This is a genomic window from Dryocola sp. LX212 (genome assembly GCA_041504365.1).
In the GTDB taxonomy this organism is placed as follows: Bacteria; Pseudomonadota; Gammaproteobacteria; order Enterobacterales; family Enterobacteriaceae; genus Dryocola.
This window is the reverse complement of record CP167917.1, coordinates 863691-921361: the sequence shown is the minus strand read 5'-3', so window position 1 is coordinate 921361 and position 57671 is coordinate 863691. Positions and strand designations below refer to the sequence as shown.

The following is a 57671-nucleotide window of genomic DNA, read 5'->3' as shown; positions in this document are numbered from 1 at the left end:
CCTTTCATTTTTATCCTCCATAGCGCGCATCAAGTTTGGCTTTGATCTTTTGATTTGCCGATGCCAGCCGCTGGTATTTGGCGTCATACACTTCCCGCGTTTCATTTGCCAGCACCGTGCGCCAGCGATGAGGGGAGTTGTTTTCAGCGCCAACGTTGATCGGATCATGCGGATCAACAGCGCATGCTTCAAGCACGTCGGGTGACCACTGAGGGATCTTGCTGGTCTGCATGGCAATATAGCGGGCAATGCTTTCAATCAGCGCGAAAGGCAGATTCAGAACAAGCAGCAGCCAGTCTGCCCGTGAATCTATTTGCATCAGTCTCTGCAATCCTGCGATATAGCCTTCTTTTTGCTTCTCAACAGGCGGGCAAAATAAGACAGTCTCAGCCAGTTCTTCCAGACAGTCCTCTTCCATATAACACCGAATAAACTCCCAGTAGAGAGACAACTCTTCCCGTTGCCCGACATAACCAAAGCTGAACGTATTCAGCACGGTTTCTTTATCTTCGGAGAGAAGGTGCCCAACAATGCAGTAACTGATTTTCTGCTTGCTGGTTGTGAAAAATATGTCTTTCCAGGGCACAGTAATGATCTCACCGCTGACCTGATAAATATGCACCAGCTGTTTTTTCCGGTTAAAACGCATAGGGTAGTGCGTTTTTCTAAACCAGTCTTTCAATAGAAATCGTCCAAAAAAACAAATACTGCCACCCGAAAGTAGTGCGGCAAAACAAAAAAATGGAACACTACCATTTTCAAAAATAGCGATTTTTGCAAAAGCGACAATTGTGATAATAAACAATATACAAAACGCCATCATAAAAGACGCTACATACCCTTTTGTAGGATAGAATTTATCCACAACTTCCAGATAAGATGAATTGATCCGTATAACAGTATCCAAGTCGAGTACAGTAGCCTCACCTGAAATCTTTCTTCTTTTACCCTGAACAAAGCGACTCTGCTTTTCTTCTTTGGTCAGTGGTCGATTAACCTTAAATGGAAAGAAAAGCCCGATATCGTGTGAAATTGCCATTTACTCTCATCCTCCAACTAACTGCTGTAGCCGGGACATTTCCATCTGCATGGTTGGCCAGACTGCAGGAACATCACTTTCACCAACAGGTATTTGACGCCACCAGGTTGCTGCCAGCCATTTCTGAATTTCATCACGACTTTGCATCGCAATATAAATCGCAGAGCCAAGAACAAAAGCAATCGCTATCGCCAGGCCTACAGGGCCAAAGGCCAGTGAAGTAAATACTGCTGATGTTACCAATGCTGCACCAGCCACAGCAGAGATCAAGTATGCACCAGCTAGCCCTATATTGCCCTTATGATATTCTTCATAACTATGATAAATATCCCAAATCACAGCTACATAACCAAATGCAGCGCATACCTTTCCTGCAAGCTGAATTCTGTCAGCTAACTTCATCATCCCGACTTTGCCATAACGCAAACGTACCAATGGCTTGAGCCGGAAACTCTTAAATTTAAAGATCACCCTCTCCACCGCATCCAGTAATGTTCCACCAGCTCCGATGGTATCAGCGAATAATTTAGATATCTTTTCTGCCCCCGTAAGCTGCCCGTGCATCAGGCTGGCTGCGGATTTGCTGACGGCCCCAACCTGCATGATTATTGCAAAAACGCATCCGGCAAAAGGCAGGCTCTGCGCACCATCATTTGCCAGATTGTTGACCGCGCTGCCCTTCGCCAGCGCCAGTTTTGCTCTCCACTGGCGCGGGAATAACGTACTGCTGACCTCATCTGCTGAGCGCATCGTTTTTACAGCTGCGGTGGCACGCTCAGCCTCCGGCAGTACCCGCGTCCGCGTTGCTTCTGCTACATCAATCAGAACCAGTGATTTCTGCTGGTGAATCCCCACCATCGATACGCCGGCAATTTCCATTCTGCGTACTTCGATATCAACATAGTGACGCAGGCGGGACGCTGAAATGCGGCCTTCAAGATCGGTCATTTCTCCCAGCTGCCTTACGATGGCACTGATGAAATATTTTCGCTCACCGGTGCTGCTTATCACCTTAAGTCCCATGCCATATGACGCGGCCAGTGCCACCAGAGAAGGCAGTAATCTGTCTGCAGCTTTGTCCAGCATCCCCGCCAGCGCACTGCTGACTGCATTGAGATAGCCTTCCAGCGCGAACTGAACATTCTTCGCCGCTTTATCAGTTATCTTTGTATAGACGTCGATTAGCTTATCCTTCCAGGGAACATCGCTGTAATCCTTGTACGCACTCACTGAGTCGCTGACCCTGAGGGTCCATTGCCTGTTATTCATCACCGCGGCACGAAGAAGAATATTGCTGCGACCTATTGATGGCTGGGACAGTTGGTCCAGGAACCAGGCCGTAACATCTGATTTATCCTGCATATGCTGTACGCAATGCATCACCGTCTGGGTAAATAATGCGCCGCTGCTGATATCTTCAGGGTCAAAATTGCCGTCAAGATAGTCCAGCAACGTCTGACCTTTCAGCCAGGCCAGATACATACCCACCATCGGTGAAATGACCTGCTGGTCAAAGGCTGAGAGTGCAGCATCGTATTCCTTCAGAAATGCCTGCTCTTTTGAGCGGTCAATATATTTTTCATACTGTGCCCAGTACATATTAACCTGTTGCTGAAGTGACTGATTATTATGGCTGTAAAGCGCATTTTGCTGCGCGCTGGCCATGGTGGGCAACATGACTCCTGCTTTAATGGCAATACCACTTCGGGCCTGCTGCTCCACCCCCCTGTCAAGGGTGAGCTGATCACGTTCGAATTGGGTGCAAAGCACCTCTTTCAGCGAACTTAGCGCTGATGACAGAGCCAGTCCCCGTGAGTATTTCGGATTCTGTGAAAATTGTTTTTCTATTCGATGATTGGACAGGGCTGCAATATCCTGAATAACGGCAACGGGATCTTGCAACAGAAGGATCGCCCCCTTTCCGGCATACAGTGCATCAGCCGCCTGAATCAGATGTTGTCCTTCCTGAGGTTTGACCGTCCTGAAGGGGGCTGGAGACCACGTTTTATGAGAGCAGGAAGCTGCCTTAGGGCTGTATTCAGCAACCGTTCCTGCTAAGCCGGATATGGGCAATGTCTGCCTGCCACTTCCACCATTTACCCAGGCATCCATATCAAAACGCTGCATGTACTGACTGCGGTAGGCAGAATCCTCATGCTTCTTACGCGTCGCATCCGTCCACTCCACCTCCGACCAGGCAAACCAGAACATGCCATTTTTCATTCCTGCCGGCTTCACGGGTAAAGTAATTAATGAGGCCGTTGCCAGCTCTTCAGGCTTGTTGACGCAGGGTTTTCGTGTTCCCGCCACGATATCAGCAGGCACATCACCAGTCTCAGGCAACGGATAGTAATAACCGTCATCGGTGACATAGTAATTAATCCAGCGGGCTCCGGATTCAGACCAGATATTCAAAAAACCGGCCCGCAGCAATCTGGCGGTATAGGTGGTCTGTCCCTGAGCAGGGACAGGAACAGTAATATCCGCAGGCGATTGCGGCAAACAATCGTCATTAGTCATCACAGCGGGACGGACGGGAAGCACCGGCAACCCGTAACGGCGGCAAAATTTACAACCTTGTTCTGTAGTCATTTTTCATTCCATTCACTGATACGGATTAGCGCTGCGTCAGCGTGTTCCAGCGCTCTTCATCCCAGAAGCGGGTTTCATCATGGAAAAAATCAGGCGTTTTCCTGGCCTGTTGCAGCAGAGGTAAAAGTTTGGGAGATGTCCAGAATGCGTCCCGAAGACTGAGGCCATAAAAAGCAAACGCAACCTGGTCCTCTGCTGTAGGCAATCCTAACTCTGTTGCCTTCGACAAAAGCGCATCAATTTTCTGACTTATCTGCTCCCGCTGAACGACATCCTCATAAGGTGGGCATCTGTCAAGGACCTGATTTATCTGCCCACAACGCTGTAGTTGCTGAAGTGGAAAAGCTCGAACTTCGCCTGACTGTACAGTATTCGCAGAAGGGAAACTCACCGTATGCCAGTGCCCCTCAAGCCAGAAAGTCCAGTGACTGACCAGATGCGAAGGAAACGTTTGAGCAAGCTGTACGGGAGAGAGCATCCAGCACAGGTGAAAGAAAACACGCGGATCGTAATAGCGAAGAATATGTCCCTGGTACTGTTCATCGGTAAAATAAAGCGACCTGATAAGCTGATCCCGGATTTCCGACGATGATTGCCCACTGCGTAACAGCAGACAGGACACAGGTGCTCCCCGGGAAGAATCAGCCAGCCTCAACGCTTCCATTAACGCTTCCCAGTCTTCGCCTCTCATCTCTTTTAATGGTAAAAGCCAGGGATAAAGATGGGCCTGTGGTTTAAACACAGGTGAAACAAGTTCAATTACAGGCCATGCTTCACTGATGTCTGGGTGTTGCATTCGGTCGATAATGGCAAAATCATGCTCACCGGGTGCCACCGGCTGCTCCTGGTAATAGTTACCCATTATCTTTCCTCAACTGAGTGGCAATGTAGCATCGCCCTTAACCAGGGCTTCGGATGCAGCATTTTCGCAGGCGGTAAATTTAGGGACAGAGGAATTCAGTGTCGCCGGTCCGTCATAATCAAAATCGGCGCTCTTAATGTAAAAATTGCCACCCGTACCATTCTCGATTTTTGTCGGGTCAATCGTGATGTACGAACCGCCGCACTTAAGCGTTATTTTTTTCTTCGCGCTGATAATGATTTCGTCATCGGTACTTGTCACCGTCAGGGCTTTGCTGGCCAGAATATCCATTCCATCACTTTGCGCCTGAATTTCCACCTTCCCTTTGGCAGCGACCAGTTTCATTCCAAGCTCCTGAACAAAAGCAACAAATCCTGTTTTGGCCGCAAGTACCATGCGTTTAAACGCACTTATTTCTGTGCTGCCACCAGAAGTCAGCATCTGGTTGTGATTTGCACTGAGCTGAATATGCTGCGGCGTGGACAAGGCAATACCACCAGGAGCGCCAGCCACAATGGCAGGCTGCTGAAGTTTATCCACATTCTGATGGAGGAACTGTTGCTGTATGTTGTTATCCAGTCCTTTAATCTGTGCTGTCTGCAACAGTTCAGACAGAGAATTCGCCATCGACAGTGCGTCAGACAACTGCTGTTTGATTTCATCCATGCTCAGTTGCTGATCAATCGCCTTAGGCTGAGCTTGCGTCGTCAACAACAATCCTTTTCCACCACGAACAGCCACCCAGTCATCAGTCCGTAACTCAGCACCCTCACCGCGCTTCTGCTTCTCCGCATCCACTAAATGTCCGAGATTCAGCTGGCTCTTGCCGCCGTACTCGGTGGAGACCTTGATATGCTCCTGGCCACGGCTGTCATCGAGGCGGATTTTGTTGTTCGCAGGCGTCCGCAGGACGTTACGCTTGTAGTTGCGGATGGTGACGTGGTCGCCGTGCGCCGAGTCGTGCAGCACGCCTGCGATGTACGGCCTGTCCGGGTTACCGTCCTCAAAGCCAATCGCCACTTCGGTGCCTGCCAGCAGCGGCAGGTGCAGGCCGTAAGTGTCCCCGGCGTACGGGCGGGACTGGCGCACCCACAGGCTTTCAAAGCCGTTTTCCCAGCTGTCGCGGTCGAACAGCATGTTGACGCGGTAGCGGCCGTCTTTATCGATGTGGCCGTAGGTGTCGTTCTCGGTGGTACTGGTGACGCGGGCCGGTAAGGTGCCGGCCATCACCGGACGGGTGCCGGGATCAGGACGGAAACTAAAATCAGGGCTGTCCGGGATACCGTCAAACCTGACGCCAAAATCTTCATCCCGCCGCGCATGGCTGTGCATCGCCGTGATGACCACACCACGGGCAAATACGTCGGCCACTTCGTACCCGCCGGTGACTTTCAGCACCTGCCCCGGAAAGAGCGTCGGGCAGCTGGTGATGGCACGGGTCTGCGTCTGGCCGTTCAGGTAGCGCTCATGGCGAATGCGGGCGTAAAACGCCCCGGACTCCGGGGCCGGATGGCGGTCATACGCACTTCCCGGTGTCAGATAATTATCGCCGTAGTGATAGGCCTCCCCACAGGTGGTGGCGTCTCCGCGCGTCACATCCACCTGCGTATTCATATCTTCGGTGGCCTGCCGGTAGTTGTAATCCCGGGTGCTGACCTGCTTCTGCACCACGTTATGATGGCTCTCCATCCCCCACACCGAGTCCACACCGTCCGAATGCTGGCCCGACGGCGGCACCGATGGCAGCGTCAGGCCTTTTTCATACCCCTGCTGACCGTCGTAAAACTCCACCACGTCGATGTTCAGGCGCGTGTCGGTGGTAAAGCGGAACCAGATGCCGACCTCACCCAGCAGGCGGGTAATAAAGTGCAGGTCATCCTCGCCGTACTGCATCACCTGCTCACGGCGCGGGTACTCTTTTGTAAGCGAGAACAGAAAATCCTGACCGCGCATGTTGTGACGCTCGCGCAGGATTTTTTCCACGATTTGTGGAACCGACATATCCTGATAAATGGCGTTCTGATGCGAGCGGTCAAGCAGCGCCAGGCGCGGCTGCAGCGTCAGGGCATAGTGGGTTTCATCTTTTGAGGTGTTGAGCCGTTCAAAGCCACTCACCACTCCCTGAAGGGTTCGCACGGCCTGCTGCATTTTGATGCCGTAACCTTGGTCAACCGGGGCCTGCAGCGTCAGGGAGGCCGCTTTCATCAGCATCATTTCTTTGCTGATGGCATGGTCAGAACTTGTGAATTCAATACGGTAGCTGAACGGCGCGCTGAGGGCCTCATCGCCTTCAAACGCCAGCACGTCCAGATCCGAGCCGCACCCTTTTACCGCCAGCAGGTGGTGGCTGTGGCTGAATCTTATCGTCATGCGATCGCTCCTTGTATCCGGTCAAACTCCAGCACAATGCCGTCTTCCTCATCCCAGCCCAGCGTCAGCGACTGGGGTTTCTGTTTCGCGGCCATGTGGGTCAGCAGCTGCTGGCTCAGCACCGGCAGAATTTGCTGGTTGAGCAGGCTGTCGACGTTGCGGGCCCCGGTATCCGGCAGCAGGCAGGCAGAAGTGAGCGCGTCATACAGGCTCTCGCCGATGTTTGTTGCCAGGCCGTAGTGGCGATGCAGACGCTTACTCACCTGGGCGAGCTTCATTTCCACGATGGTGCGCATGGCAGGCTCACTCAGCGGACGGTAAATCACGGTCTGGAAGCGGGCCAGCAGCGCCGGTTGGAAGTGGTCACGCAGAATGGGCCGCAGCAGTTCGTGCAGGTCGCCTTCGCTGGCGTCCGGCTGTTCATCCAGCAGCTGCATGATGTGGTCGCTACCGAGATTGGAGGTCATCAGGATGACTGTGTTGCGGAAGTCGATTTCGCGCCCTTCGCCGTCCCGCATGAAACCGCGGTCGAACACCTGGTAGAACAGGTTCATCACGTCCCGGTGCGCCTTTTCGACTTCATCGAGCAGCACCACGCTGTACGGACGCTTACGCACCGCCTCGGTGAGAATGCCGCCCTGGCCGTAGCCGACGTAGCCCGGCGGCGAGCCTTTCAGCTGGGAGACGGTATGCGGCTCCTGGTACTCCGACAGGTTAATGGTGATGAGCGACTTTTCGCCGCCGTACAGCACGTCCGCCAGAGTCAGCGCGGTTTCAGTTTTCCCGGTGCCGCTAGGGCCGACCAGCAGGAACACGCCCTGTGGGCCGTTCTCGGAGGTAAGGCCAGTTTTGGCCGCGCGAAGGCGCCGGGCGATAGCGTTGAGGGCCACATCCTGACCGACCACGCGCCTGCCGATTTCCCCTTCCAGGTTCAGCAGTTCGGTCTGTTCGTCTTTCATCAGCGAGGAGAGCGGCACCCCGGTCCAGTCGGCAATCACGTTGGCGACGGTGCGGGTGTCCACATCCACCTGAATCAGAGCATCGCCCTGCTGCGCCTGCTCCAGTTGCTGTTGCAGGTCGGAAATTTCAGCCTGCTGACTGATATCCCGGCGGCTGGCCATCAGCTGCTGTGCCAGCGCCTTTTCATTACTGAAACGCGCTTCCTGCTCCTGAATACGCGCATCCAGTTCAGCCCGCTGCTGTTCAATGATGCTCAGGCGGTCACCATGACGGTTACTGCCGGCGGCGATATCCTCCAGCAGGGCCTGCTCTTCCAGTGCCAGTGCGGTCAGCTGCGCTTTCAGGCGCACTATCGCTTCCGGCACGGTGTCGAGACTCATGCGGACGCGTGCGGCGGCGGTGTCCAGCAGGTCAACGGCTTTATCGGGCAGCTGACGCCCGGTCAGGTAACGACGCGACAGGGTGACCGCGGCACGTACCGCATCATCAGTGATGTGCACGCTGTGGTGTTCGGCGTAGCGCGATTTCAGTCCTCTGAGCATCAGGCAGGCCGTGTCGTCGTCCGGCTCGTCAACTTTCACCATCTGGAAGCGACGTTCCAGCGCGGCATCACGTTCAAAATACTGCTTGTACTCGCTCCAGGTGGTGGCGGCGATGGTCCGCAGCTCGCCGCGTGCCAGCGCCGGTTTTAACAGGTTGGCCGCATCCGCGCCGCCCGCCTGGTTGCCCGCGCCGATAATGGTGTGCGCTTCGTCGATAAACAGCAGCACCGGGTTCGGCGACTGCTGTACCGCGTCGATAACGTTTTTCAGGCGCTGTTCGAATTCACCTTTCACGCCCGCCCCCGCCTGCAACAGGCCGAGGTCGAGGGTCCGCAGGCTGACGGCTTTCAGCGATTCAGGCACGTTGCCCTCGGCGATACGCAGCGCCAGCCCTTCCACCAGCGCGGTTTTCCCCACGCCCGGCTCCCCGACCAGAATGGGGTTGTTCTTGCGACGACGGGACAAAATATCCACCATCTGACGGATTTCGGTATCACGGCCAAACACCGGATCGATGTTGCCCTCTTTCGCTTTGGCAGTGACGTCAAGGGTGAATTTATCCAGCGCGTTCTGCAGCGCCGGGCTGAGTTCACCGTCTTTTACTTCGGCTCCCACCGAACGACCCACCATTTCAACATCGCCGCCCTGCCGGGCGAGTTCCGCTTCCTGCTGCAGCTCCGGACGCTCGTCGGACTGCGCATCAATCAGCGGACGCAGGCGCTCCAGCTGACTCTGGCCCAGCGTCAGCAGAGGCCACAGGCCGTCACAGCGTGCCAGTTTCGGTTTATCGACCAGCGCCATCAGCAGATGGATGCTGCGGATTTGCTCCTCGCCGTTCAGTGAAGCAAGCAGCCAGGCCTCCTGCATCAGTGTCTGAATACTGTCAGATAACTGAGGGCGACCGCGCACCGAGCGCGGCAGGTTATCCAGCCAGCCGAGCAAATCCTGCCACAGGGCGTCCATGTCCCATTCGTAGCGACGCGCCAGCACCGTCAGGTCACCTTCGCCCTGCTCCAGCAGTTTCAGCAGCCAGTGCTCTGGCAAAATTTCCGCATGCGCGCGGGTCTGGCAGAGCGAAGCCGCCCCTTCCATCGCTCGGGCACAGTAAGGGTTCAGACGTCGCAACAGGATGGCTGGATTTTCCATGAGTTTCTCTCTTTGTGTATTCCGGACACGCTACCGCCCTTCGCTGTTTCCTGTGGTTCAGGAGACCAAAGCGCATAAGGTCGGGCAGGCAGATTGTGGGTTTCTTTGCTGAAAGCCCGTTTCAGACAGGCACTCAGCAAAAAAACTGCGGACAGGAAACCCTGTCCGCATCGGGCTTACGCGGTGGCGCGTTCGTTCCAGGAGTCGGAATGAATGATGTTGCCGTCTTTGTAGGTCCAGGTGATTTTTTCGTAGCGCAGTTCAATTTCTTCCAGGTGGTTATGCTTCTCTTTGGAAGGATCTTTGATGTCGTGCATTTTCGGCGCGACTTTCACCAGCTTGACGTTTTCCAGCTTGGTGTTGAAATACTCCACTTCCTGACCGGCATCGTTGATTTTGTACCATTTGAATTCGGCAGATTTCAGGGTCTGACCGGTAGTCACCGCCTTGTAGAGGTACGGGCTGGACGAGTCGATTTCCTTGGTGAATTTGAACGGCGTGTGGATACGGGTACCGGTCAGCTTGCCGGTGTTATTATCGGTAGGGATGTACAGGGTGTGATCCTGTGCAACCACTTCGATGCTGCCTTCACGATCCTGAACGTCCACAGAACCTTTAATGTCCGCGCCGCCGTCGTCCTTCAGCCACAGATAAACAGGAATTGCCATGGTTACTTCTCCATTTCTTGAGTTGAAGCGTCGCCATCATCCGTTGAATCCGGTGACGCTTTTGATGAGTCCGGCACCTGACAGGCATCGGCCTGCGGTACCAGACTGATTTCGACCCGGCGGTTGAGCGCGCGTCCTTCCGGGGTGTCGTTGGTTGCGATCGGGCGGCTCTCGCCATAGCCCTGCACCGCAAAACAGCTTTCCGGCACATCACCGGTATCACGCATCCAGTCACGTACCGCTTCGGCACGCCTCAGGGACAGCGTCTGATTGAGTTGCGGGTTACCGGTGTTATCGGTATGACCGGCCACGACAATCAGCCAGCCTGGCTTTGCCTTGATGCCCACCAGCGAGTTCACCAGCATTTTGGTCGACCCCACTTTCAGCACGGACTTCCCGGAATCGAACAGCGAAATGCTGTCGAGGCGGACAATTTTCGGTACCGGTTTGGGTTTCGGCTGCGGTTTAGGCGGCGGTGGCCGAGGCACCCAGGAACGGATCGCATCCAGCACCGGCATTCGCAAACGCTCACCCTGATACAGACCCAGGCCCATCCGCGCTGGTACGCCATTGCGCGCCTGGTCATCCAGCTCTGCCGCATCGTCACGCAGGACGGCAACGGCGTCGGCTTTTGGTCCGAAATCATGCATCGGGATACGGTCATAGCGGGCAATATCGAAGCTCACACGCTGCAGCTGCTGGCGGTTGTTCCAGCCACTACTGAGCAGCGCAGCAATGGCCGCCAGCGTGAAAATCCCGAGCGCACAACGGAAGGCTCGCCCACGCGGCGTCAGGCCTCGCCCTTCCGGCAGCAGCGGCAGGATAAAATCCGGGAGTGGAGAAATAACCGTACTGTCCGTTCCCACCGGCTGCCAGCCCGCCACCTGCTGCATCGCAGTGTGACGAGAAAGCCACGCCGTCCAGACCGATGTGGCCAGGCTTCCTGCAAGGACCGGTCCCATTCCCCACAGCACCGCAGCAGGTGCAATGACAGGAACATCGGGGTTCTCACCCATAAAGATGGCTTTTACGTGCTGATGGAACCAGCTCATCAGGCTGTTCATCAGCACCTGTTGCTGCATCGCAGGTGACCCGCCGGTGGTGACCCATGCAGCAATTGAGCTCGGTGCTGAAGACTCACGCCAGACCCTCACTCCTTCCCCCGGGATAGCGGCCTGCCAGAGCATGTCATTCGTCATCGCGCTGCCGACCTGACCATTCAGAACCAGCGGCACAGAATGACCGGTTTCTTTACGCAGCTGGCTGATTTGCCAGCGCAATGCCAGCAGACGACTGGTAAGGCGCTCGCTGTCGGCGTGTTTCTGCGGACAGACGCTGACCATCACCGACAGCTGACGACCCCAGTCGGGGCGCAGACACAGTACCTGACGGGCTGCCTGCTCAAGATCCTGATGATCCTCTACGCGGATCCAACATCCCTGTGTAACCGTAAGCACCGGTGACTGTTGCATACATGCCAGCGGCAGATCGCCACAGACCAGCACCACGGGTTGACGGTAAGTGGCTTCCGGGAGGTCATCCAGACGCAGGGTGACGTCATGCTCCGCACGACGACTGGCGATATACCAGAACGCCAGGATAAGCCCCAGCATCGCCAACAGAACAAGCACAGAAACCAGGCGAGTGACCGGCAGGAAACCCAGGCAGACCACTGCACTCAGCAGGGCGGCCCACAGCGCAAGCCCGCGCTGTTGTGCAGGACTCATTTCACAGCTCCCGGCAGCAGGGTCAGCAGCGTCTGATCCAGCCAGAGGTTCAGTCCCCACCACAGCGCGGCAACCACTACCACGCTCAGGCCAATACGCACGGGCCATGACGCCAGCCAGCCGCCCATTCCTCGTCCGCTACGGCTTTCCGCCAGGACCGGATGGGTTTGTGGATAGCTGAACGGCGGGACATGCTCACTGAGTGCGTTGACGAGTTTCTGGCGTTCCGGGTCGTTCAAAGAACGGAAACTGCCGAGGAAACCCAGCATCATGACCCGCTGGAAGCAGGTCAAGACAGCGTGGTCAGGCGCCGGTTCACGCAGCACATCACGCATCCGATCGCACAACGTATCACCGGCATTCATGGTGCCGAGGAAGTGCCCCTCCAGGGGAATGTCATACCACTGCACACAGGCATCGTCCTCCACGCCGCGACCTTTGACCGCCTCATCAAGTAGCGCACACTGTGCAGTGAGAATATGCTGACAGCTGGCTTCATCGAGTTCACTCGCTTTCAGCTCACGCTGTACACGTTCGACATCAGCAATGCAGCGCTCCCACAACGTGCGCCCTTCTCCATCCTGAAACTTCGGACCGTGACGGAGGCTTATCACCTGCAGCCAGGTGTCCTGCAGCAGGGCATCAATATCAATGGACGCGGCGGTGCCGCGTTTACGCTCACTCATGTTCTCAGTACCGCAAAGAGTTCAAGTTCAGGCTCGCCGAGCATCCCGGGGACGTAAAACATACAGCTGCCGTTCTGCAGCATATCGGTGGCCAGGGGATGAGAGACATCAAGGCTGAAATACTGGTTTTCAAGACGCAGTGGAATAGCCGCCGGCACATGGCGCAGCGGCGTCAGAGGGACGCCGACCCGCGATGAATTAACGATACTTCTGACGTGATCGGGACTGCCAACCTTGCACTGGCGCGGGAACTGTTCCTGCAGCTGTGCCACCGGCATCGGTGAACGCACTGAGAGATAGTAATCGGCCCCTTCACGCAGACGCGGGTCATGCAGACGAGCCTGCCAGAAGTGAAGCCGGGCATCATGCTCAAGCTCAATCGCCACCACCCGCGACGGCAGGCTGGCTTCCAGCAGGTCGCCGAGCAAATCGAACAGAGGCGGGAAGACACTATTCAGCTGCTCATGCTGCCATGCCGGGATCGCACTGACCTGATGTTCCAGCGAGAAGGTCAGCAGGCTGCCAGCCAGGCGTGCCAGCTCCGGATACAGACGCTCAGGCGGGCTTTGCGGGTGACGCAGAAACTGTCCTAGCACGGGCTCTGCACTGTTCAGCGCATTGAGCAGCCAGAACAGGGATACGTCGGCCACGGCAAAATCTGCCATCCGCTCATTACTTTCACGTCGCATTGCCATCAGGCGACTCAGACGGGCGCGCAGCTGCGTCATCAGCTGTTCCAGCTGAGTCACCAGCCAGCGGCTGCCCTGCAGAGCCAGCAGTGGCGGAAGAAAGGTTTCATCGAGTACCCAGCTCCCCTGCGAATCCTGCTGCACGCGAGCGACCGGACAGGTCAGGTAATCGCTGTTGTTTTGATGGGCGAAACGCAGCGTCAGCTCTGGCTGCATCACCGCAATCTGTCGTGTATCTTCCCCAAAGGTGTTGCGGACATCCCGCCAGCGCTGGCGATAGCGCACAGGGCGCTCGGCCACCTCATCGGGTTTAAGGCAGTTGCCACCATTCGCCCGCAGCAGCGGAAGCGCCAGAACCACCACTACTTCCTGTGATTCCCTCTCAAGCGCCAGCACCGGCGGCAGGTCGTCGGCATTATCCGTGTCAATTAGCGTGCCGTCGGGGAAACGGATGTGCAGATGACGGGCCTGCAGGCGGCCCAGCTTCAGTGCATCCGGTTCGAAAGTGGCATTAATCATCCCCCAGGGATGGGAGAGACCCAGTCGGGCGATGCATTCCGCAGACCAGGCCGCATACGCGGCCTGTTGCTGGAAGTGCTGGGGAGAGACCATCTGGCCCCTGCCCCATAACGGTTGTTCCGTTTTCATTGGCTTCCTGCCTTAGCTTATGATTTCGCCTTCGGCATCTGGGAAACCAGTGACAGGTTGACGTCCATGCCTTCCACCTGGAAATGCGGGATAGCGAACAGGCGGACGCGGAAGAAGCCCGGGTTGTCTTCGATGTCTTCGACAATCACTTTGGCGTCACGCAGCGGGTGAGACGCCTGCAGTTCGTCGCCCGGATCGGTCATTTCGGTCACCAGTCCACGGACCCAGGTGTTCAGCTCAAGTTCCAGCAAACGACGGTCTTTAGTGGTGCCGATGTTTTCACGCTGAATGAGCTTCAGGTAATGCGCGATGCGCGACAGCAGGAAGATATACGGCAGACGTGAGTTAATACGGCTGTTAGCGGTCGCATCGGCCGTGTCATACAGTGCCGGTTTCTGGGTAGAGTTCGCCGAGAAGAAGCAGGAATAGTCGCGGTTTTTGTAGTAGGACAGCGGAATGAAGCCCAGATTGGCAAATTCAAATTCGCGGGTTTCCGGGATCATCACTTCACTCGGAATTTTCACCTGATTACCGGTACCGAGGTCATACAGATGAATAGGCAAATCCTGCACTGCGCCACCTGCCTGCGGGCCACGGATCTGGACACACCAGCCGTTGTTGATAAAGCTCTTCACCATGTTGGCGGCAAATGCAAAGGAGGCGTTAGTCCACAGATATTTATCGTGGTCAGGGCCTTTGACTTCTTCAACGTAGTTGAAGCTGCGCACCGGCACGGTATCCGGGCCATACGGCAGGCGACCCAGCACACGCGGCATCACCAGTCCCAGATAACGGGAATCGTCGGTCTCGCGGAACGATTTCCATTTGATATATTCAGCACGGTCGAAATAGTTGCCGATGTCCTTGATGGCGGCGACCTGCTCCATATCGTCTTTTAAAAAGAAGGCCGGTCCCGCGGAGCCAATAAATGGCATATGAGCAGCAGCGGAAACTTTTGATATATTCCGCATCAGCGCCACATCCTGGGCTGAGGCATCAAACTCATACGCTGAAATGACGGCAGCGACAGGCTCGCCACCCGGTGTGTCGTATTCCGCAATATAGGTCTGCTTGTACAATCCGCTCTGAATAATCTCCGGGCAGTCTTCGAAATCCTGCCGCAGTTCTTCCTTAGATAAATCAAGCACTTCCAGCTTAATATTCTGCCTGAAATCTGTTTTGTCAACGAGGGATTTAAGTCCCCGCCAGACGGACTCCACTTTCTGGAACTCATCGCTATGCATGATCTCATCAAGCTGGCGGCTGATCTGAAAGTCAAGCTCCGCGATATGATGGTCCAGCAGGGTCTTATCTAATTTTTCGACTTTCTGTCCGGATTTCTGCAGGCACTGCATAAAGACCTGAACTGCGGCGGTCACACGGGCATTCGCAGACGTTTCCGCCATCACGGTATTATCATCAAAGCCATTCAGATTGCCCATTTCGGCAACCGGCTGCAGATTTATTTTTTCGAACAGTGAGGCATATACACCGCCGTCCGGCAGTGTTTTTTCAATTGTTGCACCCGCCGCCGGGCTCTTGGCTTCGTTATTGACTGACATAAGCATTCTTTCCAGTTATTCCGTTAATATTTCCGGTACCTGACAATTAATTTCGGGACGGGGCCAGCGCGTTCAGTTCGTTACGCAGCTCATCGCTCAGCGCAGGATCTTTCAGAATTTTTTCGAATTCTTTCTTAAAGGTTGTGTTGTCAAGGAGATTCGATTTCAGGTCGCGCAGTAAATTACGCATGGCGAGCATGGCTTTAAGCTGGGGAATTTGACGGGCAACGGCTTCAGGTTCGAAGTCTTTCATCTTGCTGAAGCTCAGATGGACATTTTCTTCCGAGCCATCGTCTGCAAGCGTGTTTTTTACGGTGAGACTGACTTCAGGGTTCAGCTCTTCGAGGACTGAGTCGAAGTTGTTTTTATTAACATTTAATTTACTTCTTTCCGACAGGGTGCCGGTGGCTTTGCCATTGCTGAAGTCACCTACACTCAGTAATTTAAGGGGAAGCTCAACTTTCTTTTGCGCACCTCCCGTGTGTAAATCTAACGAAATGTTAACGCGCGCCTTCGGGATTTCGTTCTGAAAGCTTTGGCTCATCTGCTCATTCTCCATGTAATGTGTAATTGGCCTTCCTGCCAGATAAAAGAGCATGCAAATATATAACGGCAGGCCGTTAATTATTACGCCAGAAAATTTATATGTAAACAGGACAAAGCCGATTGCTTAATTTGAAGGTAGAGCAGAAGCAGTTCATTATACTCACCAAGCCGCTCCCGGCCTGGATTCACCTGTGTTTACCGCTCAATTAACAAATATAATTTAAATTTATACTATGATGCATTCAATGCAAAACAAGCGTCAGATATGTAAAGCCATCTTAGAAAAGTCCGAAAAAGGACTTATCATCCCCCCATTAAATATGGCTCAGTTATATATGCCAGATCAATCCAATTAAGCGCCGCTAAATAATAATTCATGAATACTTAATTCATCTGCGTGGTGATTAATTAATTATTTTTTATTCATCGGAGTGATAAAATGAGTGCATCCAGACCTAGCCAGCAGAATTATTGCCGTCAGGTCGATTTAGAAAAGCTTGTTACAGAGCAAGAGACTGATGGATTTAGACAGAACAAAAAAATGAAAAGGGACAAGCATGCTTCAAGGTAGATGATTTAGATATTGCATCGCCCGGACACCTGCACGCGCACCAGAGGGAGGATGACCAACGCTCTTCAGTAGTATTTGAAGATGACAACTTTTCGATACGTTACTCGTAGAAGCGATCAGGGCATATCACCTTTAAACGCAGGGATCTGACTGACTGGATGAAGGAAATCGTGGCGAAACACTTTCCGGGGACGCTGGATGCGTCGTTATGCTGAAAATTGAAAAATTTGCAGCAGTGCGATTAACATCAATCTGTACCGATACAAGCCAAGGGGCAATGACATACCAAAAATTACAGACATGAAAAAGGGCCATGTTAATTAATAACATGGCCCTGAATAGTGGCGGAACGGACGTCCGCTTGATATAAATCCGATTTGGTACGACAACGTCAACTAAACCCGCACAAATACAGTAAATCACACTATTACCCGTCCGATGTATGTTAGCCCAATCCAAAGAAAGCTTCAATTAATGGCATACCAGATGGCATACTGAAGACATACTCAGATTTAAAGGAAGCCACCACTTATGGCCTTACTCACGGATACCAAAGCCCGTCATATCAAACCCAATGACAAACCGATTTCGCATGGTGGTGTCACTGGCCTTACACTACATCCCTCTTCCACTAAAGGACGCGGAAAGTGGGTGCTACGCTACGTCAGCCCTGTCACTCAGAAACGACGTAATGCCGGTCTTGGCTCTTACCCTGAAATCGGTATTGCCGAAGCGGCTAAACTCGCGCAAACCATGCGAGAACAATTATCGGCTGGAGATGACCCTCTTGAACTCAAAAAAGCGGAGACGACCAAAATCGTAATTCCGACTTTTGAAGAGGCTGCACGAAAAGTTCATACTGAGTTGCTGCCAGGATGGCGTAACAAAAAGCATGCCCGGCAGTGGATATCTACACTCGAACAGCATGTGTTTCCTGCTATGGGGACCGTTCCTCTTGATGCGATTACGCCAGCCAATGTTGCGGATGTTTTGCGTCCTTCGTGGATGACTATCCCCGAAACCTCCGGACGGGTAAAACAGCGTATTCATAAAGTAATGCAGTGGGCCTGGGCTCATGGGTTCTGCTCAGCCAATCCTGTTGATGTTGTAGACCACCTCCTTCCCCAGCAGGTCAGCGCCAGTATACGTACTGAACATCAGCCTGCCATGCCATGGAAAGTCATACCGTTATACATCGCCAGCCGCGTTTATACTGAAGATCGTTACAACGTTACCCGAGGATTACTATTGTTTGTCATACTGACAGCATGTCGTTCGGGCGAAGCTCGTGCGATGGAATGGTGCGAAATTGATTTTAAACGCAAGATCTGGACCATCCCACCAAGTCGAATGAAAGGCGGTGTCCGGCACAGGGTACCTCTGTCTCAGCAGGCAATTGGGCTACTTGAACAAATGAGAGGATTACATGAGATGCTGGTATTCCCTTCCCCCAGAAAACAAACTGTTCTCTCCGATATGGTTTTGACATCATTTTTGCGTAAAACCAAAGCTATCAGCGATACCCAGGGACGATTTGCTGTCGCGCATGGATTTCGTTCCAGCTTCCGTGACTGGTGCAGTGAACAACGCTATCCGCATGATTTAGCTGAACGAGCACTGGCTCATACTATCAGGAACAAATCTGAAGCAGCCTACCATCGTACCGACCTGTTGAATGAACGACGGCCGATGATGCAGGCATGGGCAGATTACGTTATGTCTGCGGTCTCGACGACCTGAGAAAGCCGTTTTCGCATCTGCAGAGACTTTCAACCCCACTCATATAATAGACCTGGAGGCGTTTTTGTTTACCATTGGAGCTGCACGTGAAGAGACAAATAGATTTCGGGAACTACTCGAAAAATGCGATCCGTCAACAACCTACCTCATCCCTCACGGCTTTCCTGTCATAAGTAGCAAGCTTTGCTTAATGTTACTTTCCTTCCACTTTCTACAATTATGGCCCGAACTGGAATTGAAAGGGGTCACTGGAGTCACCGGTAAAAATGGCGCGATTACTCACTTCTGGCTGGAAGTGGGTGATTACGTTATTGATATCACAGGGGATCAATACAACGTCATCAGCACCAGCGAACTAAACGAAGCTATCGTAAAAAACAGGCCTTTTGTGCCTGTTCACGTCGCTCACCAAAAGGACAGCTATCTCTATAATTTATTTAAAATACAAGGGACTGAACTCTTAACCTATGGTTTTCCGACAATCGGTAATGATTTTATTGATGAGATGGAATGCGATTATCGCCAGCTTGTCGGGTGAGGATGAATAATGCAGACCTGTACTTTTATCGGCAAGTCTGCAACTGAAGTTCTATTTGTCGCTCAAGGATCGCTGTATTAGCTGGCTTGTGCCAAAGTTGCGATAACCGTCATGGAAGTCTTTACTGTAGTCTTTGGCCAGATAGGCTACCCGTAGCAGAAAGTCATAATAATCAGCACTTAACGTTAACGCATCATCCCGAGTGAACCACGCGCTGTGATTCTTCGGAAAATGCGGGAGATAAGCATATTCAGGATAATCAAGACCAATGGCGCTGCACCAGGCTTTCTGTATCCGGGTCCCCATATTATCAGCGTCAGGCTTTGTATAATCTCCCAGATAGGCATAAACCTCTTTGTCAAATAGCAGAACCAGATGGTAGTGAGGGTGTTCCCCGGTAACACGCTCTCTGGCCCAGATATAACCTAGTGGCACAGGCTCACCAGCCCTGCCAGAACGCTTGTGCTCTTCCCTTAGCTGACTTTTAAGGGATTCTATAGCCCGAGTAATGGCTTTCTCATCATCTTTCTGAAAGCATGTCGGTAAGTCTGGCTCATCTGGCACATGGGACTGAGCAAATCTCAGGTCAGCTCGTAATGCAAATACCCGGTTATAGTTTTCCAGATAATTAGATATCACAGCAAGTGAGCGACGAAGCATATAGCGTGATAACCGGGAGTCATATTTCTTTTCTGCTGCCAGTAGCAGGGATTCAAATTCTTTTTCAGATAACTCATAAGGTGATCTCATAATAAATTACTCAGGTAATATTCATTGATTAATGGGTAGCAGTGGGCTACCCACGTGATTAGGCGTACAGTTCCTCTCACAGAGATGGATTAGCTATGCTGGTATCTGGTATAGTGATCGATTGGTTAACTGGTATCTAGGCATATGTTAATAAGGATATATATTACATATACCGACTAACCAAAACTAAGAAACGTTATTATTCGCGACACTCTAACCCGCAGCCAATCAGGGTTTATGAGCAGCATAACTCGTTGATAAATAATAAAAATCACTCTGAAGTTATTCAGGCTTAGCCAGCTTACTCAGTGCCAGTGATCCAGACTGGTATATGGGCGTATTAGTTTTCTCAGCTAGTTCAACAGGATCCATTTCTGAACCAGTAAATTTGACATAATTTATACCCGCCACTTCGAATAGTTGCACCTTCCCTTTCGACTCAAGTTTTTCCAGCGCTGGTATCAACCTCTCAGCACGCCTGACTGAATTCGGACCCTTTTTGATAAGGTCATTTCTTCTGAATTCGAAAGATCTATTTTCTACAAGATGCGACTCTAACCAGAACAATATTTTCTCTTCATCGCTAAGCTCTCTTGTGGAATCAATTTTTGTAATGGAATGATTTACAAACCAGTCAGTCAGATTTAAAGCAGACAACAGATTTTCCCTTACAATTTCTGTCGAATCAGGGTCACCAGTAACCTGAAAAATACCTGCAATCCTGAGGCTCTGCTCGATAAAACGAGCAGCTATATCATCATAGTGATATAAGGCACCGCCAGGCTTCATCAGCTGCTGCAAACTCAACGACGTTTCATCCATTAGATCCTGCGCGTCCGGGGCAAGGGTAAGTGCAATATACTCATCGTCATTTTCTCTTCGCTTAACACCGGCGTCCATAAGCTGTGACATGACAGAATACAGCTCCTGAAGCAGGCTTTCATCCCTAGCACTGTGCTCATTGTTAGTATATGGCTCTGTAATCTGCTCCATATCTATCATCAGGGTACGAGCCAGCAATCCTGTGAATCTGATACTGGCCCTTTTCCGTTTGCTGGAATTGTCATACGGATGAGGCTGCATCATTAATAAAGATGAAAATACATAATTTTCAATAACAAAGCTTTCCCGTGATACCCTGTTAATGGTGACTTTATCCCAACACCAGAATGTATTGAAAGGTGTGGGGTCGTTGTACAAACTACTCGTATACACACCTGCTGCTTCATCGTTAAAAAGAGCTTTATTCTGATATCCCATCCCGATTTCTTTAGTGAGCGCTTCGCTTGTCGGGTTTGTTAAAATAATGGATTTCCTTACTGGTTTCTGCGGTTGGCGGCTGATACACTCTTCAAGTTTTCTGCGTGTTTCAGCCGTATCTCCCCCTTGACTCAGCGCTTTTTTGTAAAGCTTATTTAATACTTTAAACTCAGCCTGCCAGATAATGACCCTTCGTTCATACTCCTCAAGCTCGACACAATACTCGTCTTCAAATCGCCGCTCCTGTTGCTCTACAGGAATCTTGAGCAACCTGTATATTCTTGACTTACCACTACCAGACCTGGAGAGCAGCAACAGGTATAACGCCAGAGGAAATCGCTGTTTATTGCCCAACTGAACGCAAAACAGATCCTGGCAGGCCAACCCCAAAAATGCTAATAACGTAACGACGATAATCTCAACAGCCACACCTGTGATGTGGTGTAGGTACAAAGTCCATCGCCTGATATGACGTGGCAGAATATCAAAATTCAGGTTAAGCTCATGATTAATTTCATTTTTGTTGCTCATTGCATCATCCTTTATTTTTTTGCAAAAAAATTAAACGGTTCGGGAAGCGATCCACTCGTCAATAGCAGTAGATCGCCAACCGACAGATGCTGCTCCTAGTCGGACTGGTTTGGGGAACTCAGCATCGTAGTACCTCGATTTCGGATTCAATTTTTCGTAGATACTTGAGCGCGAGATCCCAAGAATCGCCGTCAACTCAGTCATGCGCAGGATGCGTAGCGAGTGTGTTTTTTGTGCACTAACGTTCGACATTTTCACTTCTCCTGTTGGATGTCTTTGGCTCGATTCGAAATTTGCCATAACATCTCGGATAGTGTCCGCGTAGAAAAACGGAAACCAAACGGAGGAAGCTAAGTGGGAAATGCATTTGCAAAACTGATGTACGATGTCTGTCAGACCTTGGGTGTGTTCAGGGAAGGGAGTAAACAGCGGGATAGACGTGCATATGGGAGTTTTTGGCGGCATCAGGCATTTTTTAATCAACGCTATAATGAGATAATAAAAATAATTGATAAAGAAAGGGTCTTCAGTGAAGAAGATCGACGAGTTTTGTTCTATAAATACGAAATGCTTTATAATCAAATTATATCTTACCCCGTGTTCAGAACTCTGACCCGGAGCCAGGTATTCGAGCGTTATATCCAGCTCGGGGTTTCTTCATGCCTGGCACTTGATATACACAAAACTTTCAGCTCAAGTAATAATAATGGATTCTATTTTCACATTGATAGCTTCCTGTTAAGTAATCATTGCCCAACATTGGAAAATAGTGAAAGGGATATCACCGCAGGGGTAAGAAACTATTTACGTGGTATTTTCAAAACAGATGATGAGATTCATAAAAACATTCTCCTTCCACTATTTGAACGAATTAGAAACATCCGAAAAAATAGCAACCCGAGAAAATCATGGATGAACATCGTCATAGATGAATGTATTGAATATTCCCAAAAAACTCTAGACGATGATGCGTTTGATGATATTAAAGTTCGCTTGGATAAATTTAAATCTGCCTACGCCTCTCTTCGAATCCTACTAACTTTTGAACGAAGAACCGGCCTGACTAAGTATCTTTCCAGTGCTTACAAATATCTCCACGAGGGAGATGGAATGAATGACAGCTATTATTCAGCATTAAATCAGTATCTTTATGAATCGAAACACTTCGATGAGAGACTGCTGGAATCATTAGTCGAAGAGTTTCAGAAAGAAACGAACAAACATGATTTGATAGAGATAAATGAAGATACATGGATGGATATCAAGGTAATCTGGCATCTTGTTTTCAGCTCTCTTAATGGTGATGTATTTTCTGAATTAGATTTAATTGAGTTGGCTATCAATCTTAAGAATGCTCAAAACTCTTTTGCGCTTAAACCATATCTGGCCTTAACTGAAATAATACATAGAATTTGCATTGATGATTTAACTGAAGCAAAGAAAAAAATTGATGCTATTTCACTTAATGAACTACCTACTGGCTTCATCTCAGCAGCTATCAGTGTTATCAGGATTGCTCTTAACATCAAATTAAAAGGGAAGACAATAAAAAATGGAGAGTTACTCTCTGATATAAACACAGTTTTATTACATCGAGGCGTTTTTACTGATCATATCAATATCGACCGCAAATTTAAACAAGCCGATTTGATATTAGTTATGTGCGCCAATAATTTGATAATAATGAATGCGATAAAACAGTATAATAACATGGTTCAGATGACAAGTTTCTACAACGAGATTGAACTTTCTGCCATCCACCCACAGTCTATTACAGGAATTCTGGATGAAGTTGAATCTGCATTGGGCAAAATAAATAAACGGCTTGATGCAGCCGATAAAATTATTAATAGCGAAGAACTGTCCAAGTTAATTATAGATGAGAAAATATTAACTGTTCGGGAGTGCAGACAAAACCTCGTAAGCTATTTGAATGAATTTACATTGTACAACTGCATTCTTAACCTGAATTATATAAAACCTTACCTGACACTCCCCGGGGAGAAATTAGTTAATATCTACGGACTTGTCGGCAATTCAGAAGAACGTGTAATAAAACGAGAATTTTTAGCTGAGGCTATCAGAATTGTTAATGAGAGAGAAGGTCAAATTAAGCCTTTAGCTGAAGGTGAAAAAGCTCAAAAAATGGCGCTAATACACGATCTGAGCAGTGAGCTTTTCAAATATGATGAGTGACCCCCTTTATCCCTGCTACAGCTGCTACGTGTAGCAGCTGTAGCAGAGATGTGTGTTTCATTTTTTATTTTTCTGCTCGTATACTACGCCAATATATTGGCTATTTTATAGCCTTCAAACAATATTGACCTAGTGCGTTACAGATATCATACAAACCTTGAATCGCGATATGCCGAAGAGCCACAACCATTTCGTAAGTCGTAGATGCTATCCGATCCCTTTAAGCAATAATTTAATGGTGCCATTAATCACCACCTCCTATGGAGGTGGTTTAGGCAAAAAAAAGCAAATTATCATCCTTTCAATGTTTTTCAACTATTGAAGAAAGAAATCCACAGTCATGAGGCTTATCAAAACCAGAGGTGCTTTTGACATATTCAGTAATCAGCGCACCAATAATCTTAACTGCATCTTTGTTAGTTGTAATGAAGCCCAATGGCATCGTCACAGGCAGCGTTTCTGGTTGAGAAATATGATAGATAACGGCAGATAACTCATCCTCAAGATGAAGGATCTCAACATTACCATCTAACAATCCTTCAACTAGCCCTTTAGCGCACGCGTGGAATTGCCCAAGTTCATGCTTCCACTGTTTGGCAACCCAGGCATCAGCTGCATCCTGGACGGGTACGTACAGCACCGGTTTATACAGCCGCTTATCCTTCGTAGCCGACCTGTTAAGAAAATCGCTCAGGCTTGAGATAAATCGGACGCTCTTTGACCAGTAGGGATCTGATGGAGCTACCCAGACGAACGGGCTACCGCCATAATCGGTTTTGTCTCTGATACGCTGATTGAGCACCGGTGCCAGAGCTTTCTGCAGCTTTTCCCAGTTGTTTTTAGAATAAACCGGGCCTAAAAAAGTCGTCCTGCCAGAGTCTGAGTATTCTTCCAGCGCCTGCATATCCTTGATAAATAATGGATTAAGTTGATTCGTTTTAGAGTCAAACAGCTTAAGCGTAAGGTCATCGTTTATGGATACCATGGCCTTAAAAATACTCATGGTATTGTTATGCCGTGATAACCTAGCTATCTCAACAGCCATTAACTCATGAACACATTCCGAACTGTTTAACTGTTCATAGTCTTCACGCTCGACAGCCTTACCATCGTTATCCATTTTAAATTCCGTTGTTAAACGGAGCGGTATTTGCCGCAGCTTATTAACAGAATTAACTGTATAGATAGAAGGTTGTTCTTTACCTCCCTGAACCTGCAAGTGAGACAGATAACCTTTATCCAAGATTTGATTAAACTGGTACTGAAAGTGCTTCTCAACCAGTTTCTCACTTTGAGAAATGTTGTTGTCATCAACCTTTAATGTTAACCCTCCCCTCCAGTGGTCCTGGAAAGTTTGGTTGCTGAAGCAGCTAAATGTGGCTAAATCAAAGGATAAGGTACCACCACTGTCCTGGATAGTTGAAAGGTGCGGTATCTCGCCAACCTCAGAAAAATAGCCATTTGATTTGTCGGTTAAAGTCAGTCTGCCGTCTGAGGAGAGCGTCAATTCGCCACGCTGCACAAGATCGGAAATCGCCTCCTCTGTCTCACGGTGGGTCAGGCCGAAATAGGTTGCTATTTGTGCTTTGCTCATCGAGGCTACATGAACAAGTCTTAGCACAAACTCCCGGATGAATGGCAGCCCCTTCTGGGAAACATAGGAAAACTGAATGTTAAACCTCTGTGCGGGCAGCAGGAAGTCAACCTCGTGATAGGTTACTTTGTTATCAGATATCATTTCTTTTTGCCTCCCTGCTGAGCGGAGAGGAACCTGTATCCAGCTTCCTGACCTCGTTCAGCCATATAACTTACAACTGAGCCTAATGGTAGTTCTTTATTGTTTCCCTTCCAGATATCGGCATTACCCACAATCAACAGGCGATCCATTGCGCGTGACATCGCAACATTTATACGGTTTGGAGCTCGTAAGAAACCTGGGCTATGCTGCTTATCCGAACGCGTCAGTGACAGGATGATGATCCGGTTTTCCTTACCCTGATAACTGTCAACAGTGTCAATTTTAACAATGTCCTTAAATCCCTCGCTCCAAATTTCCTGATTGAATTTCTGACGGAGCAGCCGCTTTTGTTCGGCATACATACATATCACGCCGATAGCGGCTTCATCTTTGTTAACGAGATTTGAAAGCTGAGCGACAAATTCTTCATTCTCTGATACCTGTTTAAGAACAGAAATAATCTCGTCAGCTTCACATCGGTTGTAAATGCTTGTTCCGCGATCTTCAAGATGATGTGCCCGGTGGCCCAGATTAGCAGTATCAAGCCAGGTTACGACGCTACATAACGCTTCTGGAGCGTGCTGATAGACATCCGGAATTGCCCGTTCTCCATTCAGAAGCTTCCTGTCATAGAATGTCTTCGATACGAGATCACCAATCGGTGGAGCCATACGGTACTGGGTCAGCAGAGCTGCACTCGCTTGCGCACCATAAGCAGAGTTGAAGGCACGGGCAAAGTCACTTCGTAATACCTCGTCAATTTCAGTGCGAGAGTTATTGATACCCAGCTTTCTCGCTAATGCCGCTTTGTGGGCATCTGAGTACAACGGGGGAAGCTGCAGGTGGTCACCCACCAACAGGATGCGTCGGGCCGACTGCATTGCAATGGCCAGCTCACTTGCAATTGAGCGTGCTGCTTCATCAATAATCACCCAGTCGTAGATATTCTCCTGAATGCCAATGTGCCCTTGTCCAATACCAACACATGTGCCAGCCACTAACTGCCTGGAACGCGAATAAAACTCGTCCAGATTCACTCGCTCTCCCGACATAGCATCCTGCATATCACGGGATATTTTAGCTAATGCCTTTACCCGTCGTGCCTCATCCGGTCTGACGCCATAATCCTTACACAGCCTGGAAATTAGAATGTCTTTTGCTGCAGAGACCTTCGCGTCTTTATCCAGGTTAATCCCATACTCCTGACTCAGCCTGGAGCGGATGGCAAAATCGAGTTCGACTGCAATATCTTTCAGTTCACCGATCTCTTTTGAATCCGTTAAATCGTTAACTTGATAGAGCAATTTCTCAAGGTGATCGATTTGCCTGAACAATCTGAGTTCCGCAAGTACAACTCCCGAAATAAACCCCGGCTCCAGACCAATGGCTTCACTCAACGCTTCAACACGGTACTTAATTTCAGCATTAAATAGTTCACGCTTCTCCGTTGTGATCGCGTTTGAATACACATCTTTCAGGCCAGGGGAAACGGCCCCTTCCCTGTTGCTGAACCTGACAACGTCCAGCTCTGTACCAAGCCGGGAACAGTGCTTTCTGATGCGCTCGGCCGCTGTATTTACAGCCTCGTGTGACTGGCTGACCAGTAAAATGCGTTTGGTATTCTGCTTTTCGATCAGATAGTGGACAAAGGCCGCGATAAACTCGGTTTTACCGGTCCCCGGCGGCCCCTGCAGGAGGGAAAGAGGGCCATTGTTGACCAGTTTGTTAAACGCCTTTCTTTGCTGTTCATTCAGACTAATCTTGTTTCCGTGCTGATCTTCACGGTCGTATCTGGCAAAATCGTCATCGCTGAGAGTGATACCATAATTTTGAGCCATCTGTTTGCAGGATGGGTCGAACAGGTCAATTAAGTCAGGCAGCACACTTTCTCGATCTAGGAGACGTTCCAATGCGCGTTTACGTTTCTGATAAGATGCCCGATCCTGCCTTGTACGGAAGAAGACAATATCAGAATCCTTCAGCCTGTAGGCTGCTGAACGCACTTTGACCAGGCGGATCTCTTTGAGCTCCGACTTCTTAAGTGACACCTCACCTATAAATCGCTCAACACCTTCCTGATCGACCTGTAAGGCTTCGACTTCATCACTACTTCTGAAAGCGCCAAGTGGGTCAACGTCTGCAGAGTAAGGGAGAAGAAGCTCTCCATGAGCATCTGCAACCGGGACCACCTCCCCGCTGACTTCAATGTTTGGATATGATTCTGTTTCAGTATCCAGAATGGCGCGCCACAGCTTCACCGTCGGGATTTCCAGCACTTCTTTTAAATCAGGTTCAAGCGCCTGCTTATCAAGTCTTGCAAAAGCATCTTTTAGCTGAAGCGTAAGCGGATTCTGTTCCTGAACATCTTCAGGTGCGGCAATCAACTCGATTGCCCGCGTAAAAGATTCTTCTTCATTAAGCAATACTGTCAACGCTGACATATCCTGCGGACTACCGGGAATAATCCTGATGCCAGTAACAATTTCGAACTGACTTTCATCAATATCTTGCTTACGAATTGTGGCGCGAGCCCATGGCCTGAAACCATGAATCAGCGTCTTCTGATCCTTGTTGAACACTGCAGTAAAACTGCCACCTATCCCGGTGAAAGTCACTTTTACTTCAGCTGGCACTTTAGGATTTGGCTCAACTTTGACATACAGATGCCCGTTATCAGGCAGGACAGAGATTATTTCATCGGCGTTTCCTACAGTGATATCTATCAGGGGTTGTTCTGGTGCCTGGTCATTACTGTCTATCGCTTTTTTAAACCGGCCCAAATCCTTAAACCCAAAAACCGGATCTTCCAGCTCTGCTCGGATGGCATTCGCAATAGTAGGATAAATGTCTGATTCCTGCCCCCATGACATGCCTAATAACTCGCAGGACATCTTCATCACTGCATAGTTGTCGCGTTCAAAAGAAGTACAATTATCGATGTATTCAGGGCTGTAGCTGTGGTTTTTAGGTTCGTCACCGGACGGTGAAAAATCGGGGATATCGATGAGGAAAAGCGAACGACTCTGTGTCCCAAGCATCACATTGCCTGGGTGGATGTCCCCGTGAGAAACCCCCAGACTGTGTAAGTGCTCAACGGCGGCGACAAACTTATCAATGAGGTCGATTTTTTCATCATTCGGGACGACCATTTTATCCCAGGTTTCTCCCTGTACCTGATCCGTGACCATGTACAGACTTGATGATTTGGATGCGATACCGAATTCACGAATTTGAGGCAGATACGTTGGTTTAACTAAAGAAAGCTGCTCAAGCTGTTTTAGAAATTTCAGAACTTGGAAATTAATTGAAGGATCGTCTCCCTGCCCCCCCACGTTCAGCCAGGCCTTCACGAGTCTTCCACCCGAGATATAGACTTCTTTGTCGGATGTTTCTACCAGAAAGTCATCGTCTTCCCGGTACTGGCGAGAGTGGTTAATAGCATGCCGATAAGGATCAAGCTCAGTATCATCAAATGTAGGGATCGCATTGCCCGCAGGTTCGGCTTGTTTCAGGGCATCGAAGAATTCAGTCGCGGAAGCAAATTTTGCAGCAACGGCATCAAGTAATACATCTGAATACCAGTGCTGACTATTTAGCATATTGTCCTGTACTGTCTCAAGACTCTTAGGCGACATGCGCTTACCGCTTAATAAGTGCCACGCTACAATGCCCAGGGCATGAACATCCTGCTGAAAAGGCGTAAGCTCGCCCTCATCAAGCATATCTTTTATCTCGACTGCGCCTACGGATAAAAGCTTACGGTAGTCGCCGACCGTTCCGGCTGGCCGGTGGTACGCCGAAATAAAGTTCGAAAGTGCGACTTCTTTTGAAGGTGAAATCCACAGGCTGTGATCGGCGATATCCCTGTGCGCAATTTTCATCTCATGGAGATCGCTAAATTTCGCAATGAGCAGTTTGACCACATTCAAACGGTCCATATCAGAAAAGGCCTTGCCATATTTTCCGATAAATTCATTAAACCTGACATGGCCCGGCGGAAGCTCATAGACTTCGCAGTACTCTGCCGTCACCTCGTCTTTCTGGAAACTCGTCAGAGACCTCAGGCAGTGGTTATACAGGTCACGGTTCTGGTGATTGATGTGCTGTAACACTTCGCGCTCACGTGAAACGATCTCAGCTCTTCCTTCCGGCGTGTACGCTTTCGTTCCTTGGATGTTCCGGAAATTCCATATTCTGAGCAATGCTTCGCTATTTGCTGATATTTCTGATTTTGCCAAGTATTCCCGATACACCTTTTTAGGATGTTCGAAAATCATATCCTTAGCTTCGAAGCCATTAACCCTCAGGGCTTTTGGCGCTGTCTGAGGCCCTAAGAAAAGGTTATCAAAAAGGGGAAAATCTTTGTTTAGAACCTGGGAGCCTGGATGGGGTCTGAAGTAGTTGTTGAATGTGTTGCGATCAGCAAATTTAAGAAAATCTGTTAACGAGATTGTATGGTGAAGTTGTTCTTCCGGTAACTCACTGAAGTCCGCATTGCCAGTCATCACAACAAAAAAATGTACAAATGGAACATAGCCTTTGTTCGTAAAACGGTCTGCCAGACGCTTGAGTTTATTGTCCAACGTGAACTTTTTGCCACGGGTCACGCTTACCGGCGAGCGTCCCATGTTCTTATCACCCTTATACCAAGTCTCTCCGCGCGCAGTTACGGGTTGATGGTTCCAGTCCTTCAACTCAACAATGATCACATTACAATGCGTAACAATGACTAAATCAAATTCACCTTCTTTTTTTGCCTCAACAAAACGAAAACCTGCATAACCTTTCCAGGGGAACATTCCGTTGACGGTATAACCATATCTTTGTAGCTGCTCGCCAATAGAACCTCCACGAACAGGCTTGTCAGACTTGGATAGATTATCCGAAAACGCAGCCTTTATTTTCTCAATAGCTGCCACTTCTTGCTCTTGTAAACCGCCATCCCACATTTCTACTTCCAACGGAATCCCCCCCTAGGACTTCAAACTGATTTATCTAGTGATCCTGACTAATCATCTCAGTAGTGCTTTGTAGTTTAAGTAAACAATGCCCACTATCGCCGTTATTCTCTCTGGAAGTAATATACCTGCGAACTGTATTGGTGATTTTCATCATAATGCGTGAATTCTGTCCTATGCCTTCACCAGCTTCGCAGACATGGGGTCATAGACATACCCAATGATGCTACCATCCTTGATACGTGCTACAGCCTCATCGATGACGAATAACGGAACGAGAAACCATTCCTCGGGCTGCACTGGATGGCCGAAACGGTCATTAATGGTAATGTTAAGCCGTGCGGGTGCGAACAACCTGTGAAACAGGTTTTCCATCCGGGTGCGGTTGATGCCTGCAAGCTTGTATGAAGCTACCACCTCGACCTTCGCTAACAGATAGGTGGAATCGTGTTCCGCATTGGCAATACGCGCCTCAACTTTGCCGCCAGTAACTCCAATCTTGTGAATGACATCACGATGTTCAGCTACATAAGGGTTATCAGATAGCGAACGCAACACATAAATGGTGCCACTTTCTAGATCGCTCTCTTCTAGAGCATCGCTGAATAAAGGCCCCATGTCTGGATCGGTAATTCGGCGTGCTGTTTCGTCTTTATACAAAGCACGAACCAGTGACAGCCGAAGTAGGTTGCTTTCCGTACCATTCGAGTAAATGACACGCAGCCGAGCATCTTTCTTCCCCTGTGGCGAATCGAACTCTTCACCTTCCTCAGCCACATAAGCCGTTTGACCATCTAGGATGAACCAATGGCCCACTTCAATCGTTGCATACTGTCCAAAAGGTCGGGTCACTCTTAACCCTGAACTTAGATCACTGCGCACCTGTTCAAATAGCGGTTTGAATGTATCAAAATCCTCGCACGGCTTGCGATCCGCGATCCCTTGTACAGCACGCTTTTCGGCGCTAGCACGAACATGACGCAAGACTGTGATATCGTCCTCGCTGGTAACATCCGCCAGTTCGGCAGCCAAATTATCGATATCGATAAATTCGTCCGCTGACTCCGCTCCATCCCCCCCTCCGGCCAACAAGCCCTGATGATCCAGCGGCTCTAGCAAGGCACGGCAGTCTGGGAGACTGCGTAGCCGGTCGAGCCGCACTGCATAGAGGCGCTCAAAGATCTCACGCTCTTCGCCGTGTTGCGGCGCACGTCCATGTTGGTCAGCGAAGCGCTGGATTTCCTCAAAACCTGCGATGATGCGTTCCTCGCTGGCTGGACGTCCTTTTTTCTTCTCCGGTGGTGCAAATTCAGCAAGTTCTGCCGCCAAATCGTCTAAATCAGAATTACTCATAACGTCCCTCCGCCCTAAAACGCATAAACGCGGCTGCACCTTCTGCAAGGTGCTTTTCCCAGGCATCCGCCGAAGTTAACGATGGGAGTCGCCCACGTTCACGTTTAAATTCAGCAGCACGCTTGGCGATCACTTTGGCATCTTCAGGCGTGATCGAGGTACGCTTGGCCGAGATGGCCGCCGCGACCTGCTTCAAGCTATCTTCGCTCATTGTCTTAGCAAGTATGGCGTAGGCTTCACCAAAGGGATTGATGCGGTCGATAAGGTCTATGTCTAAATCGCGTACGTCCATCGCAAAGCGACGCACTCCGTCAATAAGGGCAGTATTGAGCGTCCCATCGTTCTCGCCGTTGACAATACGCTTGGCCTGCTGCGTGAGGTTAAGGGCGGCGATAGCATGCTGACGTACAGCTTCCTGATCTTCAGCATCAAGTTCAGGATACTTTTCTTTGATGATCTTACCCATACGAACCTGTGTTAACTCTTCAGGGATCAGCTCTTCATCGAACAGACCTCGTTCGATGGCGGGCTTATCCTGCACAAAGGCCGCGATCACTTCGTTTAAATCTTCCTGGCAGATGCGTGCCGCTTCTTTGCTCTTGGGCTCGGCAAGTCCCTTAATCTCGATTTGATACGTCCCTGTCTGCTCATTAACACCAAAATTGCAGCTATCCGGGTCATATCCTCCATCACCATAATCAAAGCCTGGAGTCGGGCCGCTTTCTGGATTCTTGGGCTTAAACTCGAAGCGCGGAGCCAGTACCTGCTCCATCAACAAGCTCGCCGCGATAGCTTTCAAGGTATCGTTGACTGCCTCAGTAACTGCGCCCTCTACAGCGTCCGGCTCGGCGATCAAGTTAGTAAATCTCGCGCGGGTTTTACCCGGAGCGTCACGAGTGGCGCGACCGATAATCTGCACGATCTCAGTCAGGCTAGCACGGTAGCCCACAGTCAGCGCATGTTCGCACCAGATCCAGTCGAAACCTTCCTTCGCCATACCAAGTGCAATAATGATGTCCACATAATCACGGTCTGTCTTCATTTCTACAGCTCGAAGGCTTTCCTGAATCTTGCCTTGGCTAGTTGGGTCCACCAGATCAGCGATACGCAACATTCGGCCATCGCGGCATTTGACTAACTGGAAACCTGTCGCAGGATCCGCACCTTGCCAATCGCCAAGCGCGCCAAGAATATGTTCCACTTCCTTAATTTTATCCTTCGTGCTCTCGCGCGAATTGACGTTGGGTATATGGATAATGGTCTTCTTGTCAGGATCGAGGACATTAAGGATGTCATCGACGTAGGAGCCACTGTAGAAGAAGTAGCCGATGTCAAGTTGCTTGAGGTATTCGTAACCGTTGAGTTGTTCGTAGTAGGTATAGGTGACGGTATCGAACCTGGACTCATCCTGAGGAGCCAAAACGGCCTCCGCATCACCCCGGAAGTAGGAGCCGGTCATGGCAACGATGTGTGTCTTGTCACGCGCGATGAACTGCCCCAGATGCTGACCAAGCTTGTTATCCGGGTTAGCTGACACATGGTGGAATTCATCGACGGCGATCAGGCGATCGTCAAACGCTTCTACGCCGTAGGCATCGACCGCGAAGCGAAAGGTTGCGTGTGTGCAAACAAGCACCTTGTCGCTACTTTCAAGAAAAGAGCCGAAAGCTCTTACCTTGCCACCGTTGTCGTTACCGGGCGCGTTGCATAGGTTCCACTTAGGTTCGACATGCCAATCAGCCCAGAATCCAAACTGCGATAGTGGTTCATCGTTGAAGCTCGCGCCAATAGATTTTTCCGGCACGACAATGATTGCCTGTTTGATCCCCTGGTTTGCGAGTTTATCGAGTGCGACGAACATCAGCGCACGACTCTTGCCAGAGGCGGGCGGCGACTTTATGAGAAGATATTGTTCTCCGCGCTTCTCATAGGCCCGTTCTTGCATAGGGCGCATCCCAAGGGCATTAGCCTTGGTCGATGCTCCGTTGCGTGCATAAGTAACGGAAACGGATGGTACTGAATTGATCTTGACGCTCATATGTTGGCTCCTTCTTAACTCTTTTTTCCCTTAGCCGGTACAGCCGAGGTGGCCGTCTTGATATAGAGGTCGAACAGCTTCTCAAGCCTCTCGGTATCATTCTTAAAGCGACGGCCGATGTAGATGCGTTCAAGCACTTCGTCGTTGCGAGCATGCGCGGCACGTAGATCAGCGGGCATATTTTCGGGGTCATACAGCTCTGCAATTGTTGCTGGGAAATGATGTTCTCGCGCCAGCAAAATGTCCTCGGCACAGCGTGTTAAGTCTTCCTTATTCTTATCTGTAAGCATTGGCACCGGAAAAGTGTTCCAACCCATTTTGTTTGAGTAACTAAATCGTGTTTCTAGCTTTCCACAGACGGTGCTAATCCAGATTAGATGCAATCTTGATGCTATTAGTGCCAAATTAAACAAAGATCCATCATAGATCGAATAAGCAAGGTTATTTACTGTAGTCCGCTCATCGAATAGAGCCACGGGAAGGTATTCCCGATTCTCAGAACTCCGGATTGGAACAATTATTACCGACTGATTTCCACACTTCATCTCACAAAACTGATGCGGTCGAGTGGCCATAGAACGCGTTGCCTGCCGCTCGCTCTTTAAGCGCCATTCTTTGACTTTATTGATCTGCGCTGAGACTGCTGGAAACGATGTGGCCAGCGCAAAATTCTCATTCTCAATCCAGAGACAGTATCTCTCGCTACCGTTAATTACCTCGCTCGAACCTAAGATTTTGCGCGTGATCGTCTCTCGAACATCCTTTGGGATGCAAAGGGCTTCAATCCCCTTACTATCGAAAATTAGATGACCGCCTTCGTATGGCTGATTACCAAGTACCATCGGGGCGCAGCCAGGAGGAGGATCAGATTTCTTGTTTATAAAGATGTCTGCATTTGGAACCAAGTAGGCATTGATATTATCTACCTCTCTCTCGACTATTCCCTCACCTTGATGCTCAAATAATCTACACTTCGTTCCAAAACTACGCGTCAACCCAATTACAACGACTGTTACACCAGCATTGTGGGTTGCAAGGTTAGACCATTTGAAAGATGTGTACGCGAACGAGATCCTGACACCTAGTCCCATTATCAGTGGCCACAGCACAGGAACTTGGTTCCCTTGACAAATTGAGTTTGTACTGACGAAAGCGGCTGCTCCATTTACATGGGAGAGGTACTCCGCAGTTTTCACGAACCATGCGCTCACGTAGTCGAGCACTTTGAAAGTTCCAGGATATTTAGAAAAGACAAACAATAGATCTGCCTTCTGTTCAGCGGATTGATTTTTGGTTCCTTTATAAGGAGGGTTTCCACAGATATATGTTTCGCTGCCTTCATGTTCAAACTCGATTTCAGCTTGATCAAGTGGAGTTTGCAGGATATCGTCTGAAACCACCTTAACTCCTGAGCCACTCACATCCATTAAGCTATACCAATCGATCCGCAGCGCATTTCCACAAGTGATCCAATTCTCGCTGCGTAGTGGCAAGAATTCGGCCAAGGCCAACTTCTGCCCACGATAGAGTACATCACACTGGTATTCTGCGATAATCAACGCAAGGCGGGCGAGCTCTGCCGGGAAGTCGCGCAGCTCAATGCCACGAAAATTTGTGACCGGAATATCAGATGGGCGATCAGGTTCGCCTCGCCTCCAGTTAATCTCAGCTTCAATGGCACGCATTTCTTTATAAGCAATGACCAAAAAGTTGCCCGAACCACAGGCTGGATCAAAAATGCGTATACGGGCGATACGCTTGCGCAAATTGAGCAAAGCGCGTGGATTTTCGCCCGCATCTTCCAGCTTTGAACGCAGTTCGTCGAGGAATAGTGGGTTCAGTACCTTCAGGATGTTGGGAACACTAGTGTAGTGCATCCCTAATTCACCGCGCTCTTCATCTTCGGCAATTGCTTGAATCATCGAGCCGAATATGTCCGGATTTATTCTGGTCCAGTCCAGATTGCCAACGTGAAGCAGGTAGGAGCGCGCGATACGGCTGAAGCGCGGCACCTCTTCCGTACCTGAGAACAAAGCGCCGTTAACATATGGAAATTCTGCAGCCCAGCGCGGAATACCTACTGCGGCACGCTCATAGTCTGGAGTGTTCATAGCACGAAAGAGCGTGCCGATGACCTCGTGCATATTAGAAGCATCGCGCTCACTCATCTGTGCAATGGTGTCAGTAAAGCGCCCCTTGCCTATGAATATGTCAGTATCTTCAGCAAAAAAACAGAATATTAGACGCGCCATGAACTTATTCATGTCATGACGACGCTCCGCAGTACCCCATTCAGGGTTGTCTTTCAGCAGTTCAACGTAAAGGCGGTTCAGGCGGCTTGTAGCCCGGATGTCAAAGGCGTCTTCGCTGATCTGCCGAACAGTGCTGATACCTGCCAGTGGCAAAAAGAAACCGAAGTGATCGGGAAAGTCTTTAAAGGCACAAGCGACAGTCTGGCCGCTGATGAGGTCTTCAGCTTCGAAGTCTTTTCCATCTGTGGCGAGGATGAATTTGGCCTTGGCTTTGCCTGTTGCCGGGCTGGCCTTGAGTGAAGCAAGCATTTGTGTTACTTGCCCTTCTTCACTAGCCAAAATGTGAATGTTATTGGTCTGAAGAACGCCGCCCAAATCGGACTTATTCGATGCTCCGGCTCGCAAGCGTTTGATAGTCGTTTCCTTGTTACCAAAGGCTTCAAGGAAAGCATAAGGAAACTCTATGGGATCAAAGGGTTGCTCTGCAAGATCCGTGATGGCTTGTTCAATTTCTACGGCGTTCATTTGCTTACAGTTCTCCATTGGCATGTGACCGCCCTGCTGCTACTGGTGTGCAGTGAATTCATGTCATATCCTAGGTTTTCTTGGAAATTTTTGACCGTAAGTTTAACAGAATAGAACCCAGCGCTGTAGCTGATTCAGTCTCAGATCCACGTTTCAGAAAGCCCTATTATGTATTTATGGCGAGAATTTTAGCATTGAGATATTTTCGATAAAATATACATATTTTCAGCCAATTAAAGACTGCTAAATTCATGGTATATGAGACGCTCGCATGTGAGTAACTTCCGTTCTTATTTCTGGTTTTCTTAAAACGTATTAAGGTTGCACCGAATATGGTTTTCCCCGCTGACCCTGACCCGGTTGACTGTTCAGTCAGCTATGACGTCAAGCACATGACGAAGGTAGCTTTCTGGATCCACGCCGTTTAGTTTGCACGTCCCGATCAGACTGTACATCAGCGCTACACGCTCACCTCCGTGGTCTGAGCCGAAGAACAGCCAGTTTTTTCTCCCCAAACTGACCATCCGCAGCGCCTTTTCAGCGATGTTGTTATCGGCTTCTGTCCAGCCATTGCCTGCATAGTGCGTCAGGGCCGGCCACTGGTTAAGGGCGTACGCGAACGCTTTCGCCAGCTCTGAGTGTCGTGACAGGGTGTTCATCTTTTCACGCAGCCAGCTTTCCAGGGATTTCAGCAGCGGTTTCGCTTTCTGCTGACGTTCAGCAAGACGTTGCTCCGCCGGCATTCCCCTTATTTCCGCCCCGATGGCATACAACCCGCCGATACGCTTCAGGGCATCCTCCGTCAGCGCCGACGGCGTGCGGGCGTACACATCGTGGATTTTACGGCGGGCGTGAGCCCAGCAGGCGGCTTCCGTTATCTGGCCACCGCGGTACAACTCGTTGAATCCTGCATACGCATCCGCCTGCAGCACTCCCCTGAAGCCGGCAAGATGGGTCTGCGGGTGGATGGCTTTTCTGTCCGGGCTGTAAGCGAACCACACCGCCGGTGCGACTGCTGACCCGGCGTTGCGGTCATCACGAACGTACTTCCACAATCGCCCGGACTTCGTCTTCTTATTGCCCGACAGCAGCATCTGGACCGGGGTATCATCGACATGGTGTTTGCCGTCGCTCAGGACATAGCCCCGAAGCGCCTCCTCCAGCGGTGACAGCAGCCTGCAGCATGCATCCACCCAGCCCGACAGGAGGGAGCGGCTCAGTTCCACACCCTGGCGGCTATATATTTCAGACTGGCGGTACAGCGGGGTATGCTCTGCATACTTTGAGCCCAGTACCCGGGCCAGCAGCCCCGCTCCGGCGATACCCCGCTCGATGGGACGTGAAGGCGCGGGGGCCTGCACGATAACGTCGCATTTTGTACAGGCGTGTTTTTCCCGCACGGTCCGGATAACCCGGAAGGCGCTGCGCATCAGCTCCAGCTGTTCAGCAGTATCTTCACCCAGCCAGCGCAGTGAATCGCCACAGTCCGGGCAGCATGATGCCGCCGACAACAGCCGTTTTTCGTCACGAGGGAGTGATTCGGGGAACGGTTTACGGGTGCGGGTCTGGCGAAGCGACCACGCTCCAGCCGTTTGGTCAGCAGACACAGCCTGTCGCCGGTAGACCACAGCAATTTTACCTGACTGCCACTGCAGCCCCGAAAGATGAAGACTTGGCCGGACATCGGGTCGTCTTTCAGTGCCGTCTGCACTTTTGCCGCCAGCCCGTTGAAGCCGTTGCGCATGTCGGTGATACCGGCAACCAGCCAGATTTTAGTGCCTGCAGGAAGATTTATCATACAGTCCCTCGCATCAGTTCGCGCAGGACAGTGGTGATGAGTTCAGTTGAGGGATGAGTCAGTGTTATATCTCCGCCCCGACATTTTATGTGACAGGCAGTCTGAGGTGAACAGGATGGCGGTTCGGGCGTTGGGGGAGATGGCTCTGCCCGAAATTGCACGGGTATGAGAGCAGGAAGCGACGATGCGTTTTTCCGTGGGTGGCAGACCCGCCCTTCACGTTGCCAGAGCCTTATCCATTTAAAGAGCAGGTTGTCATTGACATCATGTTGTCGGGCCAGCGCAGCAACACTTCCTTCTTTTTCAAGTGCCAGCCTGACCAGTTCCATTTTAAACTCAGGGGAATATCGTTTTCGGGGAAGTCTTTCTTTGGCGCGCATTAGGTGTCCACCTGCAAATTAAGTGGGGGCTTAAGTTACAGGATAGTGGTTTCAGAGCCAGACGTTTTTGAGACAACGCTTACTCTAAACCCAAGCGTAAATGTCTATTATTGGCAAAATACCACCAGCCAACATGAGCTGTGATGTAAAGTTGACACTGCTACAGTTACATGAGCCTGCTTATATTCTAAATAAATTCAGATAGATATTATCTCCGTGAATCCCCCGCCTCCCTGACCGGAGCGCGGGAATTTTTGTTTTTCACGCTGAGAACCCTGTATGAATAAAACTGATGGCCTTCAGGCCCTGGAAAAACCGCTGGCGTCGCTTCCCGATACGCTTCGCCAGCTTATTCTTGAACGTATTCAGAATCTGACCCACTACGAGCCGGTGATTGGCATCATGGGCAAGAGTGGTGCCGGTAAGTCGTCGCTCTGTAACGAACTCTTTCGGGGGAAAGTCTCCGCCGTCAGTGATGTGAACGCCTGCACCCGCGACATACTGCGCTTCCGGCTGCGCAGTGGTCGTCACAGTCTGGTGATTGTTGATTTACCGGGCGTGGGAGAGAACGGACAACGGGACCATGAATACCGCGCCCTGTACCGGCGTATGCTGCCAGAGCTTGACCTGGTGCTGTGGGTCATCAAAGCTGATGACCGTGCGCTGTCGGTGGACGAGCAGTTCTGGAACGGTGTGATGCAACCTTACCAGCAGCAGGTGCTGTTCGTGCTGAATCAGGCCGACAAAATCGAACCCAGCCACGAATGGGATACTCGTACCGGCACACCTTCACCACAGCAACGGGAAAACCTGAAGGCGAAACAGGCCGCCATTACCACGATGTTCACTCCCCGTCATCCGGTCTGCGTGGTGTCAGCGTTGACCGGCTGGGGCGTGGAAGCGATGGTGGCAACCATGATGCGCTGTCTTCCGGACCGCGCCACCAGCCCGCTGGCGACACAACTGCACGGGAGGCTCTGCACGGAGCCGGTAAAGTCGCAGGCCCGTGACGGCTTCGGTGAGGCGGTAGGCCGGGTGTTCGATACGGCTGAGTCATCGTCGTTCCTGCCCGCCCCGCTGAAGGCGGTGATTCGTACCGTGCGTGATGTAGTGGTGTCGGTGGCGCGGGCTGTCTGGGATTGGATTTTCTTCTGAATGAGTAAAAGGTCGTCAGGATGGTAGTGGATGACTCTGTTTATTCGCAGCCTGATAGATGATTATTTTCAGGCAGACATAACCTGTCTTAACCAGAAAAAGATACCACCAGTCATAAGCGCGTCACCACTGCCGACGTTGCATCCACACAGTCTTCTTGCACCAGGCGTTTCGCTACGTATGACGGACACAACCTGTCAGTCCCATCCTTTACAGTAATACCTTCTTTATTAATCAATTACCCAACACGGAGATAATACATGTCTCAGGCTGAGCGTCGTTATGACCGCCTGTCTGTCCGGCTTTCTCTGATTATCAGCCGTCTGCTCGCGGGTGAAACGCTGAATATGCGCAAACTGGCCGCTGAGTTTGGCGTCTCGGAGCGTACCCTACATCGTGATTTCCGCGAGCGTCTGATTTATCTCGACCTCGAATATCAGGATGGCTGCTGCCGTCTGCTGACCGGAGGCCGTCAGGAGATTCGGGAGGAGGCCGCAATGCAGTTTGCCCGTCAGTCAGGCACTGGCGCGTTGTTTCCTGATATGGACCACCATCTGGTCAATTCATTGCTGAGCAGCAAGGACTCCTCGCCATGTCTTATCTGGCATCCGGGGGCATCCGTAACGTCTTCCCGCCCAGGCATCTTCACACGACTGGTCAGGGCGGTATCAGAAAACAGGAAGGTAACCCTGCTGGCTGACGGATGCCGTTGCGACAACCTTGCCCCCTACCGACTGATTTTCAGCGCCGGTGGGTGGTTTCTGGTGGGGGAACACCTTGCCCGGATAACCGTTTTTGCACTGCACACAGTTCACTCCGTGACGTTTCACGCGGAAACCTTCACACCAGACGGACATTTCACCCGCATTCTGTCACACCCGGATTTTTTACAGGCGTTACCTCATTTTCATGTTTTTCATTCACTACTCGCTGACGGCAGTTACGGGCAGCTTACCCATAAGGAACAGGCATGAAATTACTCACCTCGGCGGCGCTGGCCGCCAGCCTCTGCATTACCTCTGTGACCCCGGCCATCGCAGAAAATATCGTGGGTTCAGTTAAGGCCTGGCAGTACATGCAGGCTGATGGCTGGAAATCCGCTGATGGATACGATGATAACCGCATGCATAACGAGTTATACCAGGCGGTCGTTCTTGATAATTATCCCTGGACGAATCACTTTCTGCTTCGTAGCAGAGGCGGTAGTTCGCTTTATCTGGCAGACAAGAAAGCTAAAACTGTCAAATACATCGATATAAAACCTCGCGACGAGTATCCGTTACATCTTCAGGTAGTTTATCGGGGAACTGATGACGGGAGTGGCTGTTATTTCGCCATTGTAGATGACCGAATGGCAAACTACTGGACGATTGTTGAAGATCGTCTTCTCTATCAGGACCCACCTGTTGAAGACGTAGATGCGAAAGCTGCTGAGCTTAGAAAACAACTCACGCCGGAAGTCGTGATGATGGTGAAGGATAATTGTATTGACAAACAGCAGCAGGCTGCACTGGCAGCTAAGCGTTCTGAAAAAGATCGAGAGTTGCAACAGTGGGTAGCGAAACAGAGCCTGGCGGAATTATGCCGTCGTACCGGCAACTGCTGACCCGCTGAAAACAACCATAACAGGGAGTTTTTAACATGAATATATTTACTACACGTCTGACGACCTCTCTGGTGGTCATCGGCACTCTGCTGCTCTCCGGCTGCGACAGCAAGGAAGATGCAGGCGTGAAGACGATTGCCCGATTTAAGGACCTGACTCCGCCGCCCTTCAGCGACGTGGTGGCGCATAAATCCGATATCGAGCAGGAATGGGTAAAAAAGGATGCCTTCGGCACACCGCTATACACGGTAATGAAAACCCGCCAGTCGCCGGAAGGCTGTGAGTCCGGCAGTTATTACTACATTGCTGATATGCAGCAGAAAACTGTGCAGCCGCTGATAGCCGCCCTGTGTCTCGCGGACAATATTACTCTGAGCTTCCGGATCGAGACCGACAGCTACACGGGTGAGAAATCGGTGGTGTATTCGCACGATGGCAAGGAAATGGGGAAACTCTTGCTGCCGGATAACCAGGAGAACCATCCATGAAGAAGCTGAAAGGTGTTATCTCTGCTGCAGTCCTGAGTCTGTATTTGCTGACACCGGCCCATGCTGATGGCGGTTTTCAGGGTGCCATCAAAGGCGGCATTCCGGCCTACACCCGCGATGTAAAACACAACAAACCCTTCTGGTGTAACCAGTACAAACTGGTGAGAAAGATGTGTGAAGTGGTTTCGCAATCGGAAAATGGGCGCGTTGCCATTGTCAGAATGGTCCCCACCGACTGGAAATGCCCCAACGGTATCTGGGGTGTGGTTGACCGTTCTAATGGTGACGCCATGGAGTTGGTCCCGACGGCGAAAATGTCCCTGGAGCAGTACTGCAGCAAGGCATTCAGTGCAGGTTTTGTCAAACCACAGAACAGGAAATCACTGGCCGACGTCGTGATGTACTACAACGGCAAGCCAGTCGGTTCTTTCGAATACATTGAAGAGTGAACTCCCCGCCTCAGGGAGAAGCTTCCCGTATTCATTTAACACATTAAAAATAAAGGAAAAGAATGAACTGGCATTATGAGAAAAATGGCGTGCGTCACGACAATGTGACCGAAGCCGACATAACCGAACGTATTCAGCGCGGGGAGCTGAATGCCTCAACGCTGGTATGGCAACAGGGCATGACGGAATGGCAGCCGCTGTCAGCCACGCCGCTGGCAGATGTCCTGAAACAATGTGCGGTTCCCCCCGCGCTGCCCGGCAATCGTATCCCCGGAAGCGTGGTCTGGACGCTGGCCTTTGCGCCCCTGATTGGGTATGCCCTGGAGATGTGGACGGCCGGGCTGAGCGGAATGGAATTTGAAGAGGCGTATGCCGCCGTGACGGAGGGGCAATACTGGTTTATCACACTGATACTGAATATTGCGCTGGGGTATCTGGATGAACGACGGCTCCGTAAATCCGGCGTTGATACCGCCGCCTTTGGCTGGCTGGCCTGGCTGGTTCCGTTTTATCTGTGGCGTCGGGCAAAAGCCCTCGGACAAAAACCGGCTTACTTCTGGGTCTGGCTGGTCACGCTGACAGTGACAGTCCTGGGCGCAGGATAACCGGCATCAGCGCTGTCCGGCCCGGATGAGCAGGCAAGTTAAATCAAGGAACAATATCAATGAACAACATGCTGAAAAGTGTTATTTCCGCTGCGACCCTGAGTCTGTGTCTGCTGACACCCGCTCATGCAGAAGAGCAACGTTATATCAGTATCCGCAATACGGACACTGTGTGGGTGCCTGGTAATATCTGTGTTTACCGGTTCCGCCTTGACAACGGCGGCAGCGGGGAAGGCTTCGGGCCACTGACCCTTTCCCTGCGCCTGAAAGACAAACAGGGTAATATACTGGCTGTGGGGGAGATGGGCGTTGAGCCGTTTGGCGACAGCGATGCCTCCCGAACTCAGGATGCCTCACTGGAACATGAATGTGTGGAAAACGTCAGTTCCGTCGAAATCATGAAGGCGACGGAAGCCTCTGAGGGTTATCAGACTGACCTGCCGCTGTCCGTGTTTGACCCGCAGTATTATCGTCCACTACCGGTGTCGGCTGCCGGAGGTAAGGCATCCTGATGCCATCATTACCCGGCTGTTCCAGCCCCTGTCGCTTATGCAACAGGGGCTTTTTGTTATTAAGGAAACAATCTGTATGCCAGAACTTACTGTACTGCCTGATGGTCCGTTTACCCGCCAGCAGTCAGCGGCTGTGGCGTCACAATACACCAACGTTGCTACAGAGGATGACCAGAACACACATTTTCGCCTGGTGGTCCGGGATACCGACGGCAGGATGCACTGGCGGGCCAGGAACTTTGAGCCGGAGGCGGGTTACTGGCTGAACCGCTATCTCACCAGCGATGGCATTCGCAGAGCCACAACGTAATACATACTACCGTTACCTTCAGCATACCACCCGCAACGATGTTATAAACAGAGCTAGGCCACACCTCCTTCGGGAAGTGTGGCCTTTCGTATTTTTATCGAGAGAATAAGGAGTTATCCATGCGACTCGCCAGCCGCTTTGGCCGTATCAATCAGATCCGCCGCGACCGCCCCTTAACCCATGAAGAATTAATGCAGGTTGTTCCCAGCGTCTTCGGGGAAGGTAAGCACGTGTCCCGTTCAGACCATTACAGCTACATACCGACCATTACCCTGCTGGAGAACCTGCAGCGTGAAGGATTCCAGCCGTTCTTTGCCTGCCAGACCCGCGTCAGGGACCAGAGCCGCCGTGAGCATACGAAACATATGCTGCGCCTGCGTCGCTCCGGGCAGATAACCGGTCAGCAGGTGCCGGAAATTATCCTGCTCAATTCGCATGACGGTTCGTCCAGTTACCAGATGTTGCCGGGGTATTTCCGTGCCATCTGTACCAACGGTCTCGTCTGCGGGCAGTCATTTGGCGAGGTGCGAGTGCCACACCGGGGAAATGTCGTGGAGAAAGTGATTGAAGGCGCTTACGAAGTCCTCGGTGTGTTCGACCGGGTGGAAGAGAAGCGTGATGCGATGCAGTCGCTTTTACTCCCGCCACCGGCACAACAGGCTTTTGCCAGAGCCGCGCTGACGTACCGCTTCGGGGAAGAGCACCAGCCGGTGACGGAAGCGCAGATACTGACACCCCGCCGCTATGAAGACCGTCAGGATGACCTGTGGTCAGTTTTTAATCGGTGCCAGGAGAACCTGCTCAAAGGGGGGCTGCCTGGACGTACTGCCAAAGGCAAACGCAGCCATACCCGCGCGGTGAAAGGCATCGACGGCGACGTTAAGCTCAACCGGGCACTCTGGGTGATGGCAGAAAAACTGCAGCAGGCTCTGAGCTGATGCCACCGCTGCCTGATAACGCCCACCCGATCGCCATTTATCCTGCCCCCTGGAGAACAACCCCGGCAGCCGCTCCATCTCCGATGACGACCTGTGCGCCTATGCTCACACCTTCTTTATCGTCCCGGTGAACTCAGTTTCTGCCGGTTAAGTCTCGCTGACGGCCACTGGCCCTCACACTGTGATGAAGACGGCTATGCGCAGTCCTGTCCGTCACTCCGATTGAACCAGTATCCCCAACACAATGAATGAAAGAGGAAAAACAACATGACCGATAACACTCTGCCACTGTTCACACCCGCAGCAGATGCTCTTGCTGCGGCTCAGCATCAGATTATCGCTATACCGGTAACCGATGAGAACCGCATCAGCTTCTGGCCGCAGCACTTTGGCAGCATTCCGCAGTGGATAATCCTTGAGCCGACCATCTTCGCGTGGATGGACCGCTTCAGCACGGACTACAACGGCGGCATCTGGAATTTTTACACGCTGAGCAACGGCGGTGCGTTTATGGCCCCGGAAGTGGAGAACGATGAACTCTGGTCGCTGTTTAACACGATGAACGGCAACGGCGGTGACATGAGTGCTGAAGCTGCAGGGATTGCGGTCTGTCTGATGGCTTACAGCCACCATGCCTGCCGTACCGAATGCGACGCCATGACGGAGCACTACTACCGCCTGCGGGACTACGCGCTCAACCACGCGGAATGCAACGCCATCATGCACATCATCGACTGAGGTCAGCCGCTATGGAGCAACAGTTACCGTTGTTTGCCCGTGAATTAGCCCCTGCCGACCTGCAGACAGTCAGGAAAGCCTTATCTCTGTTGGAGTGCCAGCTACGTGAAACCGGGGCGTCATTTACTTCCAGCCATGCCGTCCGCGACTGGCTACGCCTGCAGCTCGCGTCACTGGAGCGGGAAGAGTTTACCGCGCTCTTTCTCGATAACCAGCATCGCCTGATAGCCCACGAAACGCTATTTACCGGCACCATCAACCATACGCAGGTCCATCCCCGCGAAGTGGTGAAGGCCGGTCTGAAGCATAACTGCGCCGCTGTCATTGTCGCCCATAGCCATCCCTCCGGGGAGGCTGAACCCAGCAAGGCAGACCGTCAGGTCACTACGCGTATTCAGCAGGCGCTGGACCTGGTTGATATCCGCCTGCTGGACCACCTGGTGGTCGGTGGCATGGAGATCACCTCGTTTGCAGATCGTGGCTGGCTGTAGCACAACAGGAGAATAACCCAATGAAAATTATCAGTAAACGTCAGGCTATGGCGATATACCGCCAGCATCCGCAGTCCCGGTTGTTTCCCTTCTGCACGGGTAAATACAAATGGTCTGGCAGCATCTGCCACTACGCCGGGCAGGAGGTTCAGGATATCAGCGGTGTGCTCGCGGTCTTCGCTGAACGCCGTCAGAACCGCAACGGCCACTATGTCGTATTACGCAGCGTCACGCTGAATTAACACACGTTTAAGGAAGGTTAAAATTGTCGAATAAAACACCGATAGTAAACCACGATATCACTGAACCCTGGTGGGGGCTTAAACGCAGTATCACGCCCTGTTTTGGCGCACGGCTGGTGCAGGCGGGCAACTGTCTGCATTATCTCGCTGACCGGACCAGCATCACCGGACAGTTCAGCGACGCGGATTTACGGCATCTCGACCAGGCATTTCCACTGCTGCTCAAACAGCTTGAACTGATGCTCACCAGCGGTGAACTCACTCCCCGCCATCAGCACTGTGTCACGCTCTATGCAAAAGGGCTGACCTGCGAGGCCGACTCCCTCGGCTCGCATGGTTACGTATACCTGGCGATTTATCCGACACCAGCGGCAACCGCGTAAAGCTTCTTACTACTTACCCTCGTTTTACCCATCAACAAAGAGATCCCACTATGCAAACCCAACCACTATCCTCAACGCAGGAGGCTACATCACGCCCGTCACCGGTGGAGATCTGGCAACGGCTTCTGAGCCACCTGTTGGATCGTCACTACGGTCTGACGCTTAACGACACGCCGTTTGGCAACGACGGTGTGATTCAGGAGCATATCGACGCCGGTATATCACTGTGCGACGCCGTGAATTTTATTGTGGAGAAGTACGATCTGGTGCGCATCGATCGTCACGGTTTCAGTACAGAAACACAGTTGCCGCGTCTCACCAGTATCGATATTCTCCGCGCCCGCAAAGCCACCGGGTTGATGACTCGCAACGATTACAGAACGGTGACCGACATCACCACCGGTAAATACCGTGGGGGGCATCGATGAAGTTATCCCTGACGGTAGAAGCCGACGCCATCAACGTTCTGGCCCTGAATGCGGGCCGGATCGCTGTGGATATTGACGGCATTGAACTGGCTGCGCTGATCGATGTGGTCTGTGATAACGGTTATTCCCTTCGCGTTGCTGACTCCCCCGGAAAGCTGGTCGTTGAAGATCCGCTTCCACCCGTCGCCCGCGTTAATGGCATCCAGTGCAGTACCGCGCATATTACGGAGAAAGACAACGCTCTGCTGTTTACTCTTTCACACCAGAATGAAGACTTTGGTGAGTCGGAATGGATTAGTTACACCGGGTCGGGTTATCTGCTCCACCTGGGTGCCTGGTCATTTCCGGTCTTACGCCTCAAACGTCTCGGTCTGTCGAAAGCCTGCCGTCGGTTAGTAGTGACGCTTATCCGTCGCTACGCCGTTGGCATTGTTCATCTGGATGCCTTTGGCGAAGTGCTGCCGGGATTTGACATTTTCGACTGGTAAATCTTCTCACCAATAAGCACAGGATATTCTCATGGAGAAATTAACCACCGAAGAGCTCTCAACGTTCTGATTGACTGGCTGCAGGACAACATCGATTGTGGGAACATGATTATTTTCGACAACGACGAAGACAACACCGATTCAGCAGTGCTGTTGCCCTGGATTGAACGTGCGCGTCAGGACGTTCGCGATCTCCGTCATCTTCAACTTCTGCGACAGACCAGTACAGATTAACCACCGAACAGTACTCATCACTTACTCATAATCGCCAGCCCTCACCGGCTGGCGCTTTGCTTTATATAAGGAACGAAATAATGTCAGAGCTTACTCTCACCAAACCCGAAGTATTAACCGGCCACACCGACGTGATTTGCTCCACCAGCATTGAGCGTATTGTCACGGGACGTAATGCCGCGCTGGCGCAGATTGAAGTGCTCATGCAACAACTGGACGATGTTTCGATGCTGACCCGCAGTATCGGAGGAAAAACCGCGCTGGACTGGGCTATGAAGCAGGATTTCCGTTGCGGCTGCTGGTTGATGGAGAAACCAGAAGCGGCGATGAAAGCTATTACCCGTAATCTCGATCGCAGCATATGGCGAGACCTGATGAAGAAGTCGGGCATGATTTCGCTCATGGATGCTCAGGCTCGTGACCAGTGGTACAACAGTCTGGAAAAGGATGACATTCCTGCCGTCAGCGAAGAGAATATTCTCAGCACGTTTGAGCAACTGCATCTGAACAAGGGCGAGGTGTTTGAGCGCGGAGTGATAAATGTGTTCAAAGGTTTAAGCTGGAATTTTAAGACAAATTCCCCTGCAAGTTTGGGGCGAAAATTATCGTTACCGGACTAGTCAAGTTCGATCGGTGGGGATTTGGGCTTAACTGGGGCTGGCAGCGTGACCGGTTAGCTGACCTTGAGCGTATGCTGATGCTTCTTGATGGCAAACCGGTTCCCTACAACCGCGCTGACGTTACCCGTCGTCTCAGCGATCATATCCATGAGAACAGGCACAGTAACCGTTACGAGGATGAGATGTTTGTGATTAAGTATTTTCAGAAGGGAACTGCACACATCGTATTCAAGCGACCTGAGTTGATTGATAAGCTGAACAACATCATCGCCCGACACTATCCGGGAGCACTGCCAGCGAGATGAGAGGTGAGTGAGTTGTCCGAAGCTATCTCAGGTGAGCCAGTGCAAGCCGGACGGCAATGGCATACTGGATGGCATACCGAAAAAAAACAAGCATAAAAAAGGCCATGCTAATCAATAGCATGGCCTCGAATAGTGGCGGAACGGACGGGACTCGAACCCGCGACCCCCTGCGTGACAGGCAGGTATTCTAACCGACTGAACTACCGCTCCGCATTGTCCCCCGTCGGGAACGAAGCGGATATTACGGACTGGTCCTGCGGGCGTCAACGGTTTTTACAAGAAAGTGCATCGTTTGCCGCAAAAACAATCTGAATGATGATTTTTAAGTCATTTACTCAGCTTTCAGCGCGCCACAGGCAGCTGCCACCTTTTTTCATCACCAGATCCAGACGCGATTCATGGGCCGCCACTTCTTCGTCACTGGCCTGAATCACCCGTAAACCTGCCGCACCGCGCACCACGCGCTGAATGCCATTGCCACCTTCTTTCTGCTTAATATCCCCTTCCATGGAAAACTTCAGCGACGTCTGGCCGCCGGTCATCATCAGATAGACGTCGGAAAGGATCTGGGCATCGAGCAGTGCGCCGTGCAGCGTTCGTTTACTGTTGTCTATTTCATAGCGGGAGCAGAGCGCGTCGAGGCTGTTGCGCTTGCCGGGGAACATTTTACGCGCCAGCGCCAGGCTGTCGGTGACTTTGCAGAAGGTGCCGGTTTTCGGGATATCGCGCTTCAGCTTGCTGAATTCATAATCCATAAAGCCGATATCGAACGAGGCGTTATGAATAACGAGCTCGGCGCCACGGATGTAGTCCAGAAACGAATCCGCGACCTGATCGAACGTCGGCTTGTCCGCGAGAAACTCGTCGGCGATGCCGTGCACGCCAAACGCTTCCGGGTCCACCAGCCGGTCAGGCTTCAGGTACACGTGGAAGTTATTGCCGGTCAGGCGGCGGTTAATCACCTCCACCGCACCAATCTCAATAATGCGATGCCCTTCGTAGTGAGCACCGATCTGGTTCATACCGGTGGTTTCTGTATCAAGGACGATCTGTCGTGTAATTGCTGTGCTCATAGCGCTCGTTTATGTCAGACTTGGATTTTTACTCACAGGAAGTCTACCAGAGATGCGGAAACAGGTAGAAATTTTCACCGACGGGTCCTGCCTCGGCAACCCGGGACCGGGTGGATACGGTGCCATTTTACGGTACAAGCAGCATGAAAAGATTTTTAGCGTTGGCTATCGCTTAACCACCAATAACCGGATGGAGATGATGGCGGCCATTGTCGCGCTGGAGGCGTTAATCGAGCCTTGCGATATCGTACTAAGTACCGACAGCCAGTATGTGCGCCAGGGGATCACCCAATGGATCCACAACTGGAAGAAGCGCGGCTGGAAAACAGCTGATAAAAAGCCGGTGAAGAACGTCGATCTATGGCAGCGTCTGGACGCTGCGCTGGGCAAACATACCATTAGCTGGGAGTGGGTTAAAGGCCACGCAGGTCACCCGGAGAACGAACGCTGCGACGAGCTGGCCCGCGAAGCGGCCTCTAATCCAACTCTTGAGGATGTTGGCTATCTGCCGGATGCAAAGGCTTAGCCGCCGTCCTGTACTGTCTTGTGGCGCCTACCGCTGAACGTATTTGCGCCTTAGCTTTACGGTTTTTCATCGGGTTTAACGTAAGCGGTAGCGTTCGCTTACGCGCCACAATGACATGCATACAGCCTAATGCGGGCAGATGCGTGCTGAGCATTTTCCCGCCCTGCTTGTGCCACGGCAGAACCTGAAAGCTACGCTGGTGCATCACTTCAAAATTCAGCAGGGAAAGCCAGTCAAACTGGCGCATTGGCGTAAACATGCGGCTGTTGTAGGGGCTACGCTTGCGCAGAAACGGAATCGCTTTGCCCGCGCCCAGCACGCTGACGGGGTTAAAACTGCTGATGATTAGCCAGCCGTCATCAATCAGCACCCTGTCCGCCTCGCGCAGTAAGCCGTGCGGATCCTGGCACCATGGCAGCGTGTGGGCCAGCAGGCATGCGTCCACCGATTTCGACGCGAAGGGCAAATGCAGCGGTTCGGCTTTAACCTGCAAGAGTGCTCCCTGTTGGGCAACGTTTACCTGATGGGAAATGGCGCAGCCGCTGGTGTCGATTTCCGCGCTGAGATTGCCTATCTTGAGTAGGTGAAAACCAAACATTTTTGCAAGCCAGGGCTGCAGCTGCTTTTCAAGTCCGTCCCGGTAGAATTCCCCCCAGGGCAACTGGCCCCAGTGATGCGGTGAAGTGAAATTTTCAGGTATCCTTGCCGGTTTCATCGCTACCATCCTTTTTCTGTCGCCGAGAGGTTGAATTATGAATCTTAACAGTATTCCCGCGTTCCAGGACAACTACATCTGGGTTCTGAACAACGAGGCGGGTAAATGCATTATCGTCGATCCCGGTGAAGCCGCACCTGTGTTAAACGCGATGGCGAAAAACAACTGGCAGCCAGAAGCCATTTTGCTTACGCACCATCATCACGACCATGTTGGCGGCGTAAAAGAACTGCTGCAAACCTTTCCAGGCCTTGTGGTTTACGGGCCTGAAGAGACACAAAATAAGGGAACGAACCGGGTAGTACGGGAGGGAGATAAGGTCAATATTTTAGAGTATGAATTTAGTGTTATTGCTACACCCGGTCACACTTTGGGCCATTTGTGCTATTTCAGTTTTCCTTATCTTTTCTGCGGCGACACGATGTTTTCAGGCGGCTGTGGACGGCTTTTTGAAGGCACGCCAGAGCAGATGCACCAATCTTTTCATAAGCTTAATAAACTACCGGCAGAAACGTTAATTTGTTGTGCACACGAGTACACCGAATCAAACATCAAGTTTGCCTTAAGTATTTTACCCGAGGACCAGGTATTAATCCGATATTATCGAAAAGTGAAAGAGTTACGCGCAAAAAACCAAGCTACATTGCCGACCACGCTGCAAATCGAGCGCGAAATTAATCTTTTTCTCAGAACGGAAGATAATGATTTAAAAGGAGTAATTAAAACAGAAACAAACTTGCAACAACCAGAGCAGATATTCGCATGGTTAAGGGCAAAGAAAGATAGCTTCTGAATATTCTGGTTGTGTTGTTGGACTGGCAAATGTATTCTTGCTCGTCTTTTAAGCAACCATTGACACACACATGAAGGCAAAAGCGATATTACTCGCCACTGTCCTGCTTGTGGGGTGCCAGGCGTCAAGGCATGACGCCAACATCCAACAGCATGCACAGAGTCTGTCTGCAGCTGGTCAAGGTGAAGCAGGAAAGTACACTGGTCGGGCGAACTCGACGCGATGGATGGACGATGGGACATTCCTCGCGCAAGATCAGAACCTGTGGGACTTCATCGGCGACGAGCAAAAGATGGGGATACCGGAAAACAGCCGGATCCGCGAACAGAAACAGAATTACCTGAGAAATAAGAGCTATCTCCACGATGTAACATTACGGGCAGAGCCGTATATGTACTGGATTGCCGGGCAAGTTAAGAAACGTAACATGCCGATGGAACTGGTACTGCTACCCATAGTGGAGAGCGCTTTTGACCCCCACGCGACGTCTGGCGCAAATGCCGCAGGCATTTGGCAGATTATTCCAAGTACGGGGCGCAATTATGGTCTGAAGCAGACCAAAGCGTACGATGCACGCCGTGACGTAGTGGCTTCCACCACTGCTGCGCTGAATATGATGCAGCGTCTGAACAAAATGTTTGATGGTGACTGGTTACTCACCGTAGCGGCGTACAATAGCGGTGAAGGCCGCGTGATGAACGCAATCAAAGCGAACAAGGCCCGTGGGAAACCAACGGACTTCTGGTCACTTTCGCTGCCGCGTGAAACCAAAGTCTACGTCCCTAAAATGCTGGCCCTGAGCGAAATTCTCAAGAATAACCAGAAGTATGGGGTACGTTTACCAACAACAGACGAAAGCCGTGCACTGGCTCGGGTTGAGGTGAGTAATCCGGTACAGCTGAAGCAAGTCGCCGAAATGGCCGGTATTTCACTCACGACGCTGAAAGCGTTCAACGCCGGGGTAAAAACCTCAACCGTTGGCAAAAATCAGCGTTATGTGATGGTGCCAAAGAAGCATGCGGATCAACTTAAAGCTTCTCTGGCTTCCGGTGAGATTGCCGCCGTCCAGCCGACGCTGGTCGCCGACAATCGCATGAATGCAGGAAGCAACAAATCTTACAAAGTGCGCTCAGGGGATACGCTGTCGAGCATCGCTTCACGCTTAGGCGTCAGCACGAAAGATTTGAAAAGCTGGAACGGTATCCGGGGTGCGAACATTAAAGTTGGCCAAACGCTGAGCGTCAAAAATGGCAGCCAGCGTTTAGCTGATAATGACAGCATTACTTATAAAGTGCGTAAGGGTGATTCCCTGTCGAGTATTGCGAAGCGTCACGGTGTGAACATCAAAGATGTTCTGCGCTGGAACGATGATACCGACAACCTGAAGCCTGGCGACCAGCTAACGCTGTTTGTCAGCAACAATGCGACACCTGATACCTGATAGTTACTTACAGAAAAGGCACCTTACGAGGTGCCTTTTTATTGCCTGTGGCCCGTGCTGATTAGACCTTCTTTGCTTCCAGCATGACTATATCACTCACAAAAGATCCGTCCTCCTGAAGCTCAAAATAGCGCTGAACTTCATCAGAGGCGCTTTTTTGATAGGCACGGATTGCGTCGGCCAGCACCTGCGGGGTTCTCATTCTCGCGATCCAGCTCGAAAATTCCAGGTTCAGTCGATCGCACAGTAGGTTTTGCGTGCTCAGGCCGGCCTCGTTAAACAAGCTCAGCCATTCACCGCTGGAATAGTTATAAACGTGCGAAGTATCGCGCAATGCTTCTACCGTTTGCAGCCATATATCCAGCACCGGGTGGCCGGGGGACATCACATCCATAAAGATCGCCGTACCGCCGGGTTTAAGCACACGCTTAACCTCACGCAGCGCTTTACCCACGTCGTGCCAATGGTGAGCTGAGTAGCGGCTGATCACCACGTCAAAGGTACTATCCTCAAACGGCAGGATTTCAGCGTAGCCCTGTTGGGTGGAGATATTGGTAATGCCACGCGTCTGCGCCGCATCGTTCACCACCGTCAGCATCCCTTCGGAAAGATCGTAAGCCACCACTTCCTTCACCTTCGCGGCGGCGGTAAAACTGGCGTGCCCTGCCCCACAGCCCATATCCAGCAGCTTCGCATGAGGAAATGCCGTCAGGCGCTCGCTGAGGCGCTCTAAATCGCGCCCGGAGGCGTGTACGGCGCTCGTTAGATAGGCGCTGGCCTGAGAACCAAACTGTCGATCAACGTTGTCGTGGTGGGATTGTGTTGCCATAGTAATGTCCTTGCGTTTTAAGTGAGAGAAAGGGCAGCACACGGGTCTGCCCAACGGCAGACCTGACTAACCTTACTTCAGCTCAGGTTTGCCGGGACGAAATTCAACTAGTAGAGGGTTGTGGTCGGAAGCACGCGTAACCAGCACAGAGGCTTCTGCAACGTTAAATCCGCGATAAAACACAAAATCCAGCGGGCGGCCAAAAGCCTTACGCCGGTGATCGTCCGTAAAACGCACCTCGCGCAGGGTCATTTCCCTTGCGAAGCGATACAACGCGTTCATGCGCGGGCGGCTCCAGGCATTGAAATCACCGGCCATGATCACCGGGCCGTTGTGATGACCAATCTGATCGCCAATCGGCCCAAGCTGCTTGCTGTAAACATCCACGCCCAGGCTGAAATTCACAGCATGAATATTTACAACCATCAGCAAACGCCCATCCGGCAGGGGATAGACCGTCACCAGGGCAGATTTAGAGAGGCGAAGAATAGGTTCGCGCTCGCGTAACGGGCAACAATATACTGGATGCGCGGCAGAGAGTGTCATAACCCCAGAAGGATGCTGTGGCAGAACGAAAGCGGGCACCTGGTCGGCTGCCAGATAGTTAGTGGTTGCGAATCTTACCAGCTCCGGCGTGGTCTGCGCTTCCTGCAGCAGGACAAGATGCGCGTCTTTGCCAAAGTTTTGCAGCACCGAAAGCCATTCGGCTCGCTGCTGCTTGAAGATATTCCAGACCAGAACGCGTAACACGCCTTCCGTTGAAGGTAGTGGCTCACCAGGTGGCAAAGCCTGACCTATGCTCGCAAACGAGCCAGGCGGCAGAATTCGTTCTGCTGGCTGACCGGCGACATATCGCATGGCATAGGTATTTTTGCGCACGTTTAACTGATGACCTCTGTAACCTGGAAGCCCCTGATCCACGGGGCGGTCTTTCAGTTATAGGGACTTTAGCGCAGAGTTTCAATGAACAATTCAAACCATTAATGAATCAGAGCGTAACAAAGTGCGCACGCTCTGCCTCAATCTTTTAGCCGCTGACAGCCACCGTACGTTTATCGAGACGACCACTGAGAGCAATCAACAATAGCGCCCCGACGACAATCACTGCGCCAATCCATGGGGTCTGCGCAAGGCCGATGCATTGCACCGTCTGGCCGCCAATGATTGAACCTAATGCAATCCCTACGTTGAAGGCGGCAATGTTCAGACCGGAAGCCACGTCCACTGCGTTAGGCGTGTATTCCTCTGCCTTCTGCACAATATAAACCTGCAGGCCCGGCACGTTCCCGAAAGCGAACACGCCCATGACCAGAACGGTGAGCAAAGCGGCAATGTGCGATGTCGCGGTGAACTGGAAGACCAGCAGCAGAGCGGCCAGCGCAGCAAAAATAAACTTCAAAGCCGGTACCGCGCCGTGGCGATCGGCAAGCCTGCCGCCCCAGATATTCCCGATAGCCACGGACACTCCATAACCCAGGAGGATCCAGCTGACAGCGGACGGAGAGTATCCCGCAAGATCCTGCATCATCGGCGCCAGGAAGGTAAATGCGGTAAACACGCCGCCATAGCCCAACGCGGTAATTGCATAGATGATCAGCAAACGAGGTTGAGTCAGCACTTTGATCTGCTCTTTGACGCTCGCAACGGCACGGGTAGGAATGTTATTCGGAATCAGGATTACGCTGGCGATCAGCGCAATGATACCGATAGCAGAAACCGCGAGGAAGGTTTCACGCCAGCCAAAATGCTGGCCAATAAATGTGCCCAAAGGAACACCGGTCACCAGCGCAACGGTCAGCCCGCCAAACATGATGGCGATGGCGGATGCCGCTTTTTCTTTTGCTACCAGGCTAGTGGCAATAGTGGAACCAATAGAGAAGAACACGCCGTGTGCCAGACCGGTCAACAGGCGCGCAACAACCAGCGTCTCATAGTTTGGGGAAAGCCATGCGAGCAGGTTACCGGCGGTGAACAGGACCATCAGGCCAATAAGCAACTGCTTGCGCGGAAGCTTGCCGGTCAGTGCTGTTAGTACGGGAGCACCAACAGCAACGCCAAGCGCATAGATAGAGACCAGCAGCCCGGCAGAGGGCAGCGAAATTGAAAGTTGTTCAGCAATAGTGGGCACCAGTCCAACTATCACAAACTCAGTGGTACCGATAGCGAACGCACTGATTGTCAGTGCAAGAAGCGCGAGTGGCATAATTTACTCCATAACAGATGTCTTTTGATGACATGTAGTATGGCGGGATGGTTAAATAACAAAAATATGCAAAATCTCAATAGAATTTTGCCTCAGGAGCAACAATGAAGGCCACATCAGAAGAACTGGCGATCTTCGTCGCCGTTGTGGAAAGCGGCAGCTTCAGCCGGGCAGCCGAGCAGCTGGATCTGGCGAATTCAGCCGTCAGCCGTGCCGTAAAAAAGCTGGAGATGAAGTTAGGTGTTAGCCTGCTGAACCGCACTACCCGGCAGCTGAGCCTGACGGAAGAAGGTGAACGCTATTTCCGCCGCGTACAGCAGATTTTGCAGGAGATGGCTGCCGCAGAAAATGAACTGATGGAGACGCGCCAGACACCGCGTGGGCTGCTGCGTATTGATGCCGCCACTCCAGTGATGCTCCATCTGTTGATGCCGCTCATCAAACCGTTCCGCGAGCGCTATCCGGAAATGACGCTGTCGCTGGTTTCTTCAGAAACATTCATCAACCTGATAGAACGCAAGGTGGATGTGGCTATTCGGGCAGGGACACTGACAGACTCCAGCCTGCGGGCAAGGCCGCTTTTTACCAGTTTTCGCAAACTGATCGCCTCTCCCGACTACCTTAAACAGTACGGTCTGCCCGGCTGCGTTGAGGATCTTAAGGATCATATCTGTCTGGGGTTTTCGGAAACTGCCAGCCTGAACCGCTGGCCCGTAGCGCAAAGTGATGGACAGCTCTATGACATTAAGCCGGGAATGACGTCAAACAGCGGGGAGACGCTGAAGCAGCTCTGCCTGAACGGAAATGGGATTGCCTGTCTCTCTGACTATATGATTAATCAGGAGATTGCTGAGGGGAGATTTATCGAACTGCTGGCGGATAAACTGCTACCGGTGGAGATGCCCTTCAGCGCGGTCTACTACAGCGACCGGGCCGTGAGCACACGCATTCGGGCATTTATCGACTTTCTGAGTGAGCATGTGAAACAGCCCCTTTATAAGGGGCTGTAGCAGACGTTAATCCCATTCAGGTGCCAGTCCTTCCGGGCTGACCAGGCGGTCATTGCAGTCCAGCTTAGCAATGGCTGCCATATCCTCATTATCCAGCTTCAACGCCTGCGCTTTCAGGTTACTTTGCAGATTTTCACGCTTCGTTGATGAGGGGATCACCGCGTAACCCAGCGCCATCGCCCAGGAAAGAATAACCTGAGCTGGAGTCGCGTCATGCTTCTTCGCAATGGCAGCAATCACTTCGTCCTTTAACGCCTTGCCATAAGCCAATGTCATATAAGAGGTGATAGGGATACCGCGATCTTTCGCCCATTGCACTACTTTGCGGTTCTGCAGATAAGGAGACAACTCGATCTGGTTAGTCGCAATATTTTCTGCGCCTACAGCGTCAATGGCCTGCTGCATCAGCCCGATGGTGAAGTTA

The 57671-nt window shown here is 51.2% G+C and carries 48 protein-coding genes, 1 tRNA gene and 5 pseudogenes (1 of these 54 only partly in view); 25 read left to right on the top strand and 29 right to left on the bottom strand.

The annotated features are described in order from the left end of the window. Positions 1-10: 10 nt before the first annotated feature. From ACA108_04390 to tssB, 11 genes are all read right to left on the bottom strand, one after another. Positions 11-1039, bottom strand: coding sequence for a DUF6708 domain-containing protein (locus ACA108_04390; GenBank protein XEX96781.1), 1029 nt, complete (start codon positions 1037-1039; stop codon positions 11-13). A gap of 6 nt (positions 1040-1045) precedes the next feature. Continuing rightward, positions 1046-3631: a T6SS effector BTH_I2691 family protein gene (locus ACA108_04385; protein XEX96780.1), complete on the bottom strand. Its 2586-nt coding sequence runs from the start codon at positions 3629-3631 to the stop codon at positions 1046-1048. Between the two features lie 25 nt (positions 3632-3656). Then, a complete protein-coding gene (locus ACA108_04380) occupies positions 3657-4493 on the bottom strand; it encodes a DUF4123 domain-containing protein (GenBank protein ID XEX96779.1) in 837 nt (278 codons plus the stop codon). 9 nt (positions 4494-4502) lie between these two features. After that, positions 4503-6863 (bottom strand): type VI secretion system Vgr family protein, encoded by a 2361-nt coding sequence (locus tag ACA108_04375; GenBank protein XEX96778.1) that lies wholly within the window; start codon positions 6861-6863, stop codon positions 4503-4505. Further along, a complete protein-coding gene (tssH, locus tag ACA108_04370) occupies positions 6860-9511 on the bottom strand; it encodes a type VI secretion system ATPase TssH (protein ID XEX96777.1) in 2652 nt (883 codons plus the stop codon). The genes ACA108_04375 and tssH overlap by 4 nt, the downstream gene beginning before the upstream one ends. A 176-nt stretch (positions 9512-9687) precedes the next feature. Continuing rightward, positions 9688-10179, bottom strand: coding sequence for an Hcp family type VI secretion system effector (locus ACA108_04365; protein XEX96776.1), 492 nt, complete (start codon positions 10177-10179; stop codon positions 9688-9690). 2 nt (positions 10180-10181) lie between these two features. Continuing rightward, positions 10182-11906 carry an OmpA family protein gene (locus ACA108_04360; GenBank protein ID XEX96775.1) on the bottom strand — a complete coding sequence of 575 codons (1725 nt, stop codon included), beginning with the start codon at positions 11904-11906 and terminating at the stop codon, positions 10182-10184. Beyond that, positions 11903-12592, bottom strand: coding sequence for a type VI secretion system protein TssL, short form (gene tssL, locus ACA108_04355; protein XEX96774.1), 690 nt, complete (start codon positions 12590-12592; stop codon positions 11903-11905). The genes ACA108_04360 and tssL overlap by 4 nt, the downstream gene beginning before the upstream one ends. Then, entirely contained in the window at positions 12589-13929 is a 1341-nt protein-coding gene (tssK, locus tag ACA108_04350; GenBank protein ID XEX96773.1) for a type VI secretion system baseplate subunit TssK, read from the bottom strand. Before tssK ends, tssL begins: the two co-directional genes overlap by 4 nt. Before the next feature lie 17 nt (positions 13930-13946). Then, entirely contained in the window at positions 13947-15497 is a 1551-nt protein-coding gene (tssC, locus tag ACA108_04345; protein XEX96772.1) for a type VI secretion system contractile sheath large subunit, read from the bottom strand. A 40-nt stretch (positions 15498-15537) separates the two neighbouring features. Beyond that, positions 15538-16035 carry a type VI secretion system contractile sheath small subunit gene (gene tssB / locus ACA108_04340; protein ID XEX96771.1) on the bottom strand — a complete coding sequence of 166 codons (498 nt, stop codon included), beginning with the start codon at positions 16033-16035 and terminating at the stop codon, positions 15538-15540. Positions 16036-16676: 641 nt separating this feature from the next. On the opposite strand from tssB, the pseudogene ACA108_04335 reads away from it, so the two are divergent. The 3 genes and pseudogenes from ACA108_04335 to ACA108_04325 all read left to right on the top strand — a co-directional run bounded on the left by ACA108_04335 (position 16677) and on the right by ACA108_04325 (position 18886). Then, positions 16677-16823, top strand: a pseudogene (locus ACA108_04335) (DUF4942 domain-containing protein). Positions 16824-17139: 316 nt separating this feature from the next. Then, positions 17140-18348: a tyrosine-type recombinase/integrase gene (locus tag ACA108_04330; GenBank protein ID XEX96770.1), complete on the top strand. Its 1209-nt coding sequence runs from the start codon at positions 17140-17142 to the stop codon at positions 18346-18348. A 64-nt stretch (positions 18349-18412) separates the two neighbouring features. Further along, positions 18413-18886, top strand: coding sequence for a hypothetical protein (locus tag ACA108_04325; GenBank protein XEX96769.1), 474 nt, complete (start codon positions 18413-18415; stop codon positions 18884-18886). Between the two features lie 51 nt (positions 18887-18937). Here ACA108_04325 and ACA108_04320 read toward each other — a convergent pair whose 3' ends face one another. The 3 genes from ACA108_04320 to ACA108_04310 form a co-directional block, all read right to left on the bottom strand. Next, positions 18938-19636, bottom strand: coding sequence for an inovirus Gp2 family protein (locus ACA108_04320; GenBank protein ID XEX96768.1), 699 nt, complete (start codon positions 19634-19636; stop codon positions 18938-18940). A gap of 282 nt (positions 19637-19918) precedes the next feature. Next, entirely contained in the window at positions 19919-21427 is a 1509-nt protein-coding gene (locus ACA108_04315; protein XEX96767.1) for a DUF3987 domain-containing protein, read from the bottom strand. Between the two features lie 30 nt (positions 21428-21457). Then, on the bottom strand, positions 21458-21631 hold the full coding sequence (locus tag ACA108_04310) for a helix-turn-helix transcriptional regulator (GenBank protein ID XEX98016.1): 174 nt from the start codon (positions 21629-21631) through the stop codon (positions 21458-21460). Between the two features lie 150 nt (positions 21632-21781). On the opposite strand from ACA108_04310, the gene ACA108_04305 reads away from it, so the two are divergent. After that, a complete protein-coding gene (locus ACA108_04305) occupies positions 21782-23623 on the top strand; it encodes a hypothetical protein (protein XEX96766.1) in 1842 nt (613 codons plus the stop codon). Positions 23624-23924: 301 nt separating this feature from the next. Here ACA108_04305 and ACA108_04300 read toward each other — a convergent pair whose 3' ends face one another. From ACA108_04300 to ACA108_04265, 8 genes and pseudogenes are all read right to left on the bottom strand, one after another. Further along, complete coding sequence (locus ACA108_04300) at positions 23925-25361, bottom strand: hypothetical protein (protein XEX96765.1); 1437 nt, start codon at positions 25359-25361, stop codon at positions 23925-23927. Continuing rightward, positions 25358-30310: an AAA domain-containing protein gene (locus ACA108_04295; protein ID XEX98015.1), complete on the bottom strand. Its 4953-nt coding sequence runs from the start codon at positions 30308-30310 to the stop codon at positions 25358-25360. Before ACA108_04295 ends, ACA108_04300 begins: the two co-directional genes overlap by 4 nt. 183 nt (positions 30311-30493) lie before the next feature. Beyond that, on the bottom strand, positions 30494-31672 hold the full coding sequence (locus tag ACA108_04290) for a GIY-YIG nuclease family protein (protein XEX96764.1): 1179 nt from the start codon (positions 31670-31672) through the stop codon (positions 30494-30496). After that, complete coding sequence (locus ACA108_04285) at positions 31665-33710, bottom strand: DEAD/DEAH box helicase (protein XEX96763.1); 2046 nt, start codon at positions 33708-33710, stop codon at positions 31665-31667. The genes ACA108_04290 and ACA108_04285 overlap by 8 nt, the downstream gene beginning before the upstream one ends. Positions 33711-33724: 14 nt before the next feature. Continuing rightward, entirely contained in the window at positions 33725-36487 is a 2763-nt protein-coding gene (locus tag ACA108_04280; protein ID XEX96762.1) for a class I SAM-dependent DNA methyltransferase, read from the bottom strand. A 368-nt stretch (positions 36488-36855) separates the two neighbouring features. After that, positions 36856-38064: pseudogene (locus ACA108_04275) on the bottom strand (IS66 family transposase). After that, positions 38049-38285 (bottom strand): annotated as a pseudogene (gene tnpB / locus ACA108_04270) (IS66 family insertion sequence element accessory protein TnpB). The pseudogenes ACA108_04275 and tnpB overlap by 16 nt, the downstream one beginning before the upstream one ends. Further along, a complete protein-coding gene (locus ACA108_04265; protein ID XEX98014.1) occupies positions 38282-38614 on the bottom strand; it encodes a transposase in 333 nt (110 codons plus the stop codon). The pseudogene tnpB and the gene ACA108_04265 overlap by 4 nt, the downstream one beginning before the upstream one ends. A gap of 330 nt (positions 38615-38944) precedes the next feature. Between ACA108_04265 and ACA108_04260 the strand changes: the two genes are divergently transcribed. From ACA108_04260 to ACA108_04180, 17 genes and pseudogenes are all read left to right on the top strand, one after another. Next, entirely contained in the window at positions 38945-39820 is an 876-nt protein-coding gene (locus ACA108_04260; protein XEX96761.1) for a GTPase family protein, read from the top strand. 260 nt (positions 39821-40080) lie between these two features. Next, complete coding sequence (locus ACA108_04255) at positions 40081-40794, top strand: helix-turn-helix transcriptional regulator (protein ID XEX96760.1); 714 nt, start codon at positions 40081-40083, stop codon at positions 40792-40794. Then, positions 40791-41426, top strand: a complete 636-nt coding sequence (locus ACA108_04250) for a hypothetical protein (GenBank protein XEX96759.1) — start codon at positions 40791-40793, stop codon at positions 41424-41426. The genes ACA108_04255 and ACA108_04250 overlap by 4 nt, the downstream gene beginning before the upstream one ends. A gap of 35 nt (positions 41427-41461) precedes the next feature. Next, positions 41462-41914 (top strand): YfjS/YafY family lipoprotein, encoded by a 453-nt coding sequence (locus tag ACA108_04245; protein XEX96758.1) that lies wholly within the window; start codon positions 41462-41464, stop codon positions 41912-41914. Next, positions 41911-42363, top strand: a complete 453-nt coding sequence (locus tag ACA108_04240; GenBank protein XEX96757.1) for a hypothetical protein — start codon at positions 41911-41913, stop codon at positions 42361-42363. The genes ACA108_04245 and ACA108_04240 overlap by 4 nt, the downstream gene beginning before the upstream one ends. Before the next feature lie 62 nt (positions 42364-42425). After that, positions 42426-42968 carry a DUF4339 domain-containing protein gene (locus tag ACA108_04235; protein ID XEX96756.1) on the top strand — a complete coding sequence of 181 codons (543 nt, stop codon included), beginning with the start codon at positions 42426-42428 and terminating at the stop codon, positions 42966-42968. 59 nt (positions 42969-43027) lie between these two features. After that, positions 43028-43480, top strand: coding sequence for an IrmA family protein (locus tag ACA108_04230; GenBank protein XEX96755.1), 453 nt, complete (start codon positions 43028-43030; stop codon positions 43478-43480). Between the two features lie 76 nt (positions 43481-43556). Next, positions 43557-43790 carry a DUF905 domain-containing protein gene (locus ACA108_04225; GenBank protein ID XEX96754.1) on the top strand — a complete coding sequence of 78 codons (234 nt, stop codon included), beginning with the start codon at positions 43557-43559 and terminating at the stop codon, positions 43788-43790. Positions 43791-43909: 119 nt separating this feature from the next. Further along, positions 43910-44728 (top strand): DUF932 domain-containing protein, encoded by an 819-nt coding sequence (locus tag ACA108_04220; GenBank protein XEX96753.1) that lies wholly within the window; start codon positions 43910-43912, stop codon positions 44726-44728. Positions 44729-44995: 267 nt separating this feature from the next. Next, on the top strand, positions 44996-45466 hold the full coding sequence (locus ACA108_04215; GenBank protein ID XEX96752.1) for an antirestriction protein: 471 nt from the start codon (positions 44996-44998) through the stop codon (positions 45464-45466). Positions 45467-45477: 11 nt separating this feature from the next. After that, positions 45478-45957: a DNA repair protein RadC gene (gene radC / locus ACA108_04210; protein XEX96751.1), complete on the top strand. Its 480-nt coding sequence runs from the start codon at positions 45478-45480 to the stop codon at positions 45955-45957. A gap of 20 nt (positions 45958-45977) precedes the next feature. Continuing rightward, complete coding sequence (locus tag ACA108_04205) at positions 45978-46199, top strand: DUF987 domain-containing protein (GenBank protein ID XEX96750.1); 222 nt, start codon at positions 45978-45980, stop codon at positions 46197-46199. Positions 46200-46222: 23 nt separating this feature from the next. Further along, on the top strand, positions 46223-46582 hold the full coding sequence (locus ACA108_04200; protein XEX96749.1) for a type IV toxin-antitoxin system YeeU family antitoxin: 360 nt from the start codon (positions 46223-46225) through the stop codon (positions 46580-46582). A gap of 50 nt (positions 46583-46632) precedes the next feature. Then, entirely contained in the window at positions 46633-47010 is a 378-nt protein-coding gene (locus ACA108_04195; protein XEX96748.1) for a TA system toxin CbtA family protein, read from the top strand. Continuing rightward, a complete protein-coding gene (locus ACA108_04190; GenBank protein XEX96747.1) occupies positions 47007-47498 on the top strand; it encodes a DUF5983 family protein in 492 nt (163 codons plus the stop codon). Before ACA108_04195 ends, ACA108_04190 begins: the two co-directional genes overlap by 4 nt. A gap of 31 nt (positions 47499-47529) precedes the next feature. Then, a pseudogene (locus tag ACA108_04185) lies at positions 47530-47732 on the top strand (hypothetical protein). A gap of 203 nt (positions 47733-47935) precedes the next feature. After that, positions 47936-48657, top strand: a pseudogene (locus tag ACA108_04180) (DUF4942 domain-containing protein). A gap of 133 nt (positions 48658-48790) precedes the next feature. Here the strand turns inward: ACA108_04180 and ACA108_04175 are convergent. Together ACA108_04175 and dnaQ are read right to left on the bottom strand one after the other, a co-directional pair. After that, a tRNA-Asp gene (locus tag ACA108_04175) sits at positions 48791-48867 on the bottom strand. Between the two features lie 125 nt (positions 48868-48992). Continuing rightward, positions 48993-49730, bottom strand: coding sequence for a DNA polymerase III subunit epsilon (gene dnaQ, locus ACA108_04170; protein XEX96746.1), 738 nt, complete (start codon positions 49728-49730; stop codon positions 48993-48995). A 52-nt stretch (positions 49731-49782) separates the two neighbouring features. On the opposite strand from dnaQ, the gene rnhA reads away from it, so the two are divergent. Further along, positions 49783-50256 carry a ribonuclease HI gene (gene rnhA / locus ACA108_04165; GenBank protein XEX96745.1) on the top strand — a complete coding sequence of 158 codons (474 nt, stop codon included), beginning with the start codon at positions 49783-49785 and terminating at the stop codon, positions 50254-50256. Here rnhA and ACA108_04160 read toward each other — a convergent pair. After that, positions 50207-50971, bottom strand: coding sequence for a class I SAM-dependent methyltransferase (locus tag ACA108_04160; protein ID XEX96744.1), 765 nt, complete (start codon positions 50969-50971; stop codon positions 50207-50209). The genes rnhA and ACA108_04160 overlap by 50 nt on opposite strands. A 37-nt stretch (positions 50972-51008) precedes the next feature. On the opposite strand from ACA108_04160, the gene gloB reads away from it, so the two are divergent. Beyond that, entirely contained in the window at positions 51009-51764 is a 756-nt protein-coding gene (gene gloB, locus ACA108_04155) for a hydroxyacylglutathione hydrolase (GenBank protein XEX96743.1), read from the top strand. 70 nt (positions 51765-51834) lie between these two features. Then, a complete protein-coding gene (gene mltD / locus ACA108_04150; GenBank protein ID XEX96742.1) occupies positions 51835-53205 on the top strand; it encodes a murein transglycosylase D in 1371 nt (456 codons plus the stop codon). A 61-nt stretch (positions 53206-53266) separates the two neighbouring features. Here the strand turns inward: mltD and ACA108_04145 are convergent, their stop codons facing one another. The 3 genes from ACA108_04145 to ACA108_04135 form a co-directional block, all read right to left on the bottom strand. Beyond that, a complete protein-coding gene (locus tag ACA108_04145; protein XEX96741.1) occupies positions 53267-54034 on the bottom strand; it encodes a class I SAM-dependent methyltransferase in 768 nt (255 codons plus the stop codon). Positions 54035-54106: 72 nt separating this feature from the next. Continuing rightward, a complete protein-coding gene (locus ACA108_04140; GenBank protein ID XEX96740.1) occupies positions 54107-54913 on the bottom strand; it encodes an endonuclease/exonuclease/phosphatase family protein in 807 nt (268 codons plus the stop codon). A gap of 148 nt (positions 54914-55061) precedes the next feature. Continuing rightward, complete coding sequence (locus ACA108_04135; GenBank protein XEX96739.1) at positions 55062-56237, bottom strand: MFS transporter; 1176 nt, start codon at positions 56235-56237, stop codon at positions 55062-55064. Between the two features lie 104 nt (positions 56238-56341). Here ACA108_04135 and yafC point away from each other — a divergent pair, with 104 nt between their 5' ends. Then, positions 56342-57247 carry a DNA-binding transcriptional regulator YafC gene (gene yafC, locus ACA108_04130; protein ID XEX96738.1) on the top strand — a complete coding sequence of 302 codons (906 nt, stop codon included), beginning with the start codon at positions 56342-56344 and terminating at the stop codon, positions 57245-57247. Between the two features lie 6 nt (positions 57248-57253). Here the strand turns inward: yafC and dkgB are convergent, their stop codons facing one another. Further along, positions 57254-57671 carry the 3' portion of a 2,5-didehydrogluconate reductase DkgB gene (dkgB, locus tag ACA108_04125; GenBank protein ID XEX96737.1) on the bottom strand. 386 nt of this gene lie beyond the right edge of the window, so the window shows 418 of its 804 coding nt (coding positions 387-804); its start codon lies beyond the right edge, outside the window — the gene reads right to left on this strand; the stop codon is at positions 57254-57256.

What these genes read in the sequence shown, in the direction of transcription:
- ACA108_04390 (XEX96781.1), bottom strand. Translation starts at nt 1,039, where the DNA reads ATGGCAATTTCACACGATATCGGGCTTTTCTTTCCATTTAAGGTTAAT.
- ACA108_04385 (XEX96780.1), bottom strand. Translation starts at nt 3,631, where the DNA reads ATGACTACAGAACAAGGTTGTAAATTTTGCCGCCGTTACGGGTTGCCG.
- ACA108_04380 (XEX96779.1), bottom strand. Translation starts at nt 4,493, where the DNA reads ATGGGTAACTATTACCAGGAGCAGCCGGTGGCACCCGGTGAGCATGAT.
- ACA108_04375 (XEX96778.1), bottom strand. Translation starts at nt 6,863, where the DNA reads ATGACGATAAGATTCAGCCACAGCCACCACCTGCTGGCGGTAAAAGGG.
- tssH (XEX96777.1), bottom strand. Translation starts at nt 9,511, where the DNA reads ATGGAAAATCCAGCCATCCTGTTGCGACGTCTGAACCCTTACTGTGCC.
- ACA108_04365 (XEX96776.1), bottom strand. Translation starts at nt 10,179, where the DNA reads ATGGCAATTCCTGTTTATCTGTGGCTGAAGGACGACGGCGGCGCGGAC.
- ACA108_04360 (XEX96775.1), bottom strand. Translation starts at nt 11,906, where the DNA reads ATGAGTCCTGCACAACAGCGCGGGCTTGCGCTGTGGGCCGCCCTGCTG.
- tssL (XEX96774.1), bottom strand. Translation starts at nt 12,592, where the DNA reads ATGAGTGAGCGTAAACGCGGCACCGCCGCGTCCATTGATATTGATGCC.
- tssK (XEX96773.1), bottom strand. Translation starts at nt 13,929, where the DNA reads ATGAAAACGGAACAACCGTTATGGGGCAGGGGCCAGATGGTCTCTCCC.
- tssC (XEX96772.1), bottom strand. Translation starts at nt 15,497, where the DNA reads ATGCTTATGTCAGTCAATAACGAAGCCAAGAGCCCGGCGGCGGGTGCA.
- tssB (XEX96771.1), bottom strand. Translation starts at nt 16,035, where the DNA reads ATGAGCCAAAGCTTTCAGAACGAAATCCCGAAGGCGCGCGTTAACATT.
- ACA108_04330 (XEX96770.1), top strand. Translation starts at nt 17,140, where the DNA reads ATGGCCTTACTCACGGATACCAAAGCCCGTCATATCAAACCCAATGAC.
- ACA108_04320 (XEX96768.1), bottom strand. Translation starts at nt 19,636, where the DNA reads ATGAGATCACCTTATGAGTTATCTGAAAAAGAATTTGAATCCCTGCTA.
- ACA108_04315 (XEX96767.1), bottom strand. Translation starts at nt 21,427, where the DNA reads ATGAGCAACAAAAATGAAATTAATCATGAGCTTAACCTGAATTTTGAT.
- ACA108_04310 (XEX98016.1), bottom strand. Translation starts at nt 21,631, where the DNA reads ATGACTGAGTTGACGGCGATTCTTGGGATCTCGCGCTCAAGTATCTAC.
- ACA108_04300 (XEX96765.1), bottom strand. Translation starts at nt 25,361, where the DNA reads ATGATATCTGATAACAAAGTAACCTATCACGAGGTTGACTTCCTGCTG.
- ACA108_04295 (XEX98015.1), bottom strand. Translation starts at nt 30,310, where the DNA reads ATGTGGGATGGCGGTTTACAAGAGCAAGAAGTGGCAGCTATTGAGAAA.
- ACA108_04290 (XEX96764.1), bottom strand. Translation starts at nt 31,672, where the DNA reads ATGAGTAATTCTGATTTAGACGATTTGGCGGCAGAACTTGCTGAATTT.
- ACA108_04285 (XEX96763.1), bottom strand. Translation starts at nt 33,710, where the DNA reads ATGAGCGTCAAGATCAATTCAGTACCATCCGTTTCCGTTACTTATGCA.
- ACA108_04280 (XEX96762.1), bottom strand. Translation starts at nt 36,487, where the DNA reads ATGAACGCCGTAGAAATTGAACAAGCCATCACGGATCTTGCAGAGCAA.
- ACA108_04265 (XEX98014.1), bottom strand. Translation starts at nt 38,614, where the DNA reads ATGGAACTGGTCAGGCTGGCACTTGAAAAAGAAGGAAGTGTTGCTGCG.
- ACA108_04260 (XEX96761.1), top strand. Translation starts at nt 38,945, where the DNA reads ATGAATAAAACTGATGGCCTTCAGGCCCTGGAAAAACCGCTGGCGTCG.
- ACA108_04255 (XEX96760.1), top strand. Translation starts at nt 40,081, where the DNA reads ATGTCTCAGGCTGAGCGTCGTTATGACCGCCTGTCTGTCCGGCTTTCT.
- ACA108_04250 (XEX96759.1), top strand. Translation starts at nt 40,791, where the DNA reads ATGAAATTACTCACCTCGGCGGCGCTGGCCGCCAGCCTCTGCATTACC.
- ACA108_04245 (XEX96758.1), top strand. Translation starts at nt 41,462, where the DNA reads ATGAATATATTTACTACACGTCTGACGACCTCTCTGGTGGTCATCGGC.
- ACA108_04240 (XEX96757.1), top strand. Translation starts at nt 41,911, where the DNA reads ATGAAGAAGCTGAAAGGTGTTATCTCTGCTGCAGTCCTGAGTCTGTAT.
- ACA108_04235 (XEX96756.1), top strand. Translation starts at nt 42,426, where the DNA reads ATGAACTGGCATTATGAGAAAAATGGCGTGCGTCACGACAATGTGACC.
- ACA108_04230 (XEX96755.1), top strand. Translation starts at nt 43,028, where the DNA reads ATGAACAACATGCTGAAAAGTGTTATTTCCGCTGCGACCCTGAGTCTG.
- ACA108_04225 (XEX96754.1), top strand. Translation starts at nt 43,557, where the DNA reads ATGCCAGAACTTACTGTACTGCCTGATGGTCCGTTTACCCGCCAGCAG.
- ACA108_04220 (XEX96753.1), top strand. Translation starts at nt 43,910, where the DNA reads ATGCGACTCGCCAGCCGCTTTGGCCGTATCAATCAGATCCGCCGCGAC.
- ACA108_04215 (XEX96752.1), top strand. Translation starts at nt 44,996, where the DNA reads ATGACCGATAACACTCTGCCACTGTTCACACCCGCAGCAGATGCTCTT.
- radC (XEX96751.1), top strand. Translation starts at nt 45,478, where the DNA reads ATGGAGCAACAGTTACCGTTGTTTGCCCGTGAATTAGCCCCTGCCGAC.
- ACA108_04205 (XEX96750.1), top strand. Translation starts at nt 45,978, where the DNA reads ATGAAAATTATCAGTAAACGTCAGGCTATGGCGATATACCGCCAGCAT.
- ACA108_04195 (XEX96748.1), top strand. Translation starts at nt 46,633, where the DNA reads ATGCAAACCCAACCACTATCCTCAACGCAGGAGGCTACATCACGCCCG.
- ACA108_04190 (XEX96747.1), top strand. Translation starts at nt 47,007, where the DNA reads ATGAAGTTATCCCTGACGGTAGAAGCCGACGCCATCAACGTTCTGGCC.
- dnaQ (XEX96746.1), bottom strand. Translation starts at nt 49,730, where the DNA reads ATGAGCACAGCAATTACACGACAGATCGTCCTTGATACAGAAACCACC.
- rnhA (XEX96745.1), top strand. Translation starts at nt 49,783, where the DNA reads ATGCGGAAACAGGTAGAAATTTTCACCGACGGGTCCTGCCTCGGCAAC.
- ACA108_04160 (XEX96744.1), bottom strand. Translation starts at nt 50,971, where the DNA reads ATGAAACCGGCAAGGATACCTGAAAATTTCACTTCACCGCATCACTGG.
- gloB (XEX96743.1), top strand. Translation starts at nt 51,009, where the DNA reads ATGAATCTTAACAGTATTCCCGCGTTCCAGGACAACTACATCTGGGTT.
- mltD (XEX96742.1), top strand. Translation starts at nt 51,835, where the DNA reads ATGAAGGCAAAAGCGATATTACTCGCCACTGTCCTGCTTGTGGGGTGC.
- ACA108_04145 (XEX96741.1), bottom strand. Translation starts at nt 54,034, where the DNA reads ATGGCAACACAATCCCACCACGACAACGTTGATCGACAGTTTGGTTCT.
- ACA108_04135 (XEX96739.1), bottom strand. Translation starts at nt 56,237, where the DNA reads ATGCCACTCGCGCTTCTTGCACTGACAATCAGTGCGTTCGCTATCGGT.
- yafC (XEX96738.1), top strand. Translation starts at nt 56,342, where the DNA reads ATGAAGGCCACATCAGAAGAACTGGCGATCTTCGTCGCCGTTGTGGAA.